Origin of the sequence: Pectobacterium polonicum, assembly GCF_005497185.1 — a bacterium.
Lineage (GTDB): Bacteria > Pseudomonadota > Gammaproteobacteria > Enterobacterales > Enterobacteriaceae > Pectobacterium > Pectobacterium polonicum.
In genome coordinates, this window is record NZ_RJTN01000014.1 from 57,303 (window position 1) to 114,973 (window position 57,671).

Sequence of the window (57,671 nt, forward strand, 5' to 3'; positions counted from 1 at the left end):
TCATTTGAAAATTGCAACCGCTCATTCTTCTCTCGTGGCGTTGTATAGTACTCAGTTCCCAACCGAATCGTTAGCATCGTTGCCTTCTTATGGCAGTGATGAATATGCTGCTAAGTCAACGGGCATTACTATTAGCGGAGTATCCCAGCAGAATGAGGGGGATACTGAAAAAAACAATTTTATCACTGGCACGGTTACAGTAGGTACAGTTATTATCGCCGGTTTTACTTTTATGATTGCATCTAATATCAAGTTGAAAATTTTAAAACCTGCTTCAGGTGGCACATCATTCGATTTTACATATAATGGTGAGGCTACGGTTGATAAAATACTAGCGGCCTTTGGGAAAAATCAGACCATCGATTTTTCAAATGATGGTAATTGAATTAATCTATTTTTAAAATAATATAAGATAGGTAATTTCCAATTAAATGAACACCGTGGCTATATTGGTGCGGTGTTCAACGCTTTATATTGGAGTAAAGATCTAGACCCTATCAATCGTTGTATTTTTTTGAAAAAACACTGTCAATGTATAAATAAAAATGCAATGAGATATCGACAGTGGGAGTTCTCTTGACGTTCCTCTTTACCCACGTAGCCTCCTTTTCGAACGAGCACTTTTAAGAGTACGAAGAAAGTGATTTTTTCTGGGTTGCCATTACTCATCCTTCTGATATTGGGGTTTAATCGATGAGGCTGGATTCACATCATGATGAATAATGACGTATTCAGAAAGGCAGAATCACAAAACGCGGAAATCATCGTTGAAGGCGCGATAGGGCAGAACATTCCGCAAATGGCGTATTCTGTTCAAGAATTGATTACCACCGCAGCAGAATTTTTCGCTATTATTTCCCTCTTTTTTCACCTGCATATAGTGAGTTATGGAACGTTTTATTGAGAATCTGATGTACTCATCGCGCTGGCTACTTGCCCCTGTTTATCTTGGGCTATCGTTGGGGCTGCTGGCGTTGGCGATCAAGTTTTTCCAGGAGGTGTTCCACGTCCTGCCCAATATCTTAGATATTGCGGAAGCGGATCTGGTATTGGTTCTGCTGTCGCTGATCGACATGACGCTGGTCGGCGGATTGCTGGTGATGGTGATGTTGTCCGGTTACGAAAATTTTGTGTCGGCATTGGATATCACTGAAGGCCGAGAAAAGCTGAGCTGGCTGGGTAAAATGGACTCTGGCTCGCTGAAAAACAAAGTGGCCGCCTCGATTGTTGCTATCTCGTCTATCCATCTGCTGCGAGTGTTCATGGACGCGCGTAATATCCCAGACAACAAGCTGATGTGGTACGTGATTATCCATTTGACGTTTGTGCTGTCTGCGCTCGTCATGGGGTATCTGGATCGCATGTCGCGTTACGAAAAAAGCAAAACGGCATAATCAGCGCCGCACGGTTTGCGTAGCCAGAAGAAAGAACAGATCCTATTGTTAACGAAGTGATTTTATCAACGCGCTTTGTCTAATGGAGGATATTATGCCGCAAACCGATCGCATTAACCGTCGTGTGGTTCTGGCCCAGCGCCCGCACGGCGCGCCGACACAAGATAATTTTCGTCTGGAACAGCAGGCTGTCCCGTCAGTAGAAATGGGGCAGGTGCTGTTGCGCACCGTATTTCTTTCCCTCGACCCTTACATGCGTGGCCGCATGAGCGACGCGCCCTCTTATGCTAAACCCGTCGAACTGAATGACGTGATGGTCGGTGGGACCATCAGTCGCGTGGCTGAGTCAAAGCACCCGGATTATCAGGCGGGCGACTGGGTACTCTCCTACAGCGGTTGGCAGGATTATGTGCTTTCCGATGGTAAAGGGTTAACCAATTTGGGGCAGTCACCCACCAATCCTTCCTATGCGCTGGGTGTGCTCGGTATGCCGGGCTTTACGGCGTATATGGGGCTGACGGATATCGGTCAGCCGAAAGCCGGTGAAACGCTGGTGGTGGCCGCTGCGACCGGGCCAGTAGGCGCGACGGTCGGCCAGATCGGCAAACTGAAAGGCTGCCGGGTCGTTGGTGTAGCGGGAGGGGCGGAGAAGTGTCGCTACGCGGTTGAGGTGCTGGGGTTTGATGTGTGTCTCGATCATCGGGCGGATGATTTTGCTGAACAGCTGAAACAAGCCTGCCCACAGGGCATCGATATCTATTTTGAAAACGTCGGCGGGAAAGTTTTTGATGCGGTGCTGCCACTGCTGAACACCTCGGCGCGTATTCCGGTGTGTGGATTAGTCTCTGGTTACAATGCTACAGGGCTGCCTGATGGGCCCGATCGCTTATCGCTGCTGGCAGGGACTATCTTGAAAAAACGCATCCGCATGCAGGGATTCATTATCTTTGATGATTATGGACATCGCTTTGACGAATTCTGGAAAGAGGTGTCGCCGTGGGTCGCGCAAGGCAAGATCAAATATCGGGAAGAAATCGTCGATGGTCTGGAAAACGCCCCAGAGGCCTTTATCGGCCTGCTACACGGCCGCAACTTTGGCAAATTAGTGGTCAGAGTAGGGCCGGATGCCTAGCAACAAATGCGCACTGGCGTTGACGAAAAACGAGTTGGCGTAAAAATTGCCTGATCCCCTGCGTCATCGTTGCGGGGGAGAAGGCCAATGCATCCTGATTCTACGTCGTTTCGCGTGCGGCCGTTGCAGCCGTGGTTTGTCATCAACGCGGCGGAAGATTACCTGAAGAAAAATGTCAGTCAGTCACCCATTGCCCATTTTTACAGTTTCACGGTCGATCGCGCCGAGTCGATGACGCTGGCGGTGCCGGACGGCAGCGTCGATCTGTTGCTGCACTGCTGTCCTGATGCACCAAGTGGACGCGTTTGTGGCAGTACCGCATCGGCACAGATTACCCGATTGATGCCGGGAGAGCGCTATTTTGGCGTGCGCTTTATGCCGGGGATCATGCCCGCTTTTCTTGACCTGTCGCCGGGGGAACTGGCGGGGCAGGAGATCCCTTTTGATGAGGTTGCACCTGACACTTCACGTTTGCTGAGGCGGCTGGTAAACAGCCATGACTTTAACGACCAGGTCAGCTTGTTTCTACACTATTTTTCCTACTGGACAAACCGCTCGGCACCGCCGCTATTGCTGCAAATCATCGATCTGATTATGGCTCACGACGGCAAGATCAGGGTAGATGAACTGGAGCGGAAAACGCTCTATTCAGCCCGCTATATTCACCGTTTGTTTCATGATAACTGCGGTATGTCGCCTAAAACGTTCTGCCGTACGATTCGTTTTCAGCGGGCGCTTGCGTTGCTCAATCAGGGCAATATCGACAACCTAACCACGCTGGCGCAGCGCCTTGAATACGCCGACCAGTCACATTTCTTCCGTGAATTCAAAGCATTTACCTCCTGTTCGCCACAGCACTATCTGGCACGGCTACAGGCTGTGCGCTACCAGTGCCGTATCCGCCAGTGCTGAATCCGCCATGATGACGCCAGTGCGAAGTCACCTCTCATCGTATGCCGCTTTTTTTGGGGCAATCTGCACCAAAAAGAGGCTATTACTGCACCGTGGCGTGTGCCGATTTATTCTATTTTCCTCGCCTTACCCCTTGCTATAAACGTTTCACACCGTGCGCTATCGCACATTTCTCTTGTGAACGTTGTGAGGTTTTTATGGCACAGGCAAAAGACATCGTACCGGGTTTTTACACCATTGATGACGCGATCGCACTGGATGGCGAGACCACCCGCGCGCTGCAATTAACCCACCTGAACCGTATGCGCTCTCTGGATGGCCATGCCAAATACTTTGTTCGAGCGGAAGGTAGCACCTTCATTGATGACCAAGGTGAAAAGCATCTGGACATGATTGGTGCGGTCGGGGTGGTGACGGTTGGTAACAACAATGAGTTCGTGTGGTCCTGTTTGCAGAAGTGTTTCGATAACCGTCTCTTCATGATGGGCGCGATTTCCTATCACAACGTGGCGGCAGCGCTGGCGCACAACATGGCGTTGCTCTCGCCACAGGGAAAACTGACCAAAATGGGTACGGCGACCGGAGGCGCAGAAGCGATTGAGGGAATGATCAAACTGGTCAAGCTCGGCACTCGACATAAAGCACACAAGACTCACCTGCTGGCGACGCTGGGCGCGTTTCACGGTAAGACGTCTGGTGCGGTATCGCTCGGCGGCAAGGATAAATGGCGTGCAGGGCAGCAGCCGACGTTGGGCAATATCGATCATGTTACTTACGGATCGATTCCAGAGCTGGAAGGTGCGTTAGCGACAGGAAAATACAAGGCGTTCGTGGTGGAACCGATCCAGGGCGAAGGCGGCATTATCGTGCCTCCGGCGGGCTACCTGAAAGCCGCACGCGAGCTGTGCGATCGCTATGACACCCTGCTGGTGCTGGATGAGATTCAGTGCGGAGCCGCGCGTACTGGCAAATTCTGGTGCTGTGAACACGATGATGTGGTGCCGGACTGTATCGTGTTCGCCAAAGGTTTGTCCGGTGGGCTGGTGCCGTTTGGCGGCTATCTCTGTACGGAAAACTTGTATGAAGCCGCTTATGGCACTATCGAAACCTGCTATCACCACACTGCTACCTATCAGGAAAATACCCTGAGTGCGGCGGCCGCATTGGGTTCCTTACAGTTCATCATCGAACACGATCTTTGCGGCATGGCGGAACGTAAAGGCGCGTTAATGATGCAGCGGTTATATGACATTCAGGCTCGCCACCCGCAGGTGATCAAAGAAGTACGTGGTAAAGGGCTGATGATTGGTATTGAGTTTGGTCGTTTGCCGGAGGCGCTGCAAGCCAGTATGGGCGAATACTATTCTATGGCGATAGCGGGGCTGCTGGTAGAAAAATGGCGTATTCAGGTGAATTTCACCATCAATAATCTGGCGGTGTTCCGCTTCCTACCGGCGCTGACGATTAGCGAAGAAGAACTCGACTATGCGCTGAACGCGTTTGAATCTGCATTAATCAGTGTGGTTGAACAGGCTGAGCAGGCCAACACCTCTGTAATGACGGCGTGAGGTGGCTGCGATGACATTTACTTATTCACAGCCGGTGAAACTGTGTATCGGCAGAGGTGAAGTTGACCGAGTAGGCGAAGAGGTGGCGCTGTTGGGGAGCCGCGTACTGCTGGTGACGGGGAAAACCAGCTGTCGCCAAACCGGGCTGCTGACGCGTCTGACCGACCGATTAACGCAGAGCGGTGTGCGCTGGGTGTTATTCGACAGCATTGAAGCCAATCCGCTCACCACGACGGTGGATGATGGTGCAGCGCTGGCGCGTGAGCAGCAGTGTGATGTGGTGCTTGGCGTGGGAGGCGGCAGCGTGATGGATGCCGCTAAGGGCATCGCGTTCATGGCATGCCATTCGGGGAAACTGCTGGATTATCTGTCTCAACCACCGACGCCAGCCACGACGCTGCCGCTGGTGTTGGTGACCACGACGGCGGGAACGGGGAGCGAGGGCAACTGTGTCGCCGTTTTCACCAATCCAGAAACCCACGATAAACCGGCATTTTTCTCACCGGCGCTGTATGCACGGACAGCCATTGTCGATCCGACGCTGATGGTCACGCAGTCACCACGTATGGTGGCGGCAACGGGGTTTGATGCACTCAGCCATAACATTGAGGCGCGGGTGGGTAAGTTCTGCAATCCGATGACGGAAATCATGACCGAGCGCGCCATTCGGCTGCTGACCACATTTTTGCCACGCGTTTGCCGAGATGTGACCGATCTGGATGCCTGGGATCGGGTGTGCTGGGCGAATACGCTTGGCGGCATGGCTATCGGGATGTCGGCCTGCGGTCTGCCGCATGCGATGGAGCACCCGCTGAGCGGGCTGTACAACATCACGCACGGCGAAGGGCTTGCGGCGCTGTATCCCGAACTGATGCGTTTTTCCTGTGCTGAAAATGTCGCGGGTTTTGCTGCTGTTACCTGTGCGATGAGCGATAGCGTAACGCATCTAAATGACCCGGAGCGGGCGAGACACAGCGTCTATCTGGTGCAGCGTTTTCTGGAAAACATTGGACTGACGTTTACGCTGCGCGATCTGGGTGTGCGTGAGCAGGATATTCCCTGGCTGGCGGATAATTGCGTGCAGACGATGGGGGTGAGCCTGGAACAAAATCCACGCTGGGCCTCACGTCAGGAAATTGAAACGCTGTATCGCACCTGCCTGTAAGGTGGCGCGGCGGCAAGGGATTTACCATCGACCCGATTGCGCGACATCACGTTATCTGGTTCGTTTTGTGTATCCGGGGGCAAAGATGAATACTCATCAATTGAAAAAGAACAGCTTGGGGCTGTGGTCGTTGGTCTTCTTTGTTGTGGCTGCCGCCTCGCCGTTGACCGGCGTGGTTGGCGGACTGCCCGTTGCGATCTCCGCTGGCAACGGGGCGGGTATTCCTGCGGTGTACTTGATGGCGGGCGGCATACTGTTGATTTTCTCTTTTGGTTATATCGCCATGAGCCGCTATGTGACCAATGCTGGCGCATTTTACAGCTATATCACTTTAGGTATGGGGCGTCGCGCGGGGTTTAGTGCCTTATCCGTCGCGCTATTGGCCTATTTCGCTATTCAGATCGCGGTGGTCGCGATGTTTGGTTTTTTCAGCAGCATGTATCTACAGGAACACCTTGGTATTGATCTGCCGTGGTGGCTCTATAGCGTAGCGATGCTGTTGCTGATGTGCCTGTTAGGTATTGAAAGCGTAGAAGTCGGCGGGCGTGTGCTTGGCGTACTGATGCTAATGGAAGTGGGCATCATGCTGGTGGTGGATATGGCGGTACTGCTATCTCAGGATACGCCACCGCTCACGCTAGAGGCGTTTTCACCCAGTGTGATTAATCAGGGCAGCATGGGTATTGCGTTGATTTTCAGTATCGCTGCTTTTATCGGGTTTGAATCCACGGCGATCTACGGTGAAGAGTGCCGCAATCCTGAGAAAACCATTCCCCGTGCGACGCTGGCTGCTGTGATATTGATTATGCTGTTCTTTGCCTTCACCAGTTGGATGATGGTGCAAGCCTACGGGGTGGATCAGGTTCGGCAGCAGGCGATTAACGATCCCGGACGCTTTATTTTTAACGTATCGAACGTGCTGGTTGGTAAATGGTCTGAGCAGGTGATATCGCTGCTGTTGATCACCAGCCTGTTTGCTGCGGCTCAGGCGTTTCATAATAATATCTCACGCTATCTGTTTAGTATTGGGCGTGATGGCGTGCTGTCCCCCAGATTGGCACAGGTAAGTAAAAATAAAGGTACGCCTTACGTGGCGAGCATCGTGCAGACGATCGTTGTGTTGGGCGTATTGTGTATGATGGTGGTGGCGGATCTCGATCCGATGATGCAGATCTTCGCGTTAGGATCGGCGATCGCGACGATGGCGATCCTGCTGCTTCAGGTCGGTGTGTCGCTGGCCGTTATTCGCTTCTTCCAACGCGAAACGCAGCATCCGGTTTCGGCATGGAGTCGTCTGTGGGCACCGATTATCTCGACGCTAGCGATGCTCTCAGCGCTGATTATGGTCGTCAGAAATGTTGATGTCCTGAGTGGTTCATCATCCCAGATCGTTTCGCTGTTGCCCTGGGGCGTGTTCGGCATTGCCGTATTGGGCTATCTGTCTGCCAGTCGTATACGAATCCCATCGCCGCAGGAAAATATGCCGTAGCGTTGTCCCACCCTAACCAACCGGGCTTATGATGATGAAATGAGTCCGGTTTTATTGGTGAGTTGCTTTTATTATCATACGCAGGAATTTTAGGGCGAGTAAAAGACGGAAGGTCATCCTTTAATAAATGAGATATCAATCGTTTTATCTTTATCATCTTGTATTAGATTAACTTCATCATGTTCTTTTATCCACACTTCACTTATATTTTCGTAACTCCATGGGATGCTTTTGGTTTTTTTAAATCCAAGCATCTCTATATATTTTACCAGTTCAGTTTTACGATCAGGCATGGGGTTATAAAAAACCACGCCATTAGTTAATCGCTGCGTGCCATCTTGTGAGTAATAGTAAAATTCATAATTGTCAGAAATAACGGGTATGTCCTTTACTTCATCGAGGGTGAGAATATGATAGGTAAAGTAATCATTTTTTTTGTAGTAATAGCTTTCTTCGTAGAATAAACCTGCGGCAATAATAAATGCTCCAATGGAGAAAAATAACAAGAATATTGCTTTGATAAAATCACTGTATTTGAATGTTAGCATGTCATCTTTCTCTTGATGTTAACGCTACGCCAATAGTATGCATTCGCTAACATACTATTGATACATAATCATATTATTCATAAAATAGAGTTAACCATCAAGATAGTCCATCGTATAAATTAATCGATATAAATAAACCCCGCCGCTTAAACGGCGAGGTTTATTTTCCATTCTGGCGCGATTATTTCCCGGCACTGAGCCAGTCTGGCAGATCGTGTAACCCCATTGCCTGACGTACCAGCGTGGGTTTAATACCGGGCAGTTTGTCCGCTAGCACCAGCCCGACGTCACGCAGCAGCTTTTTCGCCGGATTGTCACCGTTAAACAATTCGCGGAACCCCTGCATGCTCGCGAGCATCACGGCGGCGCTGTGTTTGCGGCGGCGTTCATAGCGCCGCAGATAAAGATGCTGGCCGATATCTTTGCCCTGAACCTGTAAACGCTTAAGCTCGGCAATCAGTTCTGCGACATCCATAAAGCCCAGATTGACGCCTTGCCCTGCCAGCGGATGAATGGTGTGTGCCGCGTCGCCGACCAGCACGAGCCGGTGTGCCGCGAAGCTACGAGCGTAGCGCCCCATCAGTGGGAAAGTCTGGCGCTCGCTTTCCAGTTCACACAACCCCAATCGCATATCAAACGCCATGGCGACTTGGCGGTTGAATTCCTCCACTGGCAAGCTCTGCATCACCTGCGCCTGCTCTGGTGAAAGCGACCAGACAATCGAACAAAGGTGCGGATCGTCCAGCGGCAGGAATGCCAGAATGCCGTCACCGTGGAACGCCTGACGCGCGACGGATTGATGAGGCTGTTCGGTGCGAATGTTGGCGACCAGCGCGTGGTGGCCGTAATCCCAAAAAGTCAGCGGAATATCCGCATGCTGACGCAGCCATGAATGGGCTCCGTCCGCGCCGACCACCAGCCGGGCGGTCAGCATGCTGTCGTCCTGCAACGTAATAAAGGCTTCGTTCTCCCCCCAGGCGACCTGTTTTAATGACGCCGGAGAGATCAGGGTGATGTCACTTAACTGTGAAGCACGTTGCCACAACACCTGCTGAATCACGGGGTTTTCAATGATATGCCCAAGGTGGGAAAAGCCGAATTCTTCACCGCTGAAGCTGATTTTACCGAAGCTGTCTTTATCCCAGACCTGCATATCGTTGTAAGGGCTGACGCGCTGTGCCACAAGATTTTCCCAAACGCCGATATGGCGTAGAAGGCACTCGCTGGCGGCATTGATAGCGGAGACGCGCAGGGCATGGTCTTTCCCACGCGGCTGAGGTTCTGCCGTCTGTTTTTCCAGTACGGCGATGCGCAGGCCGCTCCCCTGTAAACCACAGGCGAGTGCCAGACCGACCATACCGCCACCGGCAATAACCACGTCGAATGATTGCATTTCCGTATTTTCCTGTTGGCGAGCTTAATTAACGTTTTACCCAACCCAGCGTGCGACGGGCAAAGGCATCGCGCATCAGCGGCAGGTTATTCATGGCGATCAGACCCAAATTACGACTGACGGTCAGCGCGGTATAGCGGTTAGCGAACAGTCTGACCAGACCATCGGTAATCGCCACGGTGGCGTGTTGGTCGGGTTCACGCCGTTGCTGATAGCGGCTGAGCACCGTGTATTGGCCGATATCCTGCTGCTTTTTCGCCGCATCGACGATAGTCTCCGCCAGCGACATCACATCGCGAATCCCCAGATTAAAGCCTTGTCCGGCAATGGGGTGCAGCGTTTGTGCTGCATTGCCTACCAGCGCCAGCCGATGACTGATGTGCTGGTTGGCAGTTAGCAAGCGCAGCGGGTAGCTGTGGCGTTCGCCGATGTGGGTAAACTGCCCCAGACGCCAGCCAAAAGCCTGCTGTAACTGCTGGCGAAATTCGGTTTCGCTCCATCCATCGATCTCAGCTTGACGATGTTTATCATGGCACCAGACGAGTGAGCTGCGGCCGTTATTCATCGGTAAGAGCGCCAGCGGGCCATGCGGGGTAAACCGCTCAAATGCCCGCCCGCGATGGGGTTCGGTGGTGGTCACGTTGGCAATAACCGCGACCTGATCATACTCATGCTGTTGCCAGTGAATGCCGCAGGATTGTGACAACATGGAGTGCGATCCATCGGCAGCCACCAGTAGCTGGCCTGTTAGCTCCGTTCCGTTGTCTAGCGTTAGCGTCGCATTCTCTTGCGTCCGCGTGACGGCAACGACTTTGGCTGGACAGTGCAGGCGTACGCCGGGGGCTTGTTGCAGCAGAGAAAACAGGCGTTGCCCGACGTCGTGCAGTTCAACCACATGGCCCAATGCCTGAACGTGGTAGTCCGACGCGTGCAGATCCACTGCGCTGGCATGTCCACGTTCGCTGACATGAATGTCGGTAATCGCGGTCGCATGACCCGACAGGGCTTGCCAGATACCCAGCGTCGCCAACTGCTGGCGTGTGCCATCGGACAGCGCAATCGCGCGTGCGTCAAAGCCCGGATGTTCCCTCTCGAGCGGGGAATAGGCCTCAACCAGCTCGACCGGGATCGTACCTTGAGAAAGCCGCGATATTGCCAGCGCTAGCGTCGCGCCTGCCATTCCGCCACCAACAATCATGACCGCCATGTTTTAGTCCTGTTGAAAAAGCGATTTATGCTTGTTTGCCATGTTGCTGTGCCATCAGCGCTTCGATGGCATCGGCGTCTTTGACCACGCTAGCCGTCAGGTTTTCATTACCGTTTTCGGTGATGACGATGTTGTCTTCGATACGCACACCGATTCCCCGGTACTGCTGTGGCACTTTGGCATCGGGCGCGATGTAAAGACCTGGCTCGATGGTCAGTACCATTCCGGGCTCAAGTGGGCGACCTCGGTCTGTTGTGCCGTAGTTGCCGACGTCGTGTACGTCCAGACCCAGCCAATGGCTGAGACCATGCATAAAGAATTGGCGGTGTGCCTGTTCGGCAATCAGTTCTTCTACTTCACCCTTCAGTATACCGAGCTTGATGAGCCCGTTAACCATGATGCGCACCACTTCTTCGTTTACGTCGCGAATGCTGCGACCCGGCCCGAATAGCTCCAGCGCGCGCAGCTGTGAGCGCAGTACGATGTCGTAAATGGCCCGCTGCGGCGCGGTAAATTTACCGTTGACGGGGAAGGTACGGGTAATATCGCCAGCATAGCTTTTGTATTCACAGCCCGCGTCAATCAGCACCAGATCGCCGTCGCGCATTTGCGTTTCGTTCTCGGTGTAATGCAGGATGCAGGCGTTGTCACCGCTGCCAACAATGGTGTTGTAAGACGGGTAGCGCGCGCCGTGACGAGTAAATTCGTGGTGAATCTCGCCTTCAAGCTGATATTCATACATGCCGGGACGGCATTTTTGCATAGCGCGCGTGTGAGCCAGCGCGGTAATTTCGCAAGCGCGGCGCATGACGCTGATTTCTTCCGGTGATTTGAACAGGCGCATCTCATGTACCCACGGACGCCAGTCGGTCAGCGTAGCGGGGGCGGCAAATCCTTGACGGGTGCCGTTGCGCAGAGTCTCCAGTGCGGTGAAGACCAGCTTGTCGGCGTAATCGTACTGCCCCTGCGCGTGGTACACCACGTCCAATCCATTCAATAACAGATGCAGCTGTGCGCTGATTTCGCCAAACGGCAGTGCGCGGTCAACGCCGAGTTTGGTGGGAGCGGCTTCCTGACCAAGACGACGACCAAACCAGATTTCAGCGGTCAGGTCACGCACGCGATTGAAGATGACGCTGTGATGGTGTTTGGCGTCGCTTTTTACCAGCAGTAGAACGGCTTCTGGCTCGTTGAACCCTGTGAAATACCAGAAATCGCTGTTTTGACGATAAGGATAGTCACTGTCGGCATTGCGCTGCGCTTCCGGCGCGGCAAAAATAATCGCCGCGCTGCCCGGTGCCATTTTTTCTAACAGACCCTGACGACGACGAAGAAATTCTTGTGGATTCATCACCTGCTCCTGAAAGTAGTCCGTGCGGTTGCTTTTCCCTTCCGCCCTGCGTAATACGGTATTAGTGCAACGTTGGTTTTTGCTGTTCTGGCGCTGCCACAACGTGCTGGTTGGTAAATTCGGTATGGCACAAAATGGCAGAAAAGCGAACATACTCAATCACTTCTTCCAGTGATTGTTCCAATTCTTCCTGATCTTCATCTTCGTCGTAGCCAAGCTGTGCGATATTGCGCAAATCGTCGATGGCTTCTTTCAACTCGCCCTTAACCTTGTTCAACTTCGGTTGAGCGACGCCCAGACCAAGCAGGAAATGGTTGACCCAACCTGCCAGTGCATCGGCGCGATCGAAGACGCTTACCTCGTCTTGCGAGTCATCTGGCAGGAAAAGCTGAAACAGGAAGCCGTCATCTTCCAGTGCTTCACGCGTAGCCTGATACAGATCCTGAAGCGGTTGCGACAGCGTTTGAGTAAACGCCATCCCTTCATTCGTTAGTTCAAAAACCAGCGTTCTCCAACTGTCGTCATGGTTTCCACCACACAGCATTCCGCTGATCAAGCCGTGCATTTCTGCTGCGGTCAGCGCGACTTGCTGTTGGTGAAGTAGTTGGTCAAGGCCTTCATAGGCAGGAAACGTATTCTCTATGGACATGCGGATTCGTCGTCGTTGGCTGCATTGGTTCGTGCTATGCTACCACCAAGCTCCCTTTGGATTCCAGAAAGGGCTTGTATCTTAGATCTCGGCTATATATAGTGGCGCCCGCTTTAACGAACCCGATGTAACGGGTAATGCTCATGCTATGCGACACGCGGGCGCAAGAACGACAAAAGGCAGGAAGGTGGTATGTCTGCACAACCAGTAGATATTCAAATTTTTGGCCGTTCGTTAAGAGTGAATTGTCCGCCAGAACAACAGGAAGCGTTGAATCAGGCAGCGGAAGATCTTAACCAGCGGTTGCAAGATCTTAAAGTTCGCACTAGAGTCACCAACACCGAGCAACTGGTGTTTATTGCCGCGCTGAATGTGTGTCATGAACTGGCGCAGGAACGGGGCAAAACGCGTGATTATGCGTCGAATATGGAACAGCGTATTCGTATGTTGCAGCAGACTATTGAGCAGGCGCTGCTGGAGCAGGGCAAGATCACGGAGCGTCAGGGCACGCAATTTGAATAACGTCGTATTTTGACAAAAGTACGGTGTTTTTACGCGATAAGACGTGCTAAGGTTTATCGCGAGTAACGAATAAAATTTCTCTGAGATGTTTGTCAGCGGGTCAGTCCCCTGAGCCGATATTTCATACCAAACAGAATGTAATGCTCTGCGGTTGGTGAGCACGCTCGGTTCGTCCGAGAAGCCTTAAGACTGCGACGTTATGTTCACCTTGAACCAAGGGTTCAAGGGTTACAGCCTGCGGCGGCATCTCGGAGATTCCCTTTCTTTTATCACTCTTGACCCGTGGCGAATGTAGCCCATGTCATCTTCTGAACCGTCAATTTTTCCCGACCCCTCATTCTCTTCTACGGCAGCATCACGCCAGCAGATTCGTCAGGCTGTGCGCCAGCGTCGACGCTTATTGACGCCGGAACAGCAGGCGTACTTTGCGCAGCAGGTGTGTGAAGGCGTCATGACGCACCCGAAAGTCCTACAAGCAGATAGCGTAGCAATCTTTCTGTCGTTTGACGGCGAGCTAGATACCTCCCCGCTGATTCAACAGCTATGGCAGCAGGGGAAGCGCGTTTACTTGCCGGTGCTGCATCCGTTTCGTGCCGGGCATCTGCTGTTCCTGCGCTATGCGCCAGATACTGAGCTGGTGCGCAATCGTCTGAAGATTATGGAACCGCGTCTGGATGTACGGCAGGTGTTGCCATTACCACAGTTGGATATTCTGCTGACGCCGCTGGTGGCGTTTGATCATCAGGGGCAGCGCTTGGGTATGGGCGGCGGTTTTTACGACCGTACGTTGCAGTATCGTCGTCATACGGACAGCGGGCCTTATCCGATGGGGCTGGCTCACGATTGTCAGCAGGTTGATGAACTGCCAGTGGAAAGTTGGGACATTCCGCTGCCGGAAATTATTACCCCCTCCCACCATTGGCAGTGGAACACGCGCTAGTTTTTTATCTGTTCAGGTGACCGATCGTGACCCAGCATTTGCTGTACCAGTTCCACACAGTGCAGGAAACGCGAATCGTAGTCCGATTCTTTGATGTAAACGTAGGGGATATTATTTTTAGCCAGCATCGTTTTCAGCAGGTTCTGGAATTCCGACCGGGCGGTGGTACTGCCTAAACTGCGCAGCCCATCGGCTACCCAAGGCGTGTTATTTTCCAACAAAATCACCAGATCGAAGCGGTATTCGTCGACCAGCGCCTGAACGAACGGGTGTTCACGCCCTTCATACTTTTTGCAGAATGCCTGCGTGGTGACAAAATCGGTGTCGATAAAGGCCACTTTATTGGCGTATTTGACTGCAAAATCAATGTACTGTGCTTGGCCCAGCGCGATCTTGTCGTAGTCGGAATACTGCAACGCCATCTCGTCGCCACCCAGATGGGAGAACACGTAATCGCGGCCATATTCCCAGGCGCTGGTGGTGTTGAAGATATTCGCCAGTTTGTTCACCAGCGTGGATTTGCCGCTGGATTCTCCGCCAAGAATAGCAACGGTACGCACAAAGAACGGCTTCACTTCGGTCGGGATATAGTCCCAGTAACGGAAAGGATCGTGGCGAATCTGCGAACCGCTGATGTTCATGAACGATCGCTGTGGGTCGATCAAGACCGCCTCAATCCCCAGATGCTCGCGATATTGCGCGGCATCCTGTTCTTCGCTGGTGTAGACGAAATTGGGCGTGATGCTTTTTTCCTGCATGAACGCCTGAATCCCTTTACTCCACACATCCCAGCCGTGCGGATAGGGCTCCATCCCTTGCTCATTAAAAGCGTGAATATGAATATTTTTCTGATATTTAAAGGTTTGCAGCAGCCAGCGCAGGCGGTCGCTGACGGTGGGCTGCTGTGACATCGAACTGTTCTCAAACAGCAGACGGTCGCGCGGCTCGTCGTAGCCTAAAATCACATGCAGTTCATCGACCTGACTACAGGCGCGCTGAATCAGATAAATATGGCCAGTGTGTAGCGGATAGAACTTACCGAAGACAATACCAATATTCTTTTCGTAGCGCGGGAATTCCAGCTCGAGAAAACGATGCAGTGCTTCCAGTTTCTGGGCGCTAGGGCTTTTGATTTTGGCATTAAGTAGTTGACTGAGATAGCCTTTGGTCATATCGGTTGCGTCGGCAACCTGCTGTAGGGTGCAACCCTTCTGGCGGATAGCGGATTTCAGGTAATCAAATGATGACATGGTGCAACACTCTTGTTTAGCTTACTAAACAACATACCACAGAATACCGCTTTCTGTGGCTTGTTTAGAGATCGTCGAGGATCGCCAGGGCGTCGGCCAGCTTTTTCACGCCGAACACCTGCATGCTGGCTGGGGCTTTCTTCGGCATATTGGCATGAGGAACGATGGCACGTTTAAAACCGTGTTTGGCGGCTTCGGTAATCCGCTCTTGTCCGCTGGGAACTGGACGAATTTCGCCCGCCAGACCGACTTCACCGAAGATGACCAGATCCTGCGGCAGCGGGCGGTCACGGAAGCTGGAAACCAGCGAGAGCAGCAATGCCAGATCGGCGCTGGTTTCGGTGACTTTGACGCCGCCGACGACATTCACGAATACATCCTGATCCGACATCTGCAAGCCGCCGTGGCGATGCAGTACTGCCAGCAGAATCGCCAGGCGGTTTTGCTCCAGCCCCACGGCGACGCGACGCGGATTAGCCATCATCGATTGATCGACCAGCGCCTGAATCTCAACCAGCAGCGGGCGCGTGCCTTCCCACACCACCATGACCGAACTGCCGGACGTCACTTCATCTCCGCGACTGAGGAAAATGGCTGACGGGTTGCTGATCTCACGCAGTCCTTGTTCCGTCATGGCGAACACGCCTAACTCATTGACGGCACCGAAACGGTTTTTATGGCTGCGTAGCGTGCGGAAGCGCGAATCGGCATCGCCGTCCAGCAGCACGGAGCAGTCGATGCAGTGTTCCAAGACTTTCGGCCCGGCGAGTGAACCGTCTTTGGTGACGTGGCCGACCATTACGATAGCCACGCCGCGCGTTTTGGCGAAGCGCGTCAGGTAGGCGGCGGTTTCACGCACCTGTGCGACACTTCCGGGGGATGATTGAATATCGGCAAGATGCATGACCTGAATGGAGTCGATCACCATCAATTTCGGCTGTTCCTGCTCGGCAATCAGGCAAATCTGTTCGATGCTGGTTTCCGACAGCATGTTGAGATTCTGCGTCGGCAGATTGAGGCGATGTGCCCGCATTGCCACCTGTTGTAGTGATTCTTCACCGGTGACGTACAGGGTCTTCATATTTTCTGACAGCTTGCACAGCGTTTGCAGCAGCAGGGTACTTTTGCCCGCGCCGGGGTTGCCGCCGATCAGGATCGCGCTGCCCGGAACGACGCCGCCGCCCAGAACGCGATCAAATTCCTGAAAGCCAGTGGAAAAGCGGGGCAACGCTTCAAGGCTGATTTCTGAGAGCTTTTGCACCCGGCTGACGCCAGCACTCTCACCCGCATAGCCGGTGAGGCGGTCGGAGCGTGATACGGATGCCGACGCCAGGCGAACTTCAGTAATGGTATTCCAGGCGTGGCAGGCGCTGCACTGCCCTTGCCAGCGCGGGTAATCCGCCCCGCATTCATTACATACAAACGCCCGTTTGACGGCTTTTGCCACGGTTCACCTCCTACTCATTAACGCTTTTCGTGTCTCATGCTGCCGCTGAGGATGCAAAGCACGCCAGTCAGATCGGCATGACGGATCGTCACCGCAGCCTGTTCATTGACCTTGGGTTTAGCGTGATAGGCAATGCCTAAGCTGGCGGTCTTGATCATCGGAAGATCGTTTGCGCCGTCCCCGATGGCAACGGTCTGGTGCATGGGGATTTCCAGCTTTTCTGCCAACTGTTGCAGCGTAGTGGCTTTATATTTTGCATCGACAATCGTGCCGATGACTTCACCCGTCAGCTTGCCGTCTTGCATGCCTAATTCGTTGGCAACGGCGGCGACCAGACCTAGCTCGTCACGCAGATAATCGGCAAAGTAGGTAAACCCGCCCGACGCAATCGCAACGTGCCAGCCTGCTTCCTGAAGCTGGCTAACCATATGGGTTAGGCCTGGCATCAGCGGTAGGGTTTTGCGTACCGTCTGTAAAATAGTGGCGTCGGCACCTTTTAATGTCCCTACGCGCTGGCGTAGGCTGGCGGCGAAATCTAGCTCGCCCCGCATCGCGCGTTCGGTGACTTCCGCCACCAGCTCGCCCGTGCCTGCCAGCTTGGCGATTTCATCAATGCATTCGATCTGAATCGCGGTGGAATCCATGTCCATCACCAGTAAACCCGGTGACCGCAGCGTTGGTGCGTTACGCATGGCCGCAACATCGATGCCCAACTCGTGAGCCAGCTTGGTGGCGCGTGGCGTCAGCGTCCCCGCCAAACGGACGACCTGATAATCGCCCACATTCCAGGCGCTCACAATAACCATGGCGCTCCCTAGCTTACGCTGGTAGCGGGAAATCAGGTTTTTATCGAGGACATCGCTATAAATCAGCCAGCCGGTGTCACCCGCGCGGTAGTCAAGCGGCATCACTTCGTCACCGCTCAGTGATAATGGCAGTCCCGGCCAACAGTTGATCTCATCTGGGAGATCACAATAGGTCAGACTATTCGACATGGGGAAAATCCTCTGCTGGCAGTAGTGCGATAAAGTCGTGCGATAAAAAGGGATGCGGCGTCGACCAAACATATCCCTCCAAAAACTGGGCAACAAGCTATCCTATCGCTGGCGCTTCTGGCAACATGAAAGTATCCAAATCGTGTAAGGATTATCATGGTTCGCGCCCGGTTGAAATTTCGTCTACACCGCACGGCAATTGTGCTGATTTGCCTCGCCCTGCTGGTGGTATTAATGCAAGGTGCGTCCTATTTCAGTTTAAGCCACCAGATGGCGCGCTCTGAACAGGTCGAAGATCTGTCGCGCACGCTCTCCAGACAGGTGGCTTACAGCCTTTCGCCGCTGATGGGCAGCGTGGATGACAATGGTCAAAAGATTACGACTATCCTCAAACAGCTTACCGATCATAGCCGTATTCTGGATGCTGGTGTGTATCAGCAGGACGGTTCGCTAGTGGCGCATGTTGGTGAACAGGTACAGCTGCGAGACCGACTGGCGCTGGACGGTAACCGTGTCGGTAGCTACTTTAACCATCAACTGGTGCAGCCCATTGAGGGAAAAGAAGGGCCTATCGGCTTCCTGCGCATCACGCTGGATACGCACGTGTTGGCGACTGAGGCCAGGCAGGTGGATAACACCACCAATATTCTGCGTCTGATGATCTTACTTTCGCTGGCTATCGGCATCATTCTGACCCGAACGCTGTTGCAGAATCGCCGTACTCGCTGGCAGCAGTCACCTTACCTTCTTACTGCGAGTACGCCAGTGAAAGAAGAAGACGAGGTAGAGAGCGATAGCGGGGCAGTGAGAAAGGATGGGGAAGAGAAACGCCTCTGATGCGCACGGCACCCCGTAAAAACGATCTGCTTCTACGGGGTCTACGCGGCTATTGCAGTGCTTCCTGGAAGGTTATCCAGTGTTTATAGAATGCATTGACAATCGAGTCGTACTCGCTTTTGGTATAGCGATCGAAATTTGAAGAGGCAATATAGTCGCGAAAGCTACCAAACCAGGCAGAAACATCTGTTGAAGCTGCTAGCGAGAAAATTTGCTGGCGCTGAAGTTGGGTGGCAGAGGTGCCTTCTGCGTTCCTTTGCAGTTCCAGAAATGTGGTATTCGCCTTATCGGTGTCTCCTGCGTCGACGCTGCGTTGATATTCATCTTGCAGGAGGTTTTTTTCCAGATTACTCAGCGCATCAGATTTGAATTGTATAATGCCCTGAATATCCCGATCTGCCTGATGCTGGTAATCGTTGTCGACATAGCGATTTTTCAATGTCTCTAGCTTACTGGCAGTAATTGCGATCTCCATGCTATCGGTGGTGTAGCTCCACAGACTGACTTCCGGCGGGGAGGATAAGGCTGTTTTAACGAGGCCGAGAAACTCTTCTTTACTGATGCCGCTGTCCTCTTTGAGGTGGTTTGACCAAAGTCCGATAGTCATTTCGTGCGTGCCGATGTTATCAGCAGAGACGTTGATATAGCCGGGAGGAAGACTGGCAGCATTTTTTTGTCGTTCAAGCTCACGAGCTCTCGCCGCGCTCATCGCTTCTAGCGCTTTTTCTTCTTGTTGGTTGCTCAAAATCGGCGCATCAGCAAACTCTTCCCTCATACGCGCGATGGCTTCCTCAGAGATCTCTGCACCGATAGGTAAGATGAAGGTTTTGCCGGTAATGGGATCGAAGACTTTTGCAGAGTCTGTCGTGGTACTTGTCGGTGTTGAAGGAGCGGCAGCAGACGGTGTGGCATTTGATGGTCGTGCAGTGCTTGGGGCCTGAGAATTGCTATAACCCGTATTATTTACAGACAAGCTCATACTCTCTCCTTAAGTGCGATCAAATGGTTAAATATTGACCCAAACATTATCGGCAAAGATAAATGATAACTTTATAAATGATTTATGGCGTAATTGTTGATTGCAGTACCAGAATGGTGGCTTAAGACATGATGTCTCCGCGTTGTTTATGCCATCACTGATTGTGTCTACACGTTAAATCAGGGAAAATGCCCGGCTACCGTTTATTTCCGCTTTGCCTGACGATCTGACATCGGTGTGTTGTTGACTTGATGCTGACGCCGGGTGGCTAACAAAAGAAACCTGAAAATCATGTCTCCAAGTGAATACGCCCGCGAAGTCTCTAAAAGAAGAACGTTCGCTATCATTTCTCACCCCGATGCCGGTAAAACGACGATTACCGAAAAGGTTCTGCTGTTCGGACAGGCGATTCAGACTGCCGGTACGGTAAAAGGGCGTGGCTCCAACCAGCATGCGAAATCCGACTGGATGGAGATGGAAAAGCAGCGTGGTATCTCCATCACCACGTCCGTGATGCAGTTTCCCTATCGTGAATGTCTGGTTAACCTGCTGGATACCCCGGGGCACGAAGACTTCTCCGAAGATACCTACCGTACACTGACGGCGGTGGACTGCTGTCTGATGGTGATCGACGCTGCAAAAGGGGTCGAAGATCGTACGCGTAAGCTGATGGAAGTCACTCGTCTGCGTGATACACCGATTCTGACGTTTATGAACAAACTCGACCGTGACATCCGCGATCCGATGGAAGTGCTGGATGAAGTCGAGAGCGAGCTGAAGATTGCCTGCGCGCCGATCACCTGGCCGATTGGCTGCGGTAAATTATTCAAAGGCGTGTACCACCTTTATAAAGACGAAACCTACCTGTATCAGACTGGTAAAGGCCATACGATTCAGGAAGTGCGCATCGTTAAAGGGCTGGATAACCCGGATCTGGATACCGCCGTTGGCGAAGAACTGGCTGCACAACTGCGTGAAGAGCTGGAACTGGTGAAAGGGGCATCGCACGAATTTGAGCTGGACGCGTTTCTTGCCGGTGAGCTGACGCCAGTCTTCTTTGGTACCGCGCTGGGTAACTTTGGCGTTGACCATATGCTTGACGGATTAGTCGCCTGGGCACCTGCGCCGATGCCGCGTAAAACGGATACCCGTGAAGTGACGGCAGCGGAAGAGAAATTCACCGGTTTTGTGTTCAAGATTCAGGCCAATATGGACCCGAAACACCGTGACCGCGTGGCGTTTATGCGTGTGGTATCGGGGAGATATGAAAAAAGCATGAAGCTGCGTCAGGTGCGTACGGGCAAAGACGTGGTGATTTCAGATGCGCTGACCTTTATGGCGGGCGACCGTTCCCACATTGAAGAAGCCTACCCCGGCGATATCATCGGGTTACACAACCACGGCACGATCCAGATTGGCGATACGTTTACCCAGGGTGAAGACATGAAATTCACCGGTATCCCTAACTTTGCGCCGGAACTGTTCCGTCGTATTCGCCTACGCGACCCGCTCAAGCAGAAACAGCTGCTGAAAGGGCTGGTACAGCTGTCCGAGGAAGGTGCCGTACAGGTATTCCGTCCATTGACCAACAACGATCTTATTGTTGGTGCTGTTGGGGTGCTGCAGTTTGATGTGGTGGTTGCCCGTCTGAAAACGGAATACAACGTTGAGGCGATTTACGAGTCCGTTAACGTTTCAACCGCGCGTTGGGTTGAGTGCAGTGATGTGAAGAAATTCGAAGAGTTTAAGCGTAAGAACGAACTGCATTTGGCACTGGATGGCGGCGATAATCTGGCCTATATCGCCCCGACGATGGTGAACCTGAACCTGACGCGGGAACGTTATCCTGAAGTCACGTTCCACCAAACGCGTGAACATTAATCCTATAACGACATTAATTGCGCCACGGTTTCACGAAAAATCCGTGACCGTGGCGTTTAAATAGTGACCATGTTGTTAAAATAATCATCACCCGGTTATATTTGGTTTTAGGCCAAAAATGCCGGGTGTTTTTATTTTTAAATGATTTAAAAATCAATGTGTTATTTTTTTATTTCTCTCTAATTTCTTTCTCGTCTCGGTGCAACAGACAAATCTGAATTGCTGTGCATTTCCCCTTGCTCCCCTGTGATTTCTCATTCTGTGGGCTATAGTTAACAGCGTGTTAACTGACTTGGCTCGTTCAACTGTTAATGCAATTTAAGTTGGTTCATTATTTTTATTTGTTTCGCTTTTGCAATTCAATACTCTGATTTTTTATGCGGGAAGAGAGAATCATCGGAGTATTGGCAACGTCATTATCACCTTGATTTGCTGATGACCGTGCAGGCGTAAACGTGACCTGGATAAGTTATTTCGGGTTTACAGAAAAGCATAAGAAGGAAGACATCGATGAAAAAGACCAAATTGACACAATCGCTGATCGTCGTTGCCCTGAGTTCGATTCTGGCTGGCGGTGCAATGGCTGAAGAAACGTTAGGGCAAAAGGTAGAACGTATCGCGGACACAACTGGTGCAAAAATCGATAGCTCTGCTAATAAAGCGTCTGGCTACATGAGCGACAGTGCTGTCACGGCAAAAGTGAAGAGCGCATTGCTGGAAGACAAATCGATTACCAGCAGTGACATTTCAGTCGAAACATCAAATGGCGTCGTTACACTGAGTGGTTTTGTCGGCAGTCAGGCGCTCAGCACCCGCGCGGTAGAAATCACTACGCAGGTTGAGGGCGTCCAGTCTGTTAGCGACAAACTTCAGGTTAAAGATAATCAATCACAATCGGTTGGTGCCTACGCCGATGATGCCGTGGTAACGAGCACGATTAAGGCCAAGCTGTTGGCGGATGATATTGTTCCGTCTCGTAAAGTGAAGGTCGAAACTCAGGAAGGCGTTGTGCTATTGAGTGGCACAGTGGATAACAAAGCACAGTCCGACCGGGCAGAAAGTATTGCGAAGGCGGTTGACGGTGTGAAAAGCGTCAAGAATGACCTGACAGTTAAATAATAGCTATTTCACACGGGGTTATCCGTCATAGCGGATAACCTGATGTAATCCGCACAATAAAACACCACCTGTGGATACGCAATCAGGACGCACGACGCGCGTCAGGATGACCACCATGATTTTTCATTTTGTCTGGTAAGGAGAGCGTATGTTTCGTTGGGGCATTATATTCTTAGTTATCGCACTGATCGCGGCAGCACTGGGTTTCGGCGGGTTGGCCGGTACGGCAGCTGGCGCGGCGAAAATCGTCTTTGTGGTCGGTATTATTCTGTTTCTGCTTAGCTTGTTCACCGGTCGGAAACGGCCGTAGCACAGCGCATTATTTTATCTAAATAATTGTCATACAGAGCACACAGCCGCGCCACGCGGCTGTCATATTTTACCGGCACACTGTTCACGTATTTGCTGCATTTCGACAGTTTATCAGGAGGTTTATGATGAATAGCGATATCGTTGTTGGCAAATGGAAACAGTGGAAAGGGAACTTTCTGGCGCTGTGGGCCGATTGGTTTGACAGCGACTGCGCCTGGCTGGAAGGAAGTAACGATTACTTGTCTGGCGTCTTGCAAGAGGGTTACGGAAAAGCGCACGAAGAGGTATCCTCAGAGAAAACCACGTTACACTGAGGTCTCCGCGCAACGACAGGTTCGATTCTGCCACTCTGCCTTGGCAGAGTATGACTTGCGTGTCGATCGGGTCGCCTCATCTTGACGGAGAGAAGCGACGTGCATTCTGAACGACACCGTTTTATCGATACCCACTGCCATTTCGATTTTCCCCTATTCTACGATGATGCACCGGAAAGCTTGCGTCTGGCGCAAGACGCTGGGGTTGAACGCATCATTATTCCTGCGGTGGCTTCTCAGCATTTTGAGCGCGTATTGACGCTCGCTCGCACCTATTCTTCGCTTTACGCCGCGCTTGGCCTTCATCCGCTTTATATTGCTGAACATCAGGAAAGCGATCTGCTCCGTCTGGAAGATGAACTAAGCCAATTGCCCACAACGCTGGTGGCGATAGGTGAAGTTGGCTTGGATCTCTATATGCCAGAACCGCAGTTTGAGCGACAGCTTGCCTTCCTTGAGGCGCAGCTTCGGTTGGCGAAAAAATACGATCTCCCGGTGATTCTGCACTCGCGGCGCAGCCATGACCGACTGGCACAATTACTCCGGCGTATTGATGTGCCGCGTACCGGCGTGGTTCACGGGTTTGCGGGCAGTCTGGCACAGGCGCAGGCCTTTATCCGGCTGGGTTACTACATCGGCGTAGGGGGAACCATTACCTATGACCGAGCGAATAAAACGCGTCAGGCAATCGCGCAACTGCCGCTAGAACGGCTTCTGCTGGAAACGGATGCCCCTGATATGCCGATGAGCGGCTATCAGGGGCAACCAAACCGACCCGAACGTATTTCGTGTGCGTTTCAAACGCTATGTGAGCTACGGGCTGAATCGCCGGAGGAGATCGCTGAAGCGCTCTGGCAGAATTCGTTTAGGCTGTTTGGGCGGCTCACTCCGGCGTAACACGGCTGTTGTTAGTGAACGGCCTGTTACGCCACGATCGTTCCCCAAGCGGAAGGACGTCCTGCTTCCGCTTTTCTGTTATTTCTGTGCGACAACATGCAGAACAGCCATTTCGATTTCATATACCAACCATTAAATTGTGACGCAGATCACTATTATGTGTTTTTGACTGTTCGATGTTGTATGTATTTGTGACATAAATTAGCGACCTTCACGCGCCTATCTCTATAATCAGCTCGCCAGAGCGTTATTTTGCCCTGGCGGCTGATTTTTATTTTTGCTCTCACTTTTTCACGCGTTATAGGGAACTGTACATGCAACTCGTTATGAGTCTCATCGGCATGATTGTTCTGATACTGTGCGCGGTTATGCTGTCCAATAACCGTAAAGCTATCAGATTGCGCACCGTAGCCGGTGCTTTCATTCTTCAGATCGGTATCGGTGCATTGGTGCTGTATGTACCCATCGGGCGCAAGATTCTGGAGGGATTGACGGGCGGTGTAGCAAACGTTATCGCTTACGGAAATCAAGGCGTGTCGTTCATGTTTGGCGGTCTGGTTTCCGACAAAATGTTCGAGGTATTTGGCGGCGGTGGATTTGTTTTCGCACTCCGTGTTTTGCCGATTATCGTCTTTTTCTCTTCCCTTATCGCCGTGTTGTACTACATGGGCGTTATGCAGTTGGTCATCAAGGTACTCGGTGGCGGATTGCAGAAACTGTTGGGAACTTCGCGTACTGAATCGCTCTCTGCAACAGCGAATATCTTTGTTGGCCAAACGGAAGCCCCTCTGGTAGTACGTCCGTATATTGCCAACATGACGCAATCAGAGCTGTTTGCGGTGATGTGTGGCGGGTTGGCCTCAATTGCAGGTGCGGTGATGGCGGGCTATGCCCAGATGGGCGTGCCGTTGGAATACCTGATTGCGGCGTCCTTCATGGCGGCTCCGGGCGGGTTACTGTTTGCCAAACTGATGGTGCCGGAAACGGAAAAAACGCACGACCATGACGAAATGGTTGGGTTTGTCGATGAAGACGATCGCCCGGCTAACGTCATCGATGCGGCGGCAAGCGGTGCCGCTTCCGGTATGCAGTTGGCGCTGAATGTAGGAGCGATGCTGCTGGCATTTATCGCTTTGATCGCCGTCCTGAACGGTATTCTTGGCGGCATTGGCGGCTGGTTTGACTACCCGCAGCTGTCGCTGGAATTGATTTTGGGCTGGTGTTTTGCGCCAGTTGCGTTCCTGATCGGTATTCCTTGGAGTGAAGCGACCGTTGCCGGTTCGTTCATTGGGCAAAAACTGATCGTCAATGAGTTCGTCGCTTACCTGAATTTCAGTGAATATCTGAAAGCGGATGACGTGGTGCAGGCCGCGGGCTTGCAGGTTCTGTCGGATCATACCAAAGCGGTGATTTCGTTCGCACTGTGCGGCTTTGCTAACCTTTCTTCTATTGCTATTCTTATTGGAGGTTTGGGCAGTATGGCACCGACTCGGCGTCAGGATATTGCCCGCTTTGGTTTGAAAGCGGTTGCGGCAGGTACGCTTTCTAACCTGATGAGCGCCTGCATCGCAGGGTTCTTTTTGGCTCTGTAAATGTAACCAGGCATTCTTGCAGTAGCGAGATGATGGGCGGCGAAAGTCGCCCATTGTTCGTTTTAAACTCTATGTTTTCAGGGTTTAAGCGTGGCCTACGCGATGTTTACTGAATGCGGGCGCGATTGCTTGCCTGAGTGGAGTGACATGCTTTCTGCTTTTATTGATGATGTTGAATGGATTACTTTTCCACGGGCAACGGACGGTGCCGCCTACCCAGGTATTACTGCTCGCTGCCATTTCCATTCTTCTGCCTATGATGATGCACTTTTCGCTGAGGCGAATATTCCTTTTTCTGATGCGCTAGAGCGTGCCGTACCGAAACGACGGGCTGAATTTTTGGCTGGACGTTATCTTGCCAGACATGTGTTGAATAAGTTGAGCCACCCCGATTTTGTTCTGCATAGCGGGGAGGATCGCTCGCCGCAATGGCCGGAAAACATCGCCGGTTCGCTGAGCCATAATAAAGACAGCGTTCTTTGCGCAGCGCATGTGCGTAGTGACGAGCTGTCGTGCGTGGGGGTTGATATCGAAGGATTTATCTCCGACGAGCGTGCGCAGTCGCTGTGGCCCGGAATCATTGGTGACGAAGAATTCCAGTGGTTTCTGGAGAGAGAGGAGTCCTTCTGCTGCTTGCTGACGGTAAGTTTCTCGGCGAAAGAGAGCCTGTTCAAGGCACTTTACCCGCAGGTGCGGCACTACTTCGATTTTCTGGACGCCAGACTGGTGGCGCTGGATATCACCAAACGCGAGTTTGAGCTGGAACTGCTGACCGATCTGACGCCAACGTTTTATGCCGGACGCCGTTTTAAAGGCGCGTATCTGCTCAGAGAGTACGACGTCACCACCTTTCTTTGCTGCTAAAAAAGCCCGCGTTAGCGGGCTAGAGTCATTGCTCAGAACGTATCTGCATCAGAATTTATAACTGACGCCGCCGTACACTGTACGCCCAGACAGGAAGTAATCGTTATTGGTCGCTACGTAATCCCGTTTTTCGTTGGTCAGGTTAGTGAGTCCCAATTTCAGGTCCACGTTTTTAACCGGCGTATAGGTCGCGCCGATATCCACGGTGTTGAAGCCACGTGTTTTGCTGACCTCTTTATCAAACAGATATTGGTTACCCGTGTACTGGTAAGAGATATAGGTTGATAAGTTATCCAGTGCCTGCCAGTTCAACTGCGTGTTAAGCGTATTTTTCGGGGTTTGCTTCAGGCGCTTTCTGGTGGTGCGGTCTTCGGCATCGACGATGGTCCAGTTGGTGGTCCAATTTAAATCATCTGTCACATCGACCCAGAACGAGGTTTCAATCCCCTGAATTCTCGCCTTATTCACATTGATGTAGCTTATTCTTGTCATTCCAGGCAGCCGCGTTTCTGTCTGGATCATATCTTTTATGTCGTTGTTAAACAGGGTAACGCCTGCCCCGAAGCGCTCTGCTTCATAGGCGGTACCAAGTTCATAACTTACCGCAGTCTCTGGTTTAAGATCGGGATTTCCGACTTTCTGGCAACCACCACGGCAGTCAACTATTGAGTAACCTTTTGTTGATTGGGCAAGCGTTGGTGCTTTGTAGGCTTTGCTGACACCCCCTTTTATTACCCAGTTGTCCGTCAGGCTGTAGGTTGCGTAAGCACGTGGGCTCAACTCAGTTCCATAGACCTCATGCTGGTCGACGCGGCCTGCAAAAGTTAATGCCAAATCGCCAAGTTTAAATTCGTCTTGTAGGAAAATAGCCCCTTGGCTGACATCAACGCCCCCGCCGGGTAAGTTCATCGTGTGTTTTAGGGACGTGAGACGATACTCGCCACCCCCAGTCAGCAGGTGATCGCCCAGATAGCCAGAAATTTGGCCATCGATAGTATGGTTATCCTGTGTCGTATCTGCTCTGCCGCCTTTGAGCTCTGAGTTATCCATTAGCTTGACGTTTTCATAGTAGTAGCGCAGTCGCGTGTCGATATTCTCCCAACTACCGTTGTGTGTTAACCCTAGGCCAAGACGATCCATTTTTTGGATATTACGTTTTGCTACACCGTAGTTGTTCCAGTCTACATCTCGGTCATCTTTGGTATAGGTGACATCAAAGTCTAGGCTTTGTCGATCATCAATCAACCAACTTAGATTCCCTAACAGGTTGAGGTTGTCACGCTCTTCAAGTGCGTCAGTATTCGGATTTTTCGATAGTTCGGTACGCCACGCATCACGTTTTCCGCCATCAATAATCAAGCTGCCCAGCAGCGTATTCTCTATTAATGGGCCGCTGACGTAGCCGCTTAGGCGGTTATGGTCGCCACCGGAACCTTCGGTCGGTGCTTCAAAGTTATAGCCGATCTCACCCGTTGCTTTCTCTCCTGGCTGACGCAGAATCACGTTTACCACACCACCCAGCGCATCGGCTCCGTATAAAGAAGACATGGGGCCACGGATGACTTCAACGCGATCGATGGCGGAAACGGGGAGGGAAGCAAGATCAAAATCGTTAGCGTAGTCGCTGATCAATGCTTCGCGTGAGTTAACCCGACGACCGTTGATCAGCAGTAAGGTGTAGTCCGCTTTCATACCACGGATCTTGATCTCGTTACGGCCGTAGGTCGATGACGGATTGATATTGATGCCCGGCAGCTTTTTCACCGCGTCGGAAACGTTATTCACCGACATCTTTTCCAGTTCGGCTCGGGTGATGACAGAAACGCTGGCGGGAGCGCTCAGCGTGGTGTGCTTCGTCTGTGTTGCTGTCACGACGATTTTTTCATCTGCCGCGTTTTCTGCCTGTGCAAGTGCAGGCAGTGCCAGTAATCCGGTCATCAGCAGGGCGTGATACACCTTGCTGTGTGGAAAATGATGATGTGAAAAACGACTTTCCGGTTTTAGCTGCATGTCAAAGACCCCATCAAAGAGTAGAAAAAAACATCCCCGTAAGTAACTCACAGTGTTGCGAGTATTGCCGACCCACTCGTACGTGAATCGATCGGTTTATTGCCCTGTAGCCTGTGCCGTTTGGCGTGCGGCCATCTTCCGGCTGCGTTCAGCCAACTGCGGAATCAAGCGCATGGTCAGCAGCATGGCGACCAGCGCAAATACGGTGCTGGCCACGGCAAGCTGTGAGAATCCGTCAATTTTCCCCTCGGCGGAGGTGCTCAGATAAGCGGCTGAGGCAACGCTGGCTAACCCTGACGCGACGTTAGCCGCTGTTCCCTGATAGGACATAAATGCGGCGCGCTGGTGCGGCAGCGGAATGCCTGCGGTAATCGCCAGCGTGCTGCTGGAGCGAGCCGCACTCAGCGCCATGAACAGGGGGAACATCAGATACAGGGAGAGCGAAAAGGGCAACGCAAAGCCACAGAGAATGACAACCGCCAGCAGTAGTGTCGTTACTATGATTGTCTGGCTGGCATACCCACGATCCAACAGATTGCCACACAGTTGCATGGTCACCATGCTTGCTAGCCCGCCGCAGAGATAGAGCAGGGAAATATCATCCCGTGGGAAGGCCAAATTGAACTGAAAGTAGTTGGAGAAATGGGGGATCAGCAGGAAATGTCCGAACATTTGTAGCGAAATCACCGTCAGCCCCAATAGGAAAATGGGCGATGCCAGTAGGTCGTTTAATACAGAAACTGGCGCGGTATGACGAGAAACATCTTGTTGAGTGCGACGTGTTGGCGGCATAGAAGGAAACAGCCACAGCACCAACAACACCAGCAACAGGCCGCCGAGGCCGAACGTATAAAACGGCGCTTGCCAGTTAATACGGTGAGCCAACTCCAGCGACAGCGGCATGATGACAATCGCCGCGAGCGAAAAGCTCATGCCGACATAAGCCAACTGCTTTCCGCGTTCGTTGGTCGGCACGATATCAACAACCGCTGCCATCAAGACGCCCGATGCCGGGCCAGCAACACAGCCCGCCAAAATAAACAGCAGCAAAAGATGGGTTTGGCTGGTGGCAAACATGCAGGCTGCCGTCAGGCCGAAGCGCAACGTCAGCAGAACGAGCAGGGCGTGTTTACGGTTAAATCTATCCAGATAAGGCGCGGCGAGGAAGCCGACGATGGCTGAGGCAAACGTTGCGCCGCCGCTAATATAGCCGATGTTCTTGGCATCCATGGATAGTGCGCTGATGAAATCGGGGCCTAGCGGCATCACCATCATCAGGCTACCGAGAGAAAGCATGTTGATTAGCAACGCCAGATGCACAACGGATCGGGTGTGCTGGCGGTACATGCTTTCATCCATGACAGGCTCACATTTAGACACAGTTAGTAAAATATTGGCGCAGTTTAGCGCAGCTTAATTCCGCTGACAATGAATGATAACTATTTTCATTATCATCTGTGATGTGGGTTTTATAATCAATACATTCCCATTGCTAATCATTAACGATTATGAAAGATGAACAATAAAATTGATTAACATCAATATAACCCGCAATTATTGGGTGGAAATAACCATTTTGTGGAAGGATTGACCGAACACGTTACTTCAGTGTAACTTAACTGCGCTTAATATAAATGATAATGATTTTAATAATCATTGGTATTTAATTTGCGAGCGCAGGAGCTGTCTTGTGGATACACTGATTACAGAAACTGAAACATTTAGCGGGCTAACTTATTCAGAACAGACCGCTTTTTTATATGCATCGGAACACCGAAGCCTTTCTACTTCCGGCTTATTTGAACGTATTTCGTCCCCTGTTTGTGCTCCGGGCTCGCACGATGACAGGCTTAGCTCAGCAATCGCGCAGGCGTTTCAGCGGGCGCGTCAAGCAGGGCAGTCGCTGCCTATTGTTGTGGGGGCAATCCCTTTTGATACCACACAACCCTCTTGTCTCTATATCCCTGATAGTTATACCGTTACGACGAAATCGGAACTCGTTAGCCGCGCCCGTAAGTACACAACTGCGGCACCTAAAGCATCAACGCTAAACAGTGTTCCAGATGAATGTCAGTTCAAGTCCATTGTGGCAGAAGCCGTTGAGCGTTTCCGTCGCGGTGAACTAAGCAAAGCGGTACTGTCGCGCATTCTGGACATTGAACTGACGGAACCCGTTAAGGCTCAGACGATCCTCAACAACCTGATGGTACAGAATGCGGGTGGCTATCACTTCTCACTACCGCTGCCGGATGGTTCGGTATTACTGGGTGCCAGCCCGGAACTGCTGCTGCGTAAGCAGGGGAGTGTGATTGTCTCTAATCCGCTGGCGGGCTCGGCACGACGGATGAGCGATGAACATCTGGACTACCTGAACAGCCAGCGTTTACTGCATTCTGGCAAAGATAAGCACGAGCATAAGCTGGTGGTGGACGACATTCGCCAACGCCTGATGCCGTTGTGCGTGTCGTTAACCATTCCATCGGCTCCCTCGCTGATGAGCACCGCTTCAATGTGGCATTTGTCCACTGCGATTAGAGGCGAACTGGTGAACCCTGAGATGACGGCGCTTCAGGTCGCCTGTCAGCTACACCCCACCCCCGCACTCTGCGGTTTCCCCACGCAGGAAGCGCGCCAGTTGATCGCCGAATTGGAACCGCACGACCGTGGCGTATTTAGCGGCATTGTCGGCTGGTGTGATGCCAACGGTGATGGCGAATGGGCGATCGCGATTCGCTGCGGCACCATCAAACACAATAAAGTCCGCCTGTTTGCTGGCGCGGGCATTGTTGAGGCATCCGTCCCCGAGGATGAATGGGCTGAAACCGCCGCCAAATTAAACACGATGCTGAATGCGTTTGGGCTTAACTCAGGTGTGGATGGACTATGAGCATTGAATTTACGCCCTGGCCAGAGGAACTGGCACAGCGTTATCGCGACAAGGGGTACTGGGTTGGCTTGCCGCTAACGGACGCCTGGGAGCGCCACCTTACGACGCAGCCGGATGCCGTTGCGGTCGTGTGCGGTGAACGTCAGTGGAGCTATCGGGAACTGGACCAACAGTCTTCTGCGCTGGCATCTCGCTTGACTGAACATGGCCTGCGCTGTGGCGACACCGCGCTGGTGCAGTTGCCGAACGTAGCCGAATTTTACCTGACCTTTTTTGCATTGCTGAAAATGGGGGTTGTGCCGGTTAACGCGCTGTTCAGTCATAACAAGCTGGAACTGCTGTCGTATGCCACGCAGATCGAACCACGCTTATTGATTGCATCAGCAGAGCATCCGCTGTTTGGCAACGGTGAGTTTCTGGATCGGTTACAAACGCAGGTTCCTCGGCTGCAAACGGTGGTGATGCTCGGCGACAGCCCGCTAGGGCACAGTCTGACTGACTGGCTGCAACCGAATGCTTCGGCCAGTAGGTATCAGCCTTCCGCGTCGGGGCAGGTCGCCTTCTTCCAGCTTTCTGGCGGCAGTACCGGTACGCCGAAGCTGATTCCTCGCACCCATGACGATTATTACTACAGCGTGCGTCGCAGCGTGGAAATTTGCGAGCTGACGCCACAAACCCGCTATCTGTGCGCGTTGCCCGCACCGCATAACTTCCCGTTAAGTTCGCCCGGTTCGCTCGGCGTATTTTACGCTGGTGGACGCGTCGTGCTGGCATCCGATCCGGGAGCGATGACCTGTTTCCCGCTAATCGAACGCCATCAGATCGATATGACGTCGCTGGTGCCGCCCGCTGCCGCGCTGTGGGTTCAGGCGGCAGAGCAGTTTGGTGAAGCATTGCGTAGCCTGAAGGTTTTGCAGGTGGGAGGTGCGAAGTTAAGTGAAGCTGTTGCCCGACGCATCCCGGCAGTCTTGGGTTGCCAGCTACAGCAGGTGCTGGGGATGGCGGAAGGGCTGGTGAATTACACCCGACTGGATGACAGCGATGAACATATCTTCACCACGCAGGGCTACCCGATGAGCCCGGACGACGAGGTGAACGTGCTGGATATTGACGGTAATCCGGTACCGAGAGGCGAAGCCGGGCTGCTGGCAACGCGAGGTCCGTACACCTTCCGTGGCTATTACCGCAGCCCGGAACACAATGCCCGTGCTTTCGACGCAGAAGGTTTCTATCACTCGGGTGATGTGGTGCAGATGACCGAAGAGGGCTATTTGCGCGTGGTCGGACGGGAGAAAGATCAGATAAACCGCGGTGGAGAAAAGATTGCTGCCGAAGAGATCGAAAACCTGCTGCTCAAGCATGACGGCATTCTCCATGCCGCGCTGGTGTCCATGCCTGACCCGGTTATGGGCGAAAAGAGCTGCGCTTTTCTGGTGGTCAGCGATCCTTCGCTGAAAGCCATCACATTAAGAAAATATCTTCGCAATCAGGGTATTGCTGAATTCAAACTGCCAGACCGCTTCGAGATGATCGACACCTTGCCCGTCACACCCGTCGGTAAGATTGATAAGAAATCACTTCGTCAGCGTATTCAGACCCAACTTAGCATTCAAAATAAATAAGGATTTTGTGATGGCAATCCCTTCTATTGCTTCGTATCCCCTGCCGTGCGCACAGGATTTCCCAGACAACAAGGTTTCCTGGGCGTTTGAACCTGCGCGTGCGGTACTGCTGATTCACGACATGCAGGACTATTTCGTGAATTTCTATGGCGCGGGCAGTCCGCTGGTGCAACAGCTGATCGAGAACATTGTGGCGTTGCGAACCTACTGCAAAGCACAGGGGATTCCGGTGGTGTATACCGCGCAGCCGAATGCACAAAGCGCGGCCGACCGTGCGCTGCTGAACGACATGTGGGGCGCAGGGCTGAATAACCATCCTGAAAAGCAGCGCGTCGTGAGCGCATTGGCACCGGATGAGCACGACACGGTGCTGGTGAAGTGGCGCTACAGCGCCTTCCACCGTTCGCCGCTGGAACCGATGATGAAAGAGATGGGCAAAGATCAGCTGATCATTTGCGGCGTTTACGGACATATCGGCTGCATGATTACCGCGACCGATGCCTTCATGCGCGACATCAAGCCCTTCATGGTCGGCGATGCGGTGGCGGATTTCTCACTTCAGGAACACCAGATGGCGCTGAAATATGTGGCAACGCGCGCCGGACGGGTGGTTAGCACGGCAGAACTCACAGGAGCAAAAATGGCACAGGCACTGACGAAACAAGGGCTGAGAGCGCACCTGCTGACCTTGATCGACGAAGAAGAGGATCAGTTCGATGAAGATGAAAACCTGATCGACTACGGTTTGGATTCGGTGCGCATGATGGCGCTGCTAACCGAATGGCGCAATCAGGGTGTGACGCTGAGCTTTGTCGATCTGGCGCGTAACCCCAGCCTGAATGCCTGGTGGGCGCTGATCGAAAAACAGCAGGGAGCCGCATCATGAAGCCCTTGAGCGTGGCGCAGCGCGGGCTGTGGTTAGGTCATGCCCTGAACGATGATAAAGCGACGTTCAACACGGCGGAGTGCATCGCGTTTGATGGCAAAGTCGATAGTGAAGCCATGCTAAGCGCGATCCGTCAGGCAGTCATGGAGTGCGAGTGCCTGTACTGCCAGTTTGTTGAGGTTGCGGGTGAACAGGCCGACCAGCCGGAAATCGGCTTTGTGGCTTCACAACTGCCAGTGCCGATCGGCGTGCTGCCGATTATTGAACTGTTGCCTGCGCCGATGACGGATGAAGAGCAGACAATACGCCACTGGGCGCGTGAGGAAATCTCCCAGCCGCTGGATTTGCTAAACGGATTACCCTGTCGCTTTGCGCTGCTGTGCGGTGAAAAGCGTGATTTCCTCTATAGCTGCGTTCACCACATTGCGCTGGACGGCTTTGGTACCACGATGCTGTTTCAACGCATCGCCCAGATCTATACCGCGCTGACGGCGGGACAACCCGCGGCGGTGGCAGAGTTCGGCCCGTTCAGCGAGGTACTGGAAGAAGAGCAGCAGCGTGATGCCAGCGGGCAGACGGCGCAGGCGCGTGATTTCTGGCTAGAAACGCTGAACGCAATGCCGGAACCGGTCAGTTTCAGCGAGAAAAAAGCCCCGATCGCGGCGCGTTTCTTGCGTCAAAGCTGTGATATGCCTGCGGATCTCTGGCAGCCGCTGACGGCGCTGTGTGAAGGTAATAAAATCAGCTGGCCGGATCTGTTTTTAGCGATGTTGGCGACGCACCTGAAACTGGCGTCCGGCAGCGACAGGTTGACGTTCGGGATGATGGTGATGAACCGTATCGGTTCCGCCTCGCTGACGGTGCCGAGTATGCAGATGAATATCGTGCCGCTCTGTATTCAGGTGGATGAGCAGGCGGATTTTGTGGCGTTGGCGCAGCAGGTTGCCCGCACCAAACGCGCGCTGCGTCGACATCAGCATTATCGCTATGAGCATTTACGGCGCGATCTACATCGCGTCGGCGGCGAACAGCGCCTCTTCGGTCCGCTGATCAATATCATGCCGTTCGATCATCCACTCAATTACGGATCGCTGTCATCCAGCACGCTGAATCTCAGCGCCGGGCCAGTAGAAGATCTGACGATCGAAATTCATTTTAAACCGGATGGCACCCCGGTGTTGGACTTTGATGCCAACCCGGCTTGTTACAGCGCAGAAGCGCTTGCCAGCCTGCAAGAAACCCTGTTCACGCTGCTTCAGCGCTGGCTGGCACAGCCGCAGCAAACCAGCGGCGAACTGCTAGAACGCTGGCTGCGTGAAGAACGTGAGCGTGCGCTGATCGTCAGCTGCGAGCCTGCACTGTTTGTTGAACCCGTTCTGACGGCGATTGCCAAACAGGCGCGTAAAAACCCGAATCATATCGCGTTAGTGCAGCGCGATCGGCAATACCGCTATCAGCAACTGCTGGATCTGAGCGGTCAGGCCGCCGCGGCGTTGCATGAGCGTGGCGTACAGCCCGGCGAACGCATCGGCATTATGCTGAACCGTAGCCCGGAAACCATTATCAGTTTGCTGGCCGTGATGCAGTGTGGCGCGGTTTATGTGCCGCTCGATCCTGAACAGCCGCGTGAACGGCAGCAGCACATCATCCAGATTGCCGGGCTGCGCACGATTGTGACGCAGGCGGACTACCAGCATCGGCTGGCATCGGTCTTTTCCGGCGAGATCGTTCTGGCGGGGCATCTTCTGTCATCCAACGCACAGGCCGCCGCGCTACCGCCTGTAGAAGCGAGAGACGGACAGATTGCCTATGTCATGTTCACATCGGGATCGACCGGATTGCCGAAAGGCGTGGAGATCGGCGCCAGCGCGTTGGATCACTTCACGGCGGCTGCACGCCAGCGCTACGGTCTGCGTGTGGCGGATCGCGTGCTGCAATTTGCCCCGTTTAATTTTGATGCCAGCATCGAAGAAATTTTTGCCACGCTGACCAGCGGTGCGACGCTGGTGCTGCGCACCGATGAGATGCTGGAATCGATTCCGACCTTTGTCGAACAGGTCGAAGCACAGGCGATTACGCTGCTCGATCTGCCAACGGCATTCTGGAATGAATGGGTGGTGGGGCTGAAAACCGGCACGCTGACCATGCCTTCCGCACTGCGCGCCATCATCATCGGCGGTGAAGCGGTGTACCCCGAACAATTGGCACAGTGGCAGCGTCATGCACCGAACACGCTGCGCTTAATCAACACCTATGGCCCCACCGAAACCACGGTAGTCGCGACCAGTTGCGATCTGCAAACGCAGTCTGCCGATGTGGCGCAGCTTCCTATCGGTCTGCCGTTGGCGGGCGTCAACGCGCTGATTTTGGCGGTGGGCGATCGCCCCGCGGCGGAAGGAGAACTGGTGCTGCTGGGGCCAACGCTGGCAGCGGGCTACATCGGTACAGAACACACGGCGTTTACGCAAATAGCGGTGGGCGATCGGCAACGGCCTGCCTACCGCACGGGCGACAGAGTCCGGCTGGAAAAAGGGCGGTTGCTGTATCTCGGACGGATGGATAACGAATTTAAAATCAGCGGCTATCGGATTCAGCCTGGGGAAGTCGAAGCGCATCTGCTGGCACAGCCTGATATCGATGAAGCCTGCGTGCAGGGCATGGTTTACCCCAACGGGGTGCGGCGTCTGGTGGCGTTTGTTGCGACGAAAGCGGGCGAAATCGATGCACGTGCGCTGAAGCAGCGCCTGAGCAACGTGCTGCCGCCTGCGATGATCCCCACCGATTACCGTGCCTTCCGCCAGTTGCCGAAAACCGGCTCTAACAAGGTCGATCGTAAGCGTCTGCTGGCGGAATATCACGATGAGGCACCGACGCAGGCGTTAGCCAGCGAAACCGAGAACCGAGTCAGCGCCATCTGGCAGCAGATCCTCGGCGTGTCGGGAATTCAATCGCGAGATAACTTCTTCGAACTGGGCGGGCAGTCATTGCAGACCATCCAGATCGTTAATCGTCTGGCTGCCGAATTTTCCGTCAGCATCAAGGTGTCTGATGTGTTCGATCATCCCCAGCTCAGCGATTTCTGCCGTTATCTGGACGACAGGCTGTCGCAGGATGAAAACAGCGTGGAAATGGTGTGGTAGGGAACATGATGAACAAGGCAAAACCTCTTCAGTTTGATTTCAGTGGGAAAACCGTTTGGGTAACCGGTGCGGCGAGCGGCATTGGCGAAAGCATTGCCCGCCAGTTTGTCGCGCTGGGCGCGAACGTGATCGGATTCGATCGCGCATTCCGACATGATGATCATCCGTTTAGCTGCGTGACGCTGGATATCAGCGAACCGGACAGCGTGGCGGCGGTGTGTCGCCAGCAGTTGGCAGAAACGGGACTTGACGTTCTGGTCAACGCCGCCGGGATTCTGCGTCTGGGTGATATCGATGCGCTGAGCGTGGACGACTGGCACCAGTGCATTAACGTCAATGCCTCCGGCGCGTTTTATCTGCTGAACGCACTGGTGCCGCATTTCAAGCAGCAGCGCCGCGGTGCGATTGTTTGCGTCGGCTCCAATGCCGCACATGTCCCTCGTATGCAGATGGCGGCGTACTGTGCCTCGAAAGCGGCGCTCACCAGCCTGTCTCACTGTGCGGGTCTGGAGTTAGCGCCTTACGGCGTGCGCTGCAATCTGGTATCGCCTGGTTCGACGGATACGCCGATGCAGCGCGGTATGTGGCACAGCGCGGATGCCGAGCAGCGCACTATCGCGGGCTTTCCTGACCAGTACAAGCTGGGGATTCCGCTGGGTAAGATTGCTCAGCCGGAAGAGATCGCCAATACCGTGGTTTTTCTGGCTTCCGATCTGGCCAGCCACATCACCATGCAGGACGTGGTGGTGGACGGCGGGGCAACGCTGACGGCCTGATTTGCGAAGAGAGTGACAAGTCATGAAAGATATCGTAACGCTGTTAAAGCAGTTGGAACGGCAGGGTGTTCGTCTGGCGTTAAATGTACAAGGGCAGTTGGTTTCTCAGTCCAATAAAGACGCGATCACGGCAGAGATTGGGCGCACGATTAAGGAAAATAAGGACGCCATTGTGCGCTGCCTGACGGCGCAGCAGGCGTTTGAACGCCCCATCACGCCGCAGAATGCGACGTCCGGCCCGCTGTCATCATCGCAAAGCGGGCTGTGGTTTATCGAGCAGTACGAAGAGCAATCACACCTCTACAATATGCCGGTCTATTTTCGGCTAACCGGCACGCTGGATGTGGCTGCGCTGGAGTTTGCCTTTGACGCGCTGGCGCAGCGCCATGCCAGCTTGCGCACCCGTTTTGTGGTCAATGAACAAGGCAAGGGTGAACAGCGTATCGATGCCTATCAACCGTTTGTGATACAGCATGATGACTTCTCACTGTTGCCGGAAGCCGAGCGGGAAGGGCGTTTGCAGCAGCAGGTGAAAGCGGAAATCAGCCGTCCGTTCGATCTCACGGCGGGCGATCTCACCCGCGTGCGGCTGGTGAAGATGAGCGAACGGGTGCATGTTCTGATGATCACCCAGCACCATATTATTTCCGATGGCTGGTCGGTGAAGAATATGTTTGCGGACTTCAAACCGGCCTTTTTGGCCTGTCAGAACCGCCAACCTTATCCCGTCGAAGCGACCCAACTTAACTATATCGACTACGCACACTGGTTTAATTCCGACTCGTTTCTGGATTACCACAATGAATTCAAACCGTTCTGGGTTGAGCGTCTGACGGGGATTCCCGAAGTGCACAGCCTGCCGCTGGATAAACCACGTCCGGCGCACCAGAACAGCGGCGGTGAGGTGATCTTCTCCGCGATCGGCAACGATCTGTGGGATAAATTCAAACGCCTGTGCCAGCGCTATAACACGTCTAATTTCATTGGCCTGCATGCGGTGTTCTCCCTGATGCTGGCGCGCATCAGCGGCGAGAAAGATATCGTGATTGGTTCACCGCTGGCCTACCGCGAGCGGCCGGATATCGAAGATGTCGTCGGCTTCTTCGTTAACACCATCGTGCTGCGCACCCAGTTGCAGGACAGCCAGAGTTTCGTCGATTACCTGCAATACTGCCGCGAGCAGGATCTGTCGGCTTTCGATCATCAACTTTACCGTTTTGAAGCATTAAGCGAGGCGATCGGCTCCGATCGCACCACCGCGATCAACCCGATCTTCCAGGTGATGCTGGTTTATCAGGCCAAAGTCGATTTCAACGATCTGATCCCCGGTTGTGATGCGGCGGAAGAAACCTCGCCCGTGCTGCCTGCCAAGACCGATATTTCGGTCAAGGTGACGGAGCTGATGGGCGAGGTGCGGCTGGACTGGCTGTTTGCCACCGCGCTGTTTGAGCGCCAGACGATTCAGTATTACGCCGACCGCTTTATCCGGCTGATTGAAGCCGTCGTTGAGGCCCCCGAAACCGACGTCTGGCACCTGCCGCTGATGGAAGCGGAGCAGTTTGCTGCCGTGCTGGCGGAAACACAGCAGTTACCGCGTAGCTATCCGCAGCCACAGCTGACGGTAACCGACGTGATTGAAGCCATCGCACAGCGCGATCCCCAGCAGCTGGCGATAGCCTTTGACGGCGAACAGCGTACGGATACGCTGACGTACGCTGAACTGAACAGGCAGGCGAATCAGCTGGCACATTGGCTGCACCGTCAGGGGCTGGGCGAACAGTCGCTGGTTGGCGTGCTGGCGAAACGCGATCGCTATTTTGTCATTGCGCTGCTGGCCGTCTGGAAAGCGGGTGCTGCCTATGTGCCGCTAGATCCCGATTATCCGCCGGAGCGGCTACGCCACATCATTACCGATGCCAATCTTTCCGTCATTCTCGGTGGTGATGGGCAGCAGCTGGCGCAGTGGTCAGCCGAACAGTGTATCGATCTGACCGATCCTACGGTTGTCGCGCAGTGGCACGATCTGCCGGGCGATGAAGCGCCAGCCATTCCGCGCCATGCACAGCAGCTGGCGCAGGTGATCTACACCTCGGGATCGACCGGTTTGCCGAAGGGCGTGATGATCGAACACGGTTCGCTGATCAATCTGCTGGACGATCATCGCGATCGCATCGCGTTCACGCCGCAAAGCACCATGTTTAACTGCATGTCGCTCTCGTTTGACGCCGGTAACATGACGACGCTGCTGCCGCTGAGCAGTGGTGGCACGCTGGCGTTTGGCGAACCCAACGATCGGGCGATTGTACAGGCCGAACAGGCGGGCGCGACGCATCTGATCTTGCCAACGGCGCTGATGTCGATTCTCGATCCACAGCAGGTTAATGGCATTCAGGCGATTGGCATGGGCGGAGAAGCCTGCCCGAACGCGGTGGTGGAAAACTGGGCCGATAAGGTCGCGCTGTACAACATGTACGGGCCGACGGAGTGTACCGTCACGGCGTTGAGTACCCGTCTGCGCAAAGGCCAGCCTGTCACTATCGGTAAACCGCTTACTCATATTCAGGCGCTGATTCTGGATGCGGCTGGGCAACTGTGTCCGGCGGGCGTACCGGGAGAGCTTTGTCTTGCGGGGCTTGGGCTGGCGCGTGGCTACCTCAACCAGCCACAAATGACTGCCAGCCGCTTTGAACACATCACGCTGAATGACGTGAATAATGCTGAACACGGCACGGCGACGCTGCGCATTTATCGCACGGGCGACAAGGCCAGACTGCTGAACAACGGCGACTATGAATACTGTGGCCGTATTGATGAGCAGATCAAGCTGCGCGGCTACCGCATTGAACCGGGTGAGATCGAGGCACAGCTGGCGACAGTATGCCCGTCGCTGAAGCAGGTTAAAGTTATTGTGGCGCAGGTGGGGAACCGTCCGGCGCTGGTCGCCTATGGCACGGTGAAAGCCGGTAGCAGCACGCCGGAACCCGCGGCCGTGCTGATTGATGTCGCAAAGCATCTGCCCGAATACATGGTGCCGTTCCGACTGATTCTGCTAGAAGACATGCCGCTGACGCCAAACGGCAAACTGGATACGAAACAGCTGCCGCCGGTGCTGGAAGCCAGCGAGGGCGACGGTGAAGCCGATAATCCGCTGGAAGCCGATGTGCTGGCGATTTGGCGCAGCGTGATGAATACGCCGCTGGGCGTTGAGGATGATTTCTTCCGCTTAGGCGGTGATTCCATTCTCAGTATCCAACTGACCACCCGCCTGCGTAGCGCGGGCTATGTCTGCACGGTGAAGGACGTTTTCGAAGCGAAGAGCGTGCGGCGTTTGTGCCGCGTGCTGGCGCAGAATAACCGTGACACAGGTATTGTCGCGGAGCAGGGCACGCTGGAAGGCGAATTCGCGCTGCTGCCGATTCAGCGCTGGTTTATGGAACAGCCTCTGGCACGTCCAGAACACTGGAATCAGGCGGCGATGATCCAACTGCCGGACGTGGATACCGAACGACTTACCACGCTGTTGCAGGCGTTGATGGCGCAGCATGACGCGCTGCGTCTGGCCTGTGATGCCGACGGGCAACGTTATCTGACGGAGGTGCCTTGCCCTGTGGTGTCGACGCTGGATTATCGCCAGCTTGGCGATGACGGCCTGCAACAGGCGTTTACCGCGTTGCAGAGTGAATTCGATCCCGCGCAGGGAAGAACGATGGAGTGTGCGCTGGTGCGGCACCATCCGCAGGCGGACACGGCTGTATTCCTTGCTTTCCACCATCTGGTGATTGACGCCGTGTCCTGGCGCATTCTGGTTGACGATCTGGAGCGGCTGTACCTCGGTGAAGCGCTGGCGCCGAAAACGTCGAGCTATCGCCAGTGGGGTATGGCGCTGCATAAGTACGCTACACAGCATGCGGAACAGCTGACGTACTGGCTGGCGCAGGAGGACGGCGTGGATCATGCAGCGCTGCTGGCGGCGAAAGATCCGCAGGACCAGGCCAGCGCTGCGATTCTGACGCTGGATGCCAAAACCACGGGCCAGCTGGTAAGCGAGGCGAATCGTGCCTTTAACACCGAAGTCAGTGATTTGCTGCTGGCGGCGCTGACCCGCACGTTAAACGATCTTGGCTGGGGCGACAAAGCACGCATCATGCTGGAAGGGCACGGCCGCGAAGCGATTGAGCCGACGCTGGATGTCAGCCGCACGGTGGGGTGGTTTACCAGCACCTATACGGTGTGCCTGCAAGATAAACCTGACTGGGCTTCCCTGATTCAGTCCAGTAAGGAACAGCTGCGTCAGGTGCCGGATAAAGGCGTTGGGTTTAACCCGCTGCGCTACCACCATCCGCAGGGCAGTGCGTTAACGCTGTCGCCGATTGTGTTCAACTATCTCGGGCTGTCGGTTCAGGCGGCTGGCACATGGCGTCCGGTGGACGTCGCGCCGGGCTGCTGTGTGTCTCCAGAGAACAAACCGGCGGAGGTTATCAGTCTCCACGGCGGTATTGCAGGCGGGCAGTTAACGCTGCGTCAGGTCGGCTGCCTCAATCAGCGCGACAGCGAACGCCTGATGGCACGACTGACGGAGAATCTGCGGGCGCTGACGGCAGCCTGTCTGGCACAGTTGTACCACGGCACGGCCTTTACCCCCAGCGATTTCCCGGCGGTTGCGCTGAGCCAGACGCAACTTGATAGCCTGTCACAGCGTTATGACATCGACACCTTGTTGCCGCTGTCATCGCTCCAGCAGTCGATGTTGTATCACCGTCTGCGCTGTCCACAGGATGATGCTTACCATCTGCAAACGCCGATTCGCTATGCGCAGGCGCTGGATGTGGAAGGTTATCGTCAGGCCTGGCAGCGTCAGATTCAGCGTTTCCCAGCGCTGCGTGCCGCACTGGAAAGCGAATGTGCCAGCGTGCAGGTGATTGTGAAGCAGGCAGACCTGCCTTTCTACTATCAGGATGTGGCGCTGGACGCCGATCCACTGGCGGCCATCGAGCGCTATCGCCAGCAGGATTTACGTTCAGGGTTTGACTTGTCGCAGCCGCCTCTGTTGCGCATTGCCTGTTTCCGTTTGGGTGAGCAGGACTACCGGGTGCTCCTGAGCTGTCACCATAGCGTGATTGATGGCTGGAGCGGGCCACAGCTACTGGGCGCGGTACACCGCGACTATCTTCTGCTGATGCGCGGTGAAACATTTATGCACGGCGAAACATCCGCGATTCAGTCGGATCGTGCTTATGTGGATCATGCGCTGCATGCCGTGGCGCAGCAGCCTGCCGTCGATGCCTTCTGGCAGCAGCGTCAGCCGCTGCTGGCGCAGACGAACGATGTGGCGATGCTGTTTGCAGCGACGGGGAAACGCGCCGATCTCAGCCAGCATCTGACGCAGGTTGAACCGCAGGTCACCGGTGTGAGCCTGAACGAGCAGGATCAGGCCGCACTCATTGCCTTTGCCCGTGAGGTGGGTGTCACCCACAGTATTATTGCGCAATATGCCTGGCATCGGCTGCTGGCGCGCTCGACCGGCGATGCGGTCAGTATTGTCGGCAACGTGCTGTCGGGCAGGGAAAGTCCGGTGGAAGATGTAGCGAGCAGCGTGGGTCTGTACATCAACAGCCTGCCGCTGGCGCTGAGCTGGCAGCAGCCGGTGTCGCTGCAACAGCATCTGGTGCAGTTGCAGAATGAGCTGATGGCGATGAACCAGCATGCTACGCAGTCGCTGATTGCGCTGACGGCTGGACGCCCGCGTCTGTTCAACAGCCTGTTTATTTATGAAAACTATCCTGGCGCGAAAGCGGAGCAGGGCCAACGCGCTGACGATCCGCATCGGTTATCTCCCGAATTTTCAGCCTCCTATGAAAAAGTCGAGATGCCGCTGAATCTGGTAGTACGTGAGCAGGCGGGCTGCATGCTGTTGCGCTTCGAGTTTGATGCCGATGTGCTGGACAGTGCGCAGGCGCGTCGGGTGCTGATGCGCTGGCATGATGAGGTGGTGGCGCTGGTGAATAGTGCGCCGCAGCAGCCAGCCGAGATCGTTGGACATCATAAGGTGACCGATGCGGCGATGAGGCAGGCTGTCACGCCGGATAGCCGTGCAGGCTCGCCTGATACGCCGTCAGCCCAGTCGCTGCTGCGCGTGTGGGCGCAGACGCTGCATCTCAGTGAATCCGGCCTCTGGTCGCAGACGCTGTGTGAAAGCGGTGTCGATTCACTCCAGCGCATCGCGCTGGCACAGGCATTAAGCCGTGCGTTAGCGCAGCCAGTGAGTGTGGCGTTATTACAACGCTATCCATCGGCGCAGGCGCTGAGCGGATATCTGGCACAGTCGAAAGTTACCGCCAATGAGGAAACGCTGTCATGACAGGGAACGATGAGATAAGCGGGAACCCGCTGGCGGATATCCAACAGCCCACGGCCTTCGGGCAGCGGGTGGGAGCCGCGCACGGTGAGCAGCGCCACAGCAGTGAGCTTCCCCGGCAGTATTCCGCATCGCTGGTAGGGGCGGCGTGGAGCTGGCTGCTGTACAAATACAGCGGTGAAGAACAGGTGTGCGCGGCGCTGGTGACGAGCGATCGGCCAAACAACGTAAGGCCGCTGATCGCGCACTTCCAACTGCGTGATCGTCCAGTCAGTGAGTGGATCGCCGAGGTGGGAACGTCGTGCGATCCGCAGCCTGAGCCAGAGACTCTGGTTTCAGAAACCCTGCATGCGCTGTTTAGCAGCCTGTTGATCGTGGGGGAAATTGCATCGTTACCCGCGTTGGTACAGAAAGTGGTGCAAAACGTGGCGTTGATCGTGCAGGTTCAGAACGATCGATTAATTCTGACGGCACCTGACGGACAGCTCGACAACCGGCAGCTACAGCGTATTGCCTGCGACCTAACGCAATTGCTCGATGGCCTGCTGGCACAGCGCTGGGAACGGCTGGCGCAGATTCGCCTCAGCCCACAGGTCGCGCCGCTACCGCACAAGACACCGACGCACGCGCTGCACGATGAACTGCTGGCGCGCCTTGCTCAGGAAGCGCGTCGGGATTGCGTGGCGATTCGTTTTCAGGAACGCGGGATTCGCTATCGGGAACTGCTGCAACGCGTGGCGTTGATTCAACAGGCGCTGGCTGCGCAGGGTGTCACTGCCGGTCAGCGCGTGGGGCTGCACCTTAGCCGCCAGCCTGACACCGTAGCGGCGCTGCTGGCCTGCCTGTTTTCTCAGGTGACGTTTGTGCCGCTGGAGCCGGATTTCCCAGGGGAGCGGCTACAGGCGATTCAGCAGGAAGCGGCGCTGGCAGCGGTTTTGCAGGACGGCAATACCCACGGCACGCTGGCGTTTGGCTGCCCGATACTGAATCTCTGCGATTTACCGTATGCGACCAGTGATTCCACGGCGAACGTACAGCTGGCGCGGGCCGGTGGACCGGAAACGGCGGCTTACATGATGTTTACCTCCGGTTCGACGGGGAAACCAAAAGGCGTTGTGATTGGTCAGCGGGCGCTGCAAACCTTTATTCATGCCAGCGTAGAGCGGCTGGCGTTAACGGATAAAGCCAACTGGCTGCTGATTACCACGCTGGCGTTTGATATCTCCATGCTGGAAGTGTTTGCGCCGCTGTGGGTCGGTGGCGTGCAGCACCTGACCACGCACGAGGAATACAAAGATCCGCAGGCGGTCGCGGCGTATTTGCAGGCTCGGCCGGAAATCAACGTATTGCAGGCTACGCCCGCGTTTTGGCGCATGATGTTCAAAGCGGGCTGGCAGGGTAAACCCGATCTGGTCGCGCTGTGCGGCGGTGAAGCGCTGGATCTGCGACTGGCGCAGCGTCTGGTTAGCGGTTGCAGGACGCTGTGGAATTGCTATGGGCCAACCGAAGCGACAATCTGGTCGCAGATGGCGGAGATCGACGGGGCCGCGTTGGAGAACCAGCACACGGTCGCGCTGGGCAATACGCTGGCGGGCTATCAGCATCTGGTGATCGATGACGATCGCCATCCGTTAGAAGAAGGGATGGTCGGCGAACTGTGCATTCTCGGTGAAGCGCTGAGTAGCGGATACTGGCATCGTGACGATCTGACGCAGGATCGTTTTATTCAGCAGGTGGAATCCGGGCAGCGAATGTATCGCACCGGCGATAAAGTCCGGCTGCTGGCGGACGATCGTTATCAGTATCTTGGTCGCTTCGACGATCAGGTAAAATTACGGGGATTTCGCATCGAATTAGGAGAAATCGAGGCGCAATTGAAACGGATCGAACAGGTGCAGGATGCAGCCGTCAAACTTCAGGGTGAAGGAGATGACGCGGTGCTGGTCGGCTACGTTGAATATAAACCCGGCTCGGAGATGACCAAACTGGCGCTGCGCAAACAGCTGCATCAGTTCTTACCGGCTTACATGGTGCCTGGGCGCATTGTGGTGCTCGACAAGCTTCCCAAAACCGGCAGCGGCAAGGTCGATCGCAAACGCCTGACCGAAGTCTGAAAGTCACAAAGGGCAGCGTTGCTGCCCTTTGTGACTGCGTAAAGCGTGGCGGTGGCAATGCGTGATTGCCACGCGGCTATCAGAACGATTGTAATGTACTGATTTTACCCTGCTGCCAGTTGGTATCAGATTGGCGCAGCGACTTGCTGATATCTACCAGACTATCGGATGGTAATGATTTCGGTAGTAAATCCAGTCCGATCGTTGAGAATATCTGGCCATAGGTATTGCGTAGTTCTGCATAGGCCAAGTCCTGACGCAGGCTGGCGTTAAGGGCATTTAGCTCACCTTGAATCAGCTGCAATTCGCCGATGCTGTTGGCCTTATAGCGGTTTCGCAACTGTTCGACGATTTGGGTGTCTAGATCGCGCAATTCTGCACTGGTTTTATACTGTCTCTGTGCCTCATTGAAGTTAGCTCTGGCGATGTATAACTGCGCCATAATCGCCAGCGACATCGCCTGGCGCTGCATTTCCGACACGGATTCGTTCGCCTGCGCCGCTTTACGTGCGGCCGGGCCGGACAACAGGTTAAACAGATTCCAGGTGGCTTTTACTCCGACGTCAGCCCAGCTATTGTTGACCAAGAAGGAGTTGCTGTCATAGTGGCCACCTGCGCTGATTTCTACGCCGGGCAGCATGCGCAGCAGCGCTTTGCGGGTTTCGGCGGCATGAATTCGCACCTGATAATCCTGCTCGCGCAGTTCCGGGCGACTGACCAGTGCCGTCTCTTCCAGCACCTTCACATCGACATTCAACTGCGGTACGGCTTCATCACTGCTCTGTGGCAACGCGAGCTTGTAGGCCGTATCCAGCGGCAGGTTCATCAACGTTGCCAGCTCCGTCTTAGCCAGAGACAGCGCGCGGCGTTGCTCTTCCAGTTGGCGCGTGGCGTCAATCAGCGCGCGCCGATAGCTTAGTGCTTCAATTGGATCGCCAATCTGCTGTGATGACATATGCTCGCTCGCGTCGCGTGCGGCGTTAACGCGGGCGATAAGGCTGTCAATCTGTCCCAAGAGACGCTCGGCAGCAACGGCGCGCCAGTAGGCGGAACGCACGTCTTGCAGGATGGTGTGCACGACCTTGCGTTTACGCTCTTCGGCTATCCAGCGCTGATCCGATTTTTGCTGGGCGGTCACGTAGCTGACGCCAAAGTCGAGCACGTTCCACACCATAGTCAGATCGGCTACATCGCGGTCACGATCCTGTGAGGTCGAAGGTTCCAGAGAGGTACGCCCTGTTTCCACGCTGCGGCTACTGGAGGCACTCATATTATTGCGCCCCACATAGCCCGCAGATGCCGCCAGTTTCGGCAACATATCGTAGCGTGCCAGATCCACCTGCTGCTGGCTCAGCGCATATTCCATCACCTTTAAGCGTGATTCGAGGTTGTATTTCAGCGCGCGCGCCATGGCATCATACAGCGTGATCGGTGCCGTAACCGGCTCCTGCTGGCTGAACATAGCGACTCGGTCCTGCTGGCTGCGTTGCCCGCTTTCGACCTTGCTGATCGGCTGGGTGGTTACGGCACAGCCGCTGGCGGCTAGCACGATGGCACTAAGGCTAAATAGTTTCCGACCCTTTAACACGATTCCGCTCCTCGTCATTATCATCATTACCAATGTTATTCTTGTGATGGTTATGGTTGTTATTGCGATCGCCTAGCGTATCGCTGGTTGCTGCACTGTTGTGCAGGGTTATCCTTGTTGCTGACTACTTTCCTGCAATGCTTGCTCAATAGCGGCCAGACGTTGCAGTTCCGAGTCACCTATCTGCTGTAGTTGCCGATGCAGCGAGGGCGTAAATGCCACGGAACGCCCAGTGCCGTCATCGGCGCTATTCATCGTGTTACTTGCTCTATCGAGCGGAATGTCCTTCCAACTGCCGCCGGAGAAGACCTCCATTGGCGTCAGTGAAGGTAGATAGATCCCCGAGAATGCGCTAGCCAGCGATGAGGTGCCGCCTAAAGCGGGATCTTTGCTGAAGCTGGGGAAGGAACCTAGTGTACTGTCGAAGTTAATGCCAATGCTGCTGGCGACTCCACGTCCGAAAGTGCCCGCCACCTGACTAGTTGGGAGGGTGCCTCCCTCGGTGTTCTGGCGTCCGGTAGCAAAAATGGCAGACATCACTGACTTCGGTGCACCGTCGTTACCCACGGTGAAACCGCCGAGCGACGGATTGGCTATCAGACCATCCAATGCCGGCAGTGCTATCGCGGCATCCTGCGTAAACAACTGGCGCGTATCGCTGGCTGACGGCGTCCGGCCAATACCGTCGTTGGCTTTGAACTGAGGATCGCTGCTTACAATACTGCTCGTGACCGTCAGGCCAAAGCTGGTACTGATGGACGTATTGCTGCCGTCGGTGGCCGTGACCCGGATTACCAACGTACCGACATCCGCATTGCCCGGCGTACCGGAGAAGGTGCCGATAGTCGGATCGAAACGCAGCCAGCTTGGCAGCGGTGAGCCGTTAGCAAGGGTGGCGCTGAGCGTCAGCGTGTCACCATCGGGATCGCTAAAGGTGCCGTCAGGTACGGTAAAGTTGAAGCCACCATCCTGCGCCACGCTTTGCGGCGGGATTGGCGTGGCGACCACAGGGGCATCGTTGACGTTAGTGACCGTCAGGCCAAAGCTGGTACTGATGGACGTATTGCTGCCGTCGGTGGCCGTGACCCGGATTACCAACGTACCGACATCCGCATTGCCCGGCGTACCGGAGAAGGTGCCGATAGTCGGATCGAAACGCAGCCAGCTTGGCAGCGGTGAGCCGTTAGCAAGGGTGGCGCTGAGCGTCAGCGTGTCACCATCGGGATCGCTAAAGGTGCCGTCAGGTACGGTAAAGTTGAAGCCACCATCCTGCGCCACGCTTTGCGGCGGGATTGGCGTGGCGACCACAGGGGCATCGTTGACGTTAGTGACCGTCAGGCCAAAGCTGGTACTGATGGACGTATTGCTGCCGTCGGTGGCCGTGACCCGGATTACCAACGTACCGACATCCGCATTGCCCGGCGTACCGGAGAAGGTGCCGATAGTCGGATCGAAACGCAGCCAGCTTGGCAGCGGTGAGCCGTTAGCAAGGGTGGCGCTGAGCGTCAGCGTGTCACCGACATCGGGATCGGTAAACAGTCCGGTAGGGAGCGTGAAGTTCAGGCCACCGCCCTGTGCAATGGTCTGTGGTGGAACGGAACCGGAGACCACCGGCGCATCGTTGACGTTGGTAACGGTCAGGCCAAAAGTGGTACTGACCGAGGCGTTGCTGCCGTCGGTGGCGGTGACGCGGATAAACAGGTTGCCAACATCCGCATTGCCCGGCGTACCGGAGAAGGTGCCGATAGTCGGATCGAAATGCAACCAGCTTGGCAGCGGTGAGCCGTTAGCAAGGGTGGCGCTGAGCGTCAGCGTGTCACCGACATCGGGATCGGTAAACAGTCCGGTAGGGAGCGTGAAGTTCAGGCCACCGCCCTGTGCAATGGTCTGCGGTGGAACGGAACCTGAGACCACCGGCGCATCGTTGACGTTGGTGACGGTCAGGCTAAAAGTGGTGCTGACTGAGGCGTTGCTGCCGTCGGTGGCGGTGACGCGGATAGACAGGTTGCCCACATCCGCATTGCCTGGCGTACCGGAGAAGGTGCCAGTGGCTGCATTGAACGTGATCCAACTGGGCAGCGGCGAACCGTCGGCCAGCGTGGCGCTCAGGGTCAGCGTATCGCCATCCGGATCGGTAAAGGTGCCAGCTGGGATGGTGACATTCAGACTGTCCCCTTGTGCAATGCTCTGCGCGGCAATCGTGCCGGACACTACTGGGGCATCGTTCACATTGGTGACGGTCAGGCCAAAAGTGGTGCTGACCGAGGCATTGCTGCCGTCGGTGGCGGTGATCTTGATGGTCAGGCTACCCACATCCCCATTGCCCGGTGTGCCGGAGAAGGTACCGGTAGCTGCATTGAACGTGATCCAACTCGGCAGCGCCGTGCCGTCGGCCAGCGTGGCGCTCAGGGTCAGCGTATCGCCATCCGGATCGGTAAAGGTGCCAGCTGGGATGGTGACATTCAGACTGTCCCCTTGTGCAATGCTCTGCGCGGCAATCGTGCCGGACACTACTGGGGCATCGTTCACATTGGTGACGGTCAGGCCAAAAGTGGTGCTGACCGAGGCATTGCTGCCGTCGGTGGCGGTGATCTTGATGGTCAGGCTACCCACATCCCCATTGCCCGGTGTGCCGGAGAAGGTACCGGTAGCTGCATTGAACGTGATCCAACTCGGCAGCGCCGTGCCGTCGGCCAGCGTGGCGCTCAGGGTCAGCGTATCGCCATCCGGATCGGTAAAGGTGCCAGCTGGGATGGTGACATTCAGACTGCCCCCTTGTGCAATGCTCTGCGCGGCAATCGTGCCGGAGACCACCGGGGCTTCATTACCGGTAGTGACCGTCAAACTAAAGGTGGTGCTGACCGAGGCGCTGCTGCCGTCGGTGGCGGTGACCTTGATGGTCAGGTTGCCAATATCACCACTGGCCGGTGTGCCGGAGAAGGTGCCAGTGGCTGGGTTAAACGACAGCCAGGCGGGCAGCGCAGTGCCGTCCGCCAGCGTAGCGCTGAGCGTCAGGGTATCGCCATCCGGATCGGTAAAGGTGCCGGCGGGTACGGTGAAACTCAGGCTGCCATCCTGCGCGACACTTTGCGCGGGGATCGGTGTGGCGACGACAGGCGCATCGTTGACGTTGGTGACGGTCAGGCCAAAGGTGGTGCTGACCGAGGCGCTGCTGCCGTCGGTGGCGGTGACCTTGATGGTCAGGCTGCCGACATCCGCATTGCCCGGCGTACCGGAGAAGGTGCCGGTGGCTGCGTTAAAGGTCAACCAACTTGGCAGCGGCGAACCGTTGGCAAGGGTGGCGCTCAGGGTCAGCGTATCGCCCACATCGGGGTCGGTAAAGGTGCCGGCGGGCACGGTGAAACTCAGGCTGCCATCCTGCGCGACACTTTGCGCGGGGATCGGTGTGGCGACGACAGGCGCATCGTTGACGTTGGTGACGGTCAGGCCAAAGGTGGTGCTGACCGAGGCGCTGCTGCCGTCGGTGGCGGTGACCTTGATGGTCAGGCTGCCGACATCCGCATTGCCCGGCGTACCGGAGAAGGTGCCGGTGGCTGCGTTAAAGGTCAACCAACTTGGCAGCGGCGAACCGTTGGCAAGGGTGGCGCTCAGGGTCAGCGTATCGCCCACATCGGGATCGGTAAAGGTGCCTGCGGGCACGGTGAAACTCAGGCTGCCATCCTGCGCGACACTTTGCGCGGGGATCGGCGTGGCGACGACAGGCGCATCGTTGACGTTGGTGACGGTCAGGCCAAAGGTCGTGCTGACCGAGGCGCTGCTGCCGTCGGTGGCGGTGACCTTGATGGTCAGGCTGCCGACATCTGCATTGCCCGGCGTACCGGAGAAAGTGCCAGTGGCAGGGTTAAACGACAGCCAGGCTGGCAGCGGCGAACCGTTGGCAAGGGTGGCGCTCAGGGTCAGCGTATCACCCACATCGGGGTCGGTAAAGGTGCCAGCGGGCACGGTGAAACTCAGGCTGCCATCCTGCGCGACACTTTGCGCGGGGATCGGGGTGGCCACCACCGGTGGATTACCCGCCACCAGCGTTAGCGTTGAGGTGGCGCTGCTACTGGCATCATCATTGGCCGTTACCGATACGGTCCGATTTCCTGCGGTTGGCGTAGCGGCTACGTTGGCATACACAATGGCACGTAGCGCGATCTGGAAGGCTTCCTGCGTCGCACCGCCTGTCAGCGTCAGCGTCTGGCTACCATTACCGGTTACGTTGATGCCGGCAGCATGGGCAGCGAGCAATGCCTGCCGTGAAAGGGATAAGGACTCACTGCTACCGTCTGTCGTTCCTGCCAAATTGAGCGTCAGCGTCCAGAGGCGGGAATCCCCGTCGGTTTGACTCAGGGTTGCTAAGGCATCCGTCACAGAAATACCCGTAGCGGCGGAGGCGGCGGGTACCGTTGTGGAGTAATTATTGCCTGTGGTGCTGCCATTCAAATCGACCTGCGGGGCGGTACCCGCAGCAAACTGCGATTCATAAGCGCCAATATCAACGGCGCCTTGCCGTACTCGATCCAAGCCGCGCACATCTGTCTCACCCGTAACATAGAAACGGTTGCCTTGATTAATCGCATTGCTGGCCGTGGCGGCCAGTCGCGGATCGGATGACGACACCTGATTCACGCTGCCACTCAGGATGTTGTTGCCGCCGTACAAGGTGTAGCTGCCGCCGGCGGGTTGTCCCGTTGGGGTGTAGGCTACAATATCCTGGCTGGTGCCGGTAATGATGGAATTGCGCACGCTGGCGACCCAACTGAGGGCATTGTTGATGAATTCGAAGACGATGCCGTTGTTCTGACCGGTAATGGTGGTGTTGATCAGGCTGATGTGGGTAGCGGTGGGGTTACCCTGGTTCCCGGTTAACCACAACCCGCTGACACCGAAGGTGCTGCCAGCCGGGTTAATACCGGTATTGTTTGTGATGGCGGAATTGGTGATCGACAAGAACACTGTTTGCTGGGTTCTGGACACAAACAGTCTGATCACCCCTTCATTCAAATTGCCAACCATCAGGTTGTCGCGAATATTCACCCGGTCGAAATCAAAGTTGTAGCTGCCGGGCGCAATGTTGTACAGGTCGAAGACGCCATTGCCGAACGTGGTGTCACGGTTGCCGGAAATATCGACGTTGTACAGCCGGAAGTTGACATCGCTAGCACCGTAACCCAACCCAAACACGCCGCCGGTGTCGGTGTTGTAATCGGTGGTGAAATTGGTGAGCGTCAGGTTTTGGATGGCCAGGGTGATTGACCCGGTAACGATTTGGAAACCGGAATAGCCGCCACCGTTCAGCGTGAAACTCTGACCGTCAATCAGCACACTGTCGGTCGGCGACAGAAGGGAATCGGCCAGCGTCACGTCGGTTTGGAACACAATACGGTCAATACCCGCTGTGTTATTCGCCCAATACAGGGCTTCACGCAGGCTGAGCCCGCCGCCGTCATTGGCATCCTCTTGCACCGAACTGCCGAAAGTTGCATTGTCGCCAGTATCATCCCCGGCGGTCACATACAATGCGCTGTTGCTGGCAAGCACGTTCACCGTTGAGGTTAGGTTGAGTGCTGTGCTGTTGTTACTGCTGCCATTGTCGCTGACGGCGCTTAGGGTGACTGCACGCGTAGCTGCGGTGGCGGTGGCGCTGGTATTGCCATAGCGCAAGCCATCTACCAGCCCGGCTACCTCACTGTTACTGGCGCTCATGCCGCTCAATTGTAGCGTGACGGTGTTACCGGAGCGTGTCACGCTATAGTTACCGATACCGGTCAGGGTGCCAGAGCTGGCCGCCGCCAGACTGATGCTGTTGCCACCAACACTGATAAACTCGCCGCTGTCGCTGATATTGGTTAGGGTGAGCGTGAGTGAACTGAAGGTCTGGCCGCTGTCGTTGGTATTGGCGAGCACGCCACTGAACAGATCAATCGAGCCGGCCATGCCGCCGATAAATACCGGGTTGCTGCCGGTGGCGCTGAGTGTCGGCGCTGTGCCCGCGCTGGTCGTGGCGGCATCAACTTTGACCACACTGACCGTATTATTACCCGCACTGTCCCTAGCCACCACATACACATCATACGCAGTGCTGGCGGCAAGGCCGGTCAAGGTAAAGCTAAAGTTGAATGGCGAAGAACCCAGCACCTGGCTGCCGGAGGCGGTGGCGCTGCTGCCTGTGGCGGTTTGCCCGGCGATCACTTGCGTCGCGGTTGGAGCACTGGCACCGTCAGCCACCACCACATAATACACATTGCCAGTTTCAGTGAGGCTGCCACTCAGGTTAAAACCGCCCACGGTGGCGTTGGAGACGCTGGGTGACTGGTCAAACGTGGGGGCGATATCATCCACCACCACCAATGACACCACTTTGTCATAGGTAGCGGCACCATCAGATACCTGTAGGCGCACCGAGTAGGTACCTGCCGCCATGCCAGTGGCGTTGACTGCTTTTAGGGTGTTGCCGCTAATGGTGAACAGCGCGTTATCGGTACTGCCACTGCCACTCACCAGACTGTAGGTAAACACCGAGGAATCCACATCGGTCGCTGTCAGGGTGGCGACAGTGCCGTTGCTGCCGAGCGATTGCGCAAAGGTGGTGGCAGAGAGTGTAATATCGGTTGGTGCATCGTTAACCGGCACCACGGTGATGGCGCTGCTGATATTCGGCGCAATGGTATTGTTGCTGGCACCGGAATCGGTCAGTTGCGTCAGCGTCACCGTGCGTGTGGCATTGCCGGGGTTGTCGCTGCTGTTGCCATACGTCATGCCGGACAACAGGCTGCCCATGTCGCTGTTACTCAGCGTTGCCCCCGTGATGCTGACCGTAGCAATCCCGCCGCTCAGGCTAACGCTGGCGGAGCCATAGCCACTGCCGAGCGAGACACTGTTACCATTGCTCAGTGCCACATTGATGCCGTGAAGGGTCAGATATTCCGTATTGCCTGCCACGTTGTTGACTGTAAAAACTGCACCGGCGAAGGTTTGCCCTGTGTCATTGGTGCTGACGCTGACACCAGTAAACAGGCCGACAGCCGCACCGTTTTCGGTATAGGTAGGATTTGTCGCTGAGCCGACTATGCTGGGAACGTTATCGGTGGAAGCAGCGAGAGGTGCGGTGACGATATTATCCCATGTAACAGTACCGTTACCGGTTGCTGCTGTTGTTAATCTCACCTCGTCAATATTTTGAAATGCATTGGAGAGCGTCACCGTCTGGAATGCTGTCGTGAGGGTGATGGTTTGCGTTGCACCTGCCACCGCGCTACCGTCTTTATAGCCAGTGATGGTGAACGGTAATGTGTAAGTAAGCGCTCTAAGATCAATGCTCGATAGTTTGAACTCGCTGCCATCCGTCGATTTAAGCGCAAAATAGTTAAGATTTCCCCCAGGAGTAACAATCGTATTCAGGACCTGATTACCGCTGAGTGAAACAGTTTGAATGGTTACATTGCCAGTACTGTCAGCAACGTAGGTAAAACCGTTGTTGGGATCGTCATAAGTTTGGAGACCCGGCTTGACGTTGACAAATGACGTTGTGCCTGAGAACTGTGAGAAATCGTTAGTACCATGCGTTGGGGAAGTCAGCAAGCTATTGTATTCTTGCGCGATGGCTCCCAGTGCCGCATCGGTTGTCTCTATCTTGCCGACCGTTGTTTCCAACTGCCAGTTTCCACCTTTGGCAGCTGCGCCCGTCAAATCATCTGAAGCGGCGATGTCTGCCTGAGTCAGTTGTGCGAGTAAAGAGACGAAACTTTTTCCTGTATCCTGAGCGATATCGCAGCCATAGAGCAGCAGATCGCCGTCCTGTGTTAGTGCCGTACCAAATTTAGCCAGGTCGGCCGAACGAGCTTCCGCCGTAGCGCTATCAAGCGTCAGATTACCAAGGCGAACCTGTCCTTCATTGCCATGGCTCAATATATGGATCGCGTCGTAACCCTTGTGGGTTTCAGCCCATGTTGCCAGCTGGCTCAGGCCATCTTTGCTGCTATCTAATAAAAACACGTCAACGCCAGCGGGGACATTACCGATCAGGGTTTGGTAATCCGTCAGCGCCGTATCAATAAACACGGCTTCTTTACGTGTTGTTTCGCCTGCAACAGCCTGTACAACGACGTCAGTCGTGATGTCATGAGTGGCACTATTCTGATCGGATGATGTGCTGTTCTCCGATGCGGCCTCAGCAGAATGGTTTGCAGTCTGTGCAGGATGAGAAGAGGCTGTGGCGTCACTCGAATTACCGGTTTCGGCCTGAGTAGCCGTTGCGGCTATTGCGCCGTCAAATAAGACGCGGGATTCAAGCACACAACCAAGAGGAGTGGAATAATCCTGCTCAATGTGGTCATTTGGATTGTCACTTTTCTTACTGAATAATTGGCGCCACAGCATAAGACATACTCCAGAGTGGTGTTAGTACGTATAATTTTTCTACAGCTAATATCGGGAAGTCATCGCTAAATACGGACTATCGGTACGCTTGCCATCGTGCGTACAAACAGACCACTCCTATGCCCATCATTAGATTACGCTTTTATTTTCACAATCTTACAAATGTTGCGCTCCCCTGAAAATCAGGGAAGCGCGTGGTTATTAGTTTGGATTTACAGGAAAAATGCCTATAGCCGCTATGCACGCCGTTAGCCCTACACTGGGGTTACGAACACTGAAAGGTGTGCCGCCAATATTAGGGGAAATGGTTATACCTGTTAGGTTAGTCACACTAAACGGGGCGGAAAATGGCTTCAACGTCGTGGTGGGCGCGGCATTACTATAAATTTTTGCTGGCGAGTCAGCCCCGCCAACAGCACTTAAATCAAACGAAGGAGACGTTGTTGCCAATGATGTCGTGTTGTCTGGTACGTTAGTCGTTGCCGCACCGTTTACCACAGGAATAGCGATAGAAGCCGTGCCGCTAGCGCTTCCGGAAGAGGCAATGGTAGCCGGATGTATGTGTGGGGCAACATTACTTGTCGTCAATGAGACATTCTCCGCCCCAAATACTTGTGCACGAGTGACATTGGCTAACCCTGGCCCTTGTCCAGTCCCTACTGGTACGCGCCCACGCATGTCGGGGAGCGCAAAGTTACCTTGCTGTAGAGAGCCTCCCCAAATATTTCCGATCAGGGCATAAAGCGCCTGATATTGATTGATCGTCACCGTTTGTCCATTTGCAGGAAGATATCCCTCTGGGCAATAACTGGTGACCATATAACAAATAGAGCCAATGTAAGGCTCAGTACTGCATGCAGATGCGGTAGTTGATTGCGATAGGCCTACAGCTAAAACAGTCGCGATCGCAGATTTGGCAAACAGACGCTGAACGCATTTCATAAACATCTCTCCTTGGAATGGGGGATAGTTTCACACTGGGTGAAATATATTTGATGATTTTGATGCTTGGTCTTGTGCTGCCTAACTTCACTTGCTAAGTAACATGTAATTTTATGTAAACAATAAAAACAAAATTACATATAAAAAGTGAAACTAGCAATAGGCTTTTACGTAGGCCGATAAGAAAAAGATTTATTTTTTTAACTTGT

General features: G+C 54.6%; 39 protein-coding genes and 1 other RNA gene (1 of these 40 only partly in view). 26 read left to right on the forward strand and 14 right to left on the reverse strand.

Translation table 11 applies throughout. The features are described from left to right. From EDI29_RS14595 to EDI29_RS14630, 8 genes are all read left to right on the forward strand, one after another. Positions 1-385, forward strand: partial view of a hypothetical protein gene (locus EDI29_RS14595; protein ID WP_137741467.1) — the 3' portion only. 74 nt of this gene lie to the left of the window's left edge; 385 of the gene's 459 nt are visible here — the last part of the coding sequence; its start codon lies off the left edge, out of view; the stop codon is at positions 383-385. Between the two features lie 327 nt (positions 386-712). After that, positions 713-904 (forward strand): hypothetical protein, encoded by a 192-nt coding sequence (locus tag EDI29_RS14600; protein WP_137741468.1) that lies wholly within the window; start codon positions 713-715, stop codon positions 902-904. Next, on the forward strand, positions 888-1,394 hold the full coding sequence (locus EDI29_RS14605; protein WP_012822286.1) for a TIGR00645 family protein: 507 nt from the start codon (positions 888-890) through the stop codon (positions 1,392-1,394). Before EDI29_RS14600 ends, EDI29_RS14605 begins: the two co-directional genes overlap by 17 nt. Before the next feature lie 94 nt (positions 1,395-1,488). Further along, the gene (locus EDI29_RS14610) at positions 1,489-2,526 is read left to right on the forward strand and encodes an NADP-dependent oxidoreductase (RefSeq protein ID WP_137741469.1); all 1,038 of its coding nucleotides are present in this window, start codon (positions 1,489-1,491) and stop codon (positions 2,524-2,526) included. Between the two features lie 87 nt (positions 2,527-2,613). Then, positions 2,614-3,438, forward strand: coding sequence for a helix-turn-helix domain-containing protein (locus EDI29_RS14615; RefSeq protein ID WP_137741470.1), 825 nt, complete (start codon positions 2,614-2,616; stop codon positions 3,436-3,438). A gap of 197 nt (positions 3,439-3,635) precedes the next feature. Further along, positions 3,636-5,006 (forward strand): aspartate aminotransferase family protein, encoded by a 1,371-nt coding sequence (locus tag EDI29_RS14620; RefSeq protein WP_137741471.1) that lies wholly within the window; start codon positions 3,636-3,638, stop codon positions 5,004-5,006. A gap of 10 nt (positions 5,007-5,016) precedes the next feature. Beyond that, complete coding sequence (locus EDI29_RS14625) at positions 5,017-6,171, forward strand: iron-containing alcohol dehydrogenase (protein WP_137741472.1); 1,155 nt, start codon at positions 5,017-5,019, stop codon at positions 6,169-6,171. A gap of 85 nt (positions 6,172-6,256) precedes the next feature. Continuing rightward, complete coding sequence (locus EDI29_RS14630) at positions 6,257-7,660, forward strand: APC family permease (protein WP_137741473.1); 1,404 nt, start codon at positions 6,257-6,259, stop codon at positions 7,658-7,660. A gap of 113 nt (positions 7,661-7,773) precedes the next feature. On the opposite strand, the gene EDI29_RS14635 is transcribed toward EDI29_RS14630, so the two are convergent. From EDI29_RS14635 to EDI29_RS14655, 5 genes are all read right to left on the reverse strand, one after another. Next, entirely contained in the window at positions 7,774-8,208 is a 435-nt protein-coding gene (locus tag EDI29_RS14635) for a hypothetical protein (protein ID WP_137741474.1), read from the reverse strand. Between the two features lie 181 nt (positions 8,209-8,389). Next, the gene (gene ubiI / locus EDI29_RS14640; RefSeq protein ID WP_137741475.1) at positions 8,390-9,601 is read right to left on the reverse strand and encodes an FAD-dependent 2-octaprenylphenol hydroxylase; all 1,212 of its coding nucleotides are present in this window, start codon (positions 9,599-9,601) and stop codon (positions 8,390-8,392) included. Between the two features lie 28 nt (positions 9,602-9,629). Then, positions 9,630-10,808, reverse strand: coding sequence for a 2-octaprenyl-6-methoxyphenyl hydroxylase (gene ubiH, locus EDI29_RS14645; protein WP_137741476.1), 1,179 nt, complete (start codon positions 10,806-10,808; stop codon positions 9,630-9,632). 25 nt (positions 10,809-10,833) lie between these two features. Continuing rightward, positions 10,834-12,159, reverse strand: a complete 1,326-nt coding sequence (pepP, locus tag EDI29_RS14650; protein ID WP_137741477.1) for a Xaa-Pro aminopeptidase — start codon at positions 12,157-12,159, stop codon at positions 10,834-10,836. 61 nt (positions 12,160-12,220) lie between these two features. Then, complete coding sequence (locus tag EDI29_RS14655) at positions 12,221-12,808, reverse strand: YecA/YgfB family protein (RefSeq protein WP_137741478.1); 588 nt, start codon at positions 12,806-12,808, stop codon at positions 12,221-12,223. A 192-nt stretch (positions 12,809-13,000) separates the two neighbouring features. Between EDI29_RS14655 and zapA the strand changes: the two genes are divergently transcribed. The 3 genes from zapA (at position 13,001) to EDI29_RS14670 (ending at position 14,270) form a co-directional block, all read left to right on the forward strand. Beyond that, on the forward strand, positions 13,001-13,330 hold the full coding sequence (zapA, locus tag EDI29_RS14660) for a cell division protein ZapA (RefSeq protein WP_005971092.1): 330 nt from the start codon (positions 13,001-13,003) through the stop codon (positions 13,328-13,330). Positions 13,331-13,404: 74 nt separating this feature from the next. Further along, positions 13,405-13,589, forward strand: a non-coding RNA gene (gene ssrS, locus EDI29_RS14665) — 6S RNA. A 39-nt stretch (positions 13,590-13,628) separates the two neighbouring features. Next, positions 13,629-14,270 carry a 5-formyltetrahydrofolate cyclo-ligase gene (locus EDI29_RS14670; RefSeq protein ID WP_137741479.1) on the forward strand — a complete coding sequence of 214 codons (642 nt, stop codon included), beginning with the start codon at positions 13,629-13,631 and terminating at the stop codon, positions 14,268-14,270. On the opposite strand, the gene nadR is transcribed toward EDI29_RS14670, so the two are convergent. From nadR to serB, 3 genes are all read right to left on the reverse strand, one after another. Beyond that, positions 14,267-15,520, reverse strand: coding sequence for a multifunctional transcriptional regulator/nicotinamide-nucleotide adenylyltransferase/ribosylnicotinamide kinase NadR (nadR, locus tag EDI29_RS14675; protein ID WP_137741480.1), 1,254 nt, complete (start codon positions 15,518-15,520; stop codon positions 14,267-14,269). The two genes, EDI29_RS14670 and nadR, sit on opposite strands and share 4 nt — an antisense overlap. A gap of 64 nt (positions 15,521-15,584) precedes the next feature. Then, positions 15,585-16,967 (reverse strand): DNA repair protein RadA, encoded by a 1,383-nt coding sequence (radA, locus tag EDI29_RS14680; RefSeq protein WP_005971086.1) that lies wholly within the window; start codon positions 16,965-16,967, stop codon positions 15,585-15,587. 17 nt (positions 16,968-16,984) lie between these two features. Next, positions 16,985-17,962, reverse strand: coding sequence for a phosphoserine phosphatase (gene serB, locus EDI29_RS14685; protein ID WP_137741481.1), 978 nt, complete (start codon positions 17,960-17,962; stop codon positions 16,985-16,987). Positions 17,963-18,118: 156 nt separating this feature from the next. Between serB and EDI29_RS14690 the strand changes: the two genes are divergently transcribed. Further along, the gene (locus EDI29_RS14690) at positions 18,119-18,799 is read left to right on the forward strand and encodes a YtjB family periplasmic protein (protein WP_137741482.1); all 681 of its coding nucleotides are present in this window, start codon (positions 18,119-18,121) and stop codon (positions 18,797-18,799) included. A gap of 49 nt (positions 18,800-18,848) precedes the next feature. Here EDI29_RS14690 and EDI29_RS14695 read toward each other — a convergent pair whose 3' ends face one another. Further along, complete coding sequence (locus tag EDI29_RS14695) at positions 18,849-19,778, reverse strand: hypothetical protein (protein WP_137741483.1); 930 nt, start codon at positions 19,776-19,778, stop codon at positions 18,849-18,851. A 291-nt stretch (positions 19,779-20,069) separates the two neighbouring features. Between EDI29_RS14695 and prfC the strand changes: the two genes are divergently transcribed. The 7 genes from prfC (at position 20,070) to EDI29_RS14730 (ending at position 26,757) form a co-directional block, all read left to right on the forward strand. Then, the gene (gene prfC / locus EDI29_RS14700) at positions 20,070-21,659 is read left to right on the forward strand and encodes a peptide chain release factor 3 (RefSeq protein ID WP_107170832.1); all 1,590 of its coding nucleotides are present in this window, start codon (positions 20,070-20,072) and stop codon (positions 21,657-21,659) included. Positions 21,660-22,169: 510 nt separating this feature from the next. After that, a complete protein-coding gene (gene osmY / locus EDI29_RS14705; protein ID WP_137741484.1) occupies positions 22,170-22,778 on the forward strand; it encodes a molecular chaperone OsmY in 609 nt (202 codons plus the stop codon). Positions 22,779-22,926: 148 nt separating this feature from the next. Continuing rightward, positions 22,927-23,088: a DUF1328 domain-containing protein gene (locus tag EDI29_RS14710; RefSeq protein WP_012773166.1), complete on the forward strand. Its 162-nt coding sequence runs from the start codon at positions 22,927-22,929 to the stop codon at positions 23,086-23,088. Positions 23,089-23,215: 127 nt separating this feature from the next. Beyond that, positions 23,216-23,404, forward strand: coding sequence for a CsbD family protein (locus EDI29_RS14715; RefSeq protein WP_010284712.1), 189 nt, complete (start codon positions 23,216-23,218; stop codon positions 23,402-23,404). Between the two features lie 99 nt (positions 23,405-23,503). Beyond that, positions 23,504-24,301 (forward strand): TatD family hydrolase, encoded by a 798-nt coding sequence (locus tag EDI29_RS14720; protein ID WP_137741485.1) that lies wholly within the window; start codon positions 23,504-23,506, stop codon positions 24,299-24,301. 314 nt (positions 24,302-24,615) lie between these two features. Continuing rightward, positions 24,616-25,893: a NupC/NupG family nucleoside CNT transporter gene (locus EDI29_RS14725; RefSeq protein ID WP_137741486.1), complete on the forward strand. Its 1,278-nt coding sequence runs from the start codon at positions 24,616-24,618 to the stop codon at positions 25,891-25,893. 147 nt (positions 25,894-26,040) lie between these two features. Beyond that, positions 26,041-26,757: a 4'-phosphopantetheinyl transferase family protein gene (locus tag EDI29_RS14730; protein WP_137741487.1), complete on the forward strand. Its 717-nt coding sequence runs from the start codon at positions 26,041-26,043 to the stop codon at positions 26,755-26,757. A gap of 48 nt (positions 26,758-26,805) precedes the next feature. Here the strand turns inward: EDI29_RS14730 and EDI29_RS14735 are convergent, their stop codons facing one another. Together EDI29_RS14735 and EDI29_RS14740 are read right to left on the reverse strand one after the other, a co-directional pair. Continuing rightward, on the reverse strand, positions 26,806-28,767 hold the full coding sequence (locus EDI29_RS14735) for a TonB-dependent receptor domain-containing protein (protein WP_137741488.1): 1,962 nt from the start codon (positions 28,765-28,767) through the stop codon (positions 26,806-26,808). 96 nt (positions 28,768-28,863) lie between these two features. Continuing rightward, positions 28,864-30,126 carry an MFS transporter gene (locus EDI29_RS14740; protein WP_241664935.1) on the reverse strand — a complete coding sequence of 421 codons (1,263 nt, stop codon included), beginning with the start codon at positions 30,124-30,126 and terminating at the stop codon, positions 28,864-28,866. Positions 30,127-30,457: 331 nt separating this feature from the next. Between EDI29_RS14740 and EDI29_RS14745 the strand changes: the two genes are divergently transcribed. Genes EDI29_RS14745 through EDI29_RS14775 form a run of 7 tightly spaced genes read left to right on the forward strand, consistent with a single transcriptional unit; the run spans position 30,458 to position 46,547 of the window. Further along, positions 30,458-31,654, forward strand: a complete 1,197-nt coding sequence (locus tag EDI29_RS14745; RefSeq protein WP_137741489.1) for an isochorismate synthase — start codon at positions 30,458-30,460, stop codon at positions 31,652-31,654. Beyond that, positions 31,651-33,276, forward strand: coding sequence for a (2,3-dihydroxybenzoyl)adenylate synthase (locus EDI29_RS14750; protein WP_137741490.1), 1,626 nt, complete (start codon positions 31,651-31,653; stop codon positions 33,274-33,276). The genes EDI29_RS14745 and EDI29_RS14750 overlap by 4 nt, the downstream gene beginning before the upstream one ends. Before the next feature lie 10 nt (positions 33,277-33,286). Continuing rightward, positions 33,287-34,162 (forward strand): isochorismatase, encoded by an 876-nt coding sequence (locus tag EDI29_RS14755; protein ID WP_137741491.1) that lies wholly within the window; start codon positions 33,287-33,289, stop codon positions 34,160-34,162. Continuing rightward, positions 34,159-37,302 carry a non-ribosomal peptide synthetase gene (locus EDI29_RS14760; protein WP_137741492.1) on the forward strand — a complete coding sequence of 1,048 codons (3,144 nt, stop codon included), beginning with the start codon at positions 34,159-34,161 and terminating at the stop codon, positions 37,300-37,302. The genes EDI29_RS14755 and EDI29_RS14760 overlap by 4 nt, the downstream gene beginning before the upstream one ends. A gap of 5 nt (positions 37,303-37,307) precedes the next feature. Beyond that, on the forward strand, positions 37,308-38,078 hold the full coding sequence (dhbA, locus tag EDI29_RS14765) for a 2,3-dihydro-2,3-dihydroxybenzoate dehydrogenase (protein ID WP_137741493.1): 771 nt from the start codon (positions 37,308-37,310) through the stop codon (positions 38,076-38,078). 22 nt (positions 38,079-38,100) lie between these two features. Then, positions 38,101-44,436: a non-ribosomal peptide synthetase gene (locus EDI29_RS14770; protein ID WP_137741494.1), complete on the forward strand. Its 6,336-nt coding sequence runs from the start codon at positions 38,101-38,103 to the stop codon at positions 44,434-44,436. Beyond that, the gene (locus tag EDI29_RS14775; protein WP_137741495.1) at positions 44,433-46,547 is read left to right on the forward strand and encodes an amino acid adenylation domain-containing protein; all 2,115 of its coding nucleotides are present in this window, start codon (positions 44,433-44,435) and stop codon (positions 46,545-46,547) included. Before EDI29_RS14770 ends, EDI29_RS14775 begins: the two co-directional genes overlap by 4 nt. A gap of 79 nt (positions 46,548-46,626) precedes the next feature. Here EDI29_RS14775 and EDI29_RS14780 read toward each other — a convergent pair whose 3' ends face one another. From EDI29_RS14780 to EDI29_RS14790, 3 genes are all read right to left on the reverse strand, one after another. Further along, positions 46,627-48,135: a TolC family protein gene (locus EDI29_RS14780; protein WP_137741496.1), complete on the reverse strand. Its 1,509-nt coding sequence runs from the start codon at positions 48,133-48,135 to the stop codon at positions 46,627-46,629. Positions 48,136-48,243: 108 nt separating this feature from the next. Continuing rightward, positions 48,244-56,520 carry a putative Ig domain-containing protein gene (locus EDI29_RS14785; RefSeq protein ID WP_137741497.1) on the reverse strand — a complete coding sequence of 2,759 codons (8,277 nt, stop codon included), beginning with the start codon at positions 56,518-56,520 and terminating at the stop codon, positions 48,244-48,246. Between the two features lie 201 nt (positions 56,521-56,721). Continuing rightward, on the reverse strand, positions 56,722-57,462 hold the full coding sequence (locus EDI29_RS14790; protein ID WP_137741498.1) for a phage tail protein: 741 nt from the start codon (positions 57,460-57,462) through the stop codon (positions 56,722-56,724). Positions 57,463-57,671 lie beyond the last annotated feature (209 nt).

Bases quoted from the DNA above. Each gene is read 5' to 3' on its own strand.
- EDI29_RS14600 (WP_137741468.1), top strand. From the start codon at position 713: ATGATGAATAATGACGTATTCAGAAAGGCAGAATCACAAAACGCGGAA.
- EDI29_RS14605 (WP_012822286.1), top strand. From the start codon at position 888: ATGGAACGTTTTATTGAGAATCTGATGTACTCATCGCGCTGGCTACTT.
- EDI29_RS14610 (WP_137741469.1), top strand. From the start codon at position 1,489: ATGCCGCAAACCGATCGCATTAACCGTCGTGTGGTTCTGGCCCAGCGC.
- EDI29_RS14615 (WP_137741470.1), top strand. From the start codon at position 2,614: ATGCATCCTGATTCTACGTCGTTTCGCGTGCGGCCGTTGCAGCCGTGG.
- EDI29_RS14620 (WP_137741471.1), top strand. From the start codon at position 3,636: ATGGCACAGGCAAAAGACATCGTACCGGGTTTTTACACCATTGATGAC.
- EDI29_RS14625 (WP_137741472.1), top strand. From the start codon at position 5,017: ATGACATTTACTTATTCACAGCCGGTGAAACTGTGTATCGGCAGAGGT.
- EDI29_RS14630 (WP_137741473.1), top strand. From the start codon at position 6,257: ATGAATACTCATCAATTGAAAAAGAACAGCTTGGGGCTGTGGTCGTTG.
- EDI29_RS14635 (WP_137741474.1), bottom strand. From the start codon at position 8,208: ATGCTAACATTCAAATACAGTGATTTTATCAAAGCAATATTCTTGTTA.
- ubiI (WP_137741475.1), bottom strand. From the start codon at position 9,601: ATGCAATCATTCGACGTGGTTATTGCCGGTGGCGGTATGGTCGGTCTG.
- ubiH (WP_137741476.1), bottom strand. From the start codon at position 10,808: ATGGCGGTCATGATTGTTGGTGGCGGAATGGCAGGCGCGACGCTAGCG.
- pepP (WP_137741477.1), bottom strand. From the start codon at position 12,159: ATGAATCCACAAGAATTTCTTCGTCGTCGTCAGGGTCTGTTAGAAAAA.
- EDI29_RS14655 (WP_137741478.1), bottom strand. From the start codon at position 12,808: ATGTCCATAGAGAATACGTTTCCTGCCTATGAAGGCCTTGACCAACTA.
- zapA (WP_005971092.1), top strand. From the start codon at position 13,001: ATGTCTGCACAACCAGTAGATATTCAAATTTTTGGCCGTTCGTTAAGA.
- EDI29_RS14670 (WP_137741479.1), top strand. From the start codon at position 13,629: ATGTCATCTTCTGAACCGTCAATTTTTCCCGACCCCTCATTCTCTTCT.
- nadR (WP_137741480.1), bottom strand. From the start codon at position 15,520: ATGTCATCATTTGATTACCTGAAATCCGCTATCCGCCAGAAGGGTTGC.
- serB (WP_137741481.1), bottom strand. From the start codon at position 17,962: ATGTCGAATAGTCTGACCTATTGTGATCTCCCAGATGAGATCAACTGT.
- EDI29_RS14690 (WP_137741482.1), top strand. From the start codon at position 18,119: ATGGTTCGCGCCCGGTTGAAATTTCGTCTACACCGCACGGCAATTGTG.
- EDI29_RS14695 (WP_137741483.1), bottom strand. From the start codon at position 19,778: ATGAGCTTGTCTGTAAATAATACGGGTTATAGCAATTCTCAGGCCCCA.
- prfC (WP_107170832.1), top strand. From the start codon at position 20,070: ATGTCTCCAAGTGAATACGCCCGCGAAGTCTCTAAAAGAAGAACGTTC.
- osmY (WP_137741484.1), top strand. From the start codon at position 22,170: ATGAAAAAGACCAAATTGACACAATCGCTGATCGTCGTTGCCCTGAGT.
- EDI29_RS14710 (WP_012773166.1), top strand. From the start codon at position 22,927: ATGTTTCGTTGGGGCATTATATTCTTAGTTATCGCACTGATCGCGGCA.
- EDI29_RS14715 (WP_010284712.1), top strand. From the start codon at position 23,216: ATGAATAGCGATATCGTTGTTGGCAAATGGAAACAGTGGAAAGGGAAC.
- EDI29_RS14725 (WP_137741486.1), top strand. From the start codon at position 24,616: ATGCAACTCGTTATGAGTCTCATCGGCATGATTGTTCTGATACTGTGC.
- EDI29_RS14730 (WP_137741487.1), top strand. From the start codon at position 26,041: ATGCTTTCTGCTTTTATTGATGATGTTGAATGGATTACTTTTCCACGG.
- EDI29_RS14735 (WP_137741488.1), bottom strand. From the start codon at position 28,767: ATGCAGCTAAAACCGGAAAGTCGTTTTTCACATCATCATTTTCCACAC.
- EDI29_RS14740 (WP_241664935.1), bottom strand. From the start codon at position 30,126: ATGGATGAAAGCATGTACCGCCAGCACACCCGATCCGTTGTGCATCTG.
- EDI29_RS14750 (WP_137741490.1), top strand. From the start codon at position 31,651: ATGAGCATTGAATTTACGCCCTGGCCAGAGGAACTGGCACAGCGTTAT.
- EDI29_RS14755 (WP_137741491.1), top strand. From the start codon at position 33,287: ATGGCAATCCCTTCTATTGCTTCGTATCCCCTGCCGTGCGCACAGGAT.
- EDI29_RS14760 (WP_137741492.1), top strand. From the start codon at position 34,159: ATGAAGCCCTTGAGCGTGGCGCAGCGCGGGCTGTGGTTAGGTCATGCC.
- dhbA (WP_137741493.1), top strand. From the start codon at position 37,308: ATGATGAACAAGGCAAAACCTCTTCAGTTTGATTTCAGTGGGAAAACC.
- EDI29_RS14770 (WP_137741494.1), top strand. From the start codon at position 38,101: ATGAAAGATATCGTAACGCTGTTAAAGCAGTTGGAACGGCAGGGTGTT.
- EDI29_RS14775 (WP_137741495.1), top strand. From the start codon at position 44,433: ATGACAGGGAACGATGAGATAAGCGGGAACCCGCTGGCGGATATCCAA.
- EDI29_RS14785 (WP_137741497.1), bottom strand. From the start codon at position 56,520: ATGCTGTGGCGCCAATTATTCAGTAAGAAAAGTGACAATCCAAATGAC.
- EDI29_RS14790 (WP_137741498.1), bottom strand. From the start codon at position 57,462: ATGAAATGCGTTCAGCGTCTGTTTGCCAAATCTGCGATCGCGACTGTT.